The organism is Botrimarina mediterranea, from assembly GCF_007753265.1.
GTDB lineage: Bacteria > Planctomycetota > Planctomycetia > Pirellulales > Lacipirellulaceae > Botrimarina > Botrimarina mediterranea.
The window spans coordinates 5,401,074-5,458,744 of the sequence record NZ_CP036349.1 but is presented as its reverse complement, the minus strand read 5'-3'; the positions used below and the strand labels follow the sequence as shown (position 1 = coordinate 5,458,744).

Genomic DNA, 57,671 nt, shown 5'->3' with positions numbered 1-57,671 from the left:
CTCCTTAACCAAATCGCCGCCACCTGACGCGACATCGAGGACGCTGAACTCCGATAGCCCGCGACGGCCTGCGATCCGACGGATGGCGTTCCACACGCACCGAGAGACGCCGCTCACTTGGTTGATCCGGCGCAGCCCCCGCAGCGCCGCCTGATGCTCGATCGGGTCGAGATCGGGGGCGTCCATGAGTTCGGGTCGTAGTTGTCGTTCAAGCATCAAAACTCGTAGGTCGCCCGCTGCGATTTTCGGGGTAGACCGAATTACTAAAAGCTTAATAGTATGGGCCTGCGGGCCCCAAGCACTACCCCAAACCTCGCCCAGACCTCGTTACCGCCGGGATTCGGATGACACGGCTGTCGCTCCCCACCATCGTACCGATGCTGCTCTTGTCTTGCTTGCTAGCAGCGCCGGCCGCCGCCCAGGTTCCTGCCATTCAGCAGGACAGGACAGCAGCCACGCCTGGCGAAACCTACGAAGCCGGGGACCTCTACCTACCCACGAGCAAAGTATTCGTCCACGTAGGAAAGACGGGCTTCGGTCACGAGCACGGCGTGATCGGCGCGTTGAGTCAAGGTCGCCTGCTACTCGGAGCGACGCACGACGCCGGTGAGCTGGTCTTCGACATGACGAGCTTTGTGGCGGATACCGACGCCGCCCGGCGAGCGGTGGGGCTTGAGGGCACCAGCTCGGAGTCAACTCGCCAGCAAGTGAACGCCAATATGCGGGGCACGGAAGTGCTCAACGTGGCCGCATTCCCGACGGCGAGGTTCGTGATTGATTCAGCAACCGAGGACCCGCTGCCTGATCCGTCCGGCGTCAGGCGTTATCGCATCAGTGGCAATCTAACTCTCCAATCGCAGACGCGTCCCGTGACGTTCATGGCGGAGGTCGATGTCAAGAACGGGTGGAACCGAGTTCGCGGCGCTTTCAGGCTCAAGCACACCGACTTCGGGATGAAGCCCTACACCAAGGCCCTGGGCGCCGTGGGTGTGGCTGATGAATTGATCGTGAGGGGCGAGTTGTGGGTAGCTCCTTCCGTCGGCGCCGCTCAGTAGAACACGTTGCGTTTGCTGCTCACCCAGGTCCCTACCGCAACGGCGCCATGCAGCATGGCTGCATCGTTGCGAAATAACCCGCCAACTGCTTCGAGTGCCGACATGGAAGTCGCAACCACGATTCCGCACCGCGTTCTTACACTGTGGACCGTCCGGCGCCCCCTGGGCCTCGCCGTCGGAGTCGCTGTTCACTTGCTGTTCGCTTACACCGTCTGGCGACTCTTCTGGTTCCTTAAGGAAGGCGCCGGCCCGACAGCGGACGGCTCGCTTCTCATTGATGCCGCGCTCGCGTTGCAGTTTGCGGTTCCTCATAGCGCGTTGCTGCACCCCAGTGTTCGTCGGGGGATCACCCAATGGATCCCGCCGGCGTTTTACGGCTTGTTCTACACGACGGCGTCTTGCCTCTCGCTACTGGCGGTCGTCATGTGCTGGCAAACGGTGGAACCGATCCTTTGGAAGACGACGGGAGTTACCCAGACCGTTTGCCTAGTCGCGTTCTATCTATCGTGGCTTGCGCTCTGCTACAGCCTGCACCTGACGGGCATGGGCCATCAAACGGGACTCACGCCGTGGCTCGCTTGGGTGCGCGGCAAACCGGCGCCCCGCCGCGAGTTCAAGCCGCGTGGTGCGTATCGTTTCGTTCGCCATCCGGTCTACCTCAGCTTTATGGGACTGGTTTGGTTTACTCCTACCATGACCCTCGATCACGCGGTGCTGACTGTTATTTGGACCGTCTACTTGTTCGTAGGGAGCTGGCTTAAGGATCGTCGATTGGAGTTCTTTGTCGGAGACGCCTACCGCGACTACCAGCGCCGCGTGCCGGGCTATCCCTTGATTGTGTACGGCCCCCTCGGAAGACGCCTAAGACCAGACGACAATTCTCATTCGCTGGTCGAGGACACCCAAATGGCGGCTTAAGAGGCCTCTCGCAAGGATCGAGTAGCAACGGCAAATCGTCCCCAAACGCCGAAGCCTTGGCTGCGGAATCCCGCTGGGCGGCGGTCAAAATTGACTCCCCGCGGCCTCGCCACTACGGTATTCTGACAGTCCGGTATAGAGTACACATGGTAATTGGTTGGCAAAGTTGATTGGCGTCTCTGAAGAGCCCCTATCACCTCGAAGCGTTCGTCTGCGGCAGAGCATGGTGCGTTCCAAGACCTATCTGCACTATGCACTGGTCCTGCTCCTTAGCTGGCCGGCTCCGCTGCCGGTGGTCCATACGCATTTGGACTACTTGAGCCAGCCGAGTAGCATGCGTCTGCTTGCTGAGCATGTAGCGCTCCACCACGAGTCGCAGGAGCCGTCTTCCGTCGATCCCGACGAACCCCACTGTCATTGGTTCTTCGTGTGGGCGGGACTCGACGCTCCCATGCAGGCGGCGCCGCTTGATGCGGAGGAAGGAACCGTGGGACGCTTTGCTCCAGCGGACGACTTGCTTCCCCGTACGCTCGTCCCTTTGCTGGCGTGGTTTGAAAGCGATGTCGTCCTCGACCGGGGGCGAATGCGCCTCGACAGCGAATACGATGCCGATCGGCCCGAACCCTGCGGGCTGACCTTCCATCGACTTTTCTGCGTTTGGACCTGCTGATTCTCTCAGCGCAGGCCCCTCTCTAACGCCTCCGTGCGCCCCCGTGGCGGCTTGCCGCTTCGCTAGGCCTAATCGGCTGACGTGATGCGCGGCAGCGACCGCGGGCATTGGCTCGCGTCCTCCCCAGGTATTTGTATGAACCAAGCAGTCGGCGCCCCGCACGGCGCGAAGGCCGCTTCGCGCCCTTGGATGCCCTACGTTGTAGTTTCGCTGCTGGCTGCTGCCGGCGCCGCTACAACCCCCTATGTGATCTCGTTGTCTACAAGAGCAGAGACAAAATCTCCGCCGCAAAATCTCGACCCACCGCGAGCAGCGAACGACATCAGCCGGGGCGCCGACTCGTCCCCTCTGGGCGTTGTCGAAATGCCGACCAGCCAGTGGGAGTCCTGCGGCATCCGGCTTGAGCGAGCGTCGCTACAGACCCTTGCCACTTCGATCCGGCTTACCGGCAAGGTGTCACTCAACGAGGACAAGGTCGCCCACATTTATCCCCTCGTCGAAGGAACTGTTGATGAGGTCCTCGTTGGTCTGGGCCAAGTGGTTAAGGCAAACGATCTTCTCGTCGTCGTCCACAGCCGCGAAGTCGGCAAGGCGAAGCTCGAGCTCTACCAGGCGCGGCAGCAGCACGAGATGGCTGTCGTCAAACAGAACCTGCAAGAAGGAGTAGCCAACAATGCGCGCGAGCTGCTCAACGCGCTGCGTAACGGCGAATCAATCGACGCCATCGAGGGCCGCTTCCGTAATCGGAGCATGGGGGACTACCGCGAGCGCCTGCTGCTTGCGTACGCGGGCTTCTTAAAGTCCGAAGCCGACGTCGAGCGTCTGGAGGGCCCCGCACAGTCCGGAGCGATCTCCGCCAAGCAACTCTACGCAGCCCAGTCGAGCAAGAGCTCGGACCAAGCGACGTTCCAAGCCCGGATCGAACAGATCGACTACGAGTTGCAGACCTCACTGCTGAGCTCGTCGCAAGCCGTCAAAGAGGCGGCGACCCGCGTTGCCGTCGCGACGACGAACCTGCGGATCCTCGGTTGCGACGAGGAGGACATCGCATCGATTGACCCGGAGCAACAGGGCGAAACCGTCTCTCACTACTCCATCCGAGCGCCCTTCGACGGGACGGTGGTCGCCAAAGACGTAACTCTCAAGGAGCAGGTGCGGCCCGATACGCAGATCTTTAGCATCGCCGACCTCTCCACCGTCTGGGTTACTGCTGACATCTACGAGCAGCACGTCCCGCTGCTAGCCGCCATCGCGGGCAAACCGGTCCGTGTATGCAATGAGGCGTGGCCCGACCAAGATTTTGTCGCGACGGTTTTCTACACCGGCGAGATCATGGACGAGTCAACGCGGACCATCTCGATGCGCGCGATCGCCAAAAACGACGAGCACCTCCTCAAGCCGGGGATGTTTGTCACGATTGAGTTCGAAGCCGATTCCGGCGACAAAAAACTCGGAATCCCTCCCTCGGCGATTCAGCAGCATGGAGGCAAAGATTTTGTCTTCGTCCATGTCTCGGGTGACAAGTTTGAGCCGCGGGAGGTCGTACTCGGCGACCGCAGCCGTTCCGTTGTGCAGATTAAAGCAGGCCTTAACGAGGGGAACGCCGTCGTCGTCGAGGGCGGATTCATCCTCAAGTCAAAGATGCTCGAAAGCCAGATGGGGGAGGGCTAAGCCATGGTCAACCCCATCATCGAATGGTCGCTCAACAACCGCTTCATTGTCATGATCCTCGCGGTGGTCGTGATGGGTGGCGGCGTTATCGCGGCGTCCACCCTGCCGCTAGACGCCGTCCCCGACCTGACAAACGTGCAGGTGCAGATCCTCACCAACTCGCCTGCGCTCGGGCCGGTAGAGGTCGAACAGTTCATCACGTTTCCCGTCGAGAACGCCATGAGCGGCGTCCCGGATGTAGAGGAGATCCGCTCGATCAGCCGCTTCGGCCTGAGTGCTGTGACCGTCGCGTTCAAGGACAGTGTCGATATCTACTGGGCGCGGAACCTCGTCAACGAGCGGCTCCTCAAGGCTCGCGAGAATATCCCGCCGGGGATGGGCACACCCGAGCTCGGACCGATCGCCACGGGCATGAGTGAGATTTATCAGTTCGAGGTACGGAACGAAGAGGGCGCTACGCACTCGCTCAGCGATCTGAGAACGATTCTCGACTGGCAGATCGCCTTCCAACTCCGCAGCGTCCCCGGCGTGATCGAGGTCAACACCTTTGGCGGCGAGTTGAAGACCTACGAGGTGCAGGTCGATCCGGCACGCCTGCAGAACTATGGCATTTCGCTCAAAGATGTCTTCACCGCCCTCGAAGAAAACAACGGCAACGCCGGCGGCGGCTACATCACGCACGGCGCCGAGCAACGGCTTATCCGCGGTGAGGGGCTCGTCAGCTCGCTCGACGACATTGGCGCCATCATCCTCGACAGCCGCGAGGGCGCGCCGATCCTCATCCGCGATGTCGCCGAGGTCCGCTACGCCCCGATGCTCCGCCAGGGCGCCGTCACCCGCGACGGCGATCGCGAGGCTGTAATCGGCATGGTAATGATGATCATGGGGGGTAATTCGCGACAGGTCGTCGCGGACGTAAAGCGACGGATAGCCGAAATCCGCAAGTCGCTCCCGAAAGGCGTCGTCGTCGAGACCTTCTACGATCGCACCGAGCTGATCGAGAAGACGATCCATACCGTTACGGAGAACATCGGCGTCGGCGTTCTGCTAGTGGTCGTGATGCTTTTCCTACTACTCGGTGACATCCGCGCCGGGCTGATCGTCGCTGCAGCGATACCCCTCTCGGCGATGTGCGCTCTGATCGCGATGCGGTACGCCGGTGTCTCGGCCAACTTGATGAGCCTCGGCGCTGTGGACTTCGGCGTGATTGTTGACGGCGCCGTCGTGATGATCGAGAACTGCGTGCGACGCGCGTCTCGCTACCAACGCGACCACGGCGGCGACCACGTCCCTCTGGGCGTCTATCGCGAGTCGGCCAAAGAAGTCGGCAAGCCGATCCTTTTCGCCGGGCTGATCGTGATCATCGTCTTCATCCCGATCCTCAGCCTCCAAGGGATGGAGGGGAAGATGTTTCGCCCGATGGCGTTCGTCTTCATGTCGACTCTGTCATCGGCGCTGGTGATCTCCGTCACCGTGATGCCCGTCATGGCGTCGCTGTTCCTCGCCCGGCAGATCAAGGAACACGAGACCTTCCTGGTGCGTTGGATCAAATCGGCGTACCAACCCATGCTCAGTTTCGCAATGGCCCGTCCCGGCGCAATGCTTAGCGGCGCGGTAGCCATGTTCCTCGTCAGCGTCGGACTAGCGACGCAGTTCGGCGTCGAGTTTGTTCCCAAGCTCGACGAGGGAGACATCGCAATCCAGGCGACTCGGCTACCGAGCGTCTCGCTCGAAACTTCTATCGAGATGACCAAAGCGATGGAACGCTGCCTGCTAGAGTTTCCCGAGGTCGAGACGGTTGTCTCGAAAACCGGCCGCCCGGAAATCGCCAACGATCCCATGGGCGTGTACCAGACCGACCTGCTAGTCCGGATGCACTCCCCCGACTCCTGGACCGAGGGCGTCACTAAGCCTCGGCTCATCGAAACGATGCAACAGGCGCTTGAAGAGAAGGTCCCCGGCAACTCGTTCAGTTTCACCCAGCCGATTGAGTTACGTGTGCAGGAACTCGTCGCCGGCGTGCGTTCTGATATCGGCCTCAGCCTCTATGGCGACGACCTCGACGAACTCAAACGCAAAGGGGACGAGATCGTTGTCGCCCTCAACAAAGTTCCCGGCGCCGCGGATGTCCAAGCCCAGCAGATCGCCGGATTGCCGTACCTTCGAATCGTGGTGCGAAGGGAAAGCCTCGCACGGAACGGCGTCAACGCGCGGGCCGTGCTTGACGCGGTCGCCACGGTCGGTGGCTTTCCTATCGGTCAGGTGTTTGAAGGCCAGAGGCGCTTCCCGCTCCAAGTACGGCTGGCGCCCGACTGGCGGACGGATGCGCAAAGGCTTTCCGACCTACGTATCGAAGACCCCCAGGGGAGGCTGATCCCCTTGTCACAGCTCGCCGACATCACGGTCGAGGACGGGCCGGTCGAGATCAGCCGCGACGCAATCCGTCGTCGACTTCTCGTGCAGTGCAACGTGCGGGGTCGTGACTTGGCGGGTTTCGTCGCCGAGGCGCAGCGAGTCGTCGAAAGCGACGTGCAATTGCCGGCCGGCTACACGCTGCGATGGGGCGGACAGTTTGAGAACTTACAAGAGGCTAGCAAACGGCTCGCGATCGCCGTGCCCGTCGCGATGTTCCTGATCTTCGCGCTGCTATACATGACCTTCAACTCGGTGAAGCTCGCGCTGCTGATCTATCTGAACGTCCCAATCGCGGCGACGGGTGGCATCCTGTTCCTCTGGCTCCGCGAGATGCCCTTCTCGATCTCGGCGGGCGTCGGATTCATCGCCCTGTTCGGCATCGCGGTGATGAATGGTGTCGTGCTGATCGAGCACGTCCGTCATTTGCGTCACGCCGGCGACAATCAACGCGACGCCGTCGTCAATGGCGCCATGGACCGATTGCGGCCGGTGCTCATGACGGCGTCCTGCGGCGCCCTTGGGTTTATCCCCATGGCGATCTCAGGAAGCTCAGGGGCGGAAGTGCAGCGACCGCTCGCTACGGTCGTGATCGGTGGGCTAGTGACGTCCACCGCCTTGACGTTGCTGGTGCTGCCAACGATCTACCGCTGGTTCGAGCCCGCCGAGACGTCTCCTGAACCCGTTGACATGACGGAGTTCGAGCACTGAGCTAGGGAGCCGACTTACTGCTGACTCAAGGCTTGCCCACGCAAGCTGTCGTCGCCGCTGTCGTCACGCACCGCGTCGAGGCCGCCGGTGAGGAGCACTCCTTCGATCTTCGCCTGGGCGATGGCGAGTTGGGCCTGCGCGTTGATGTACTGCACGTTTGAGTCGTAGAAAGTCTTGCGCGCGATCAAGATCTGCACGAAATCGGCCTCCCCCGACTGGTACGCCTTCTCGGCGAGGTCCATCGACGAGCTAGCGCTGGGGAGAATCTCCGATGCGTATTGCTCCATTGCAGCGACAGCCATCTCGTATTCTTGCGACACGACGGCGAGGCGCTCTCTCACGCTGTTCTCGATACGCTCCGCCCCGTAGATCGCGCGACAGACCTCGGCCCGGGCGCGGCGATGTTGCCGCGGTTCTTATTGTAGAGCGGGATCGGCACGCCCACTTGGACGTTGAGCATCCCCGAGTCCGTGCCGTTATCGACACCCGCCCCCATCTGCACGGCGAGGTTTGGCGTCTGCTGAGCGAGTTGTCTCTCGACGGCCGCACGGGCGCGAGAGACGCGGGCCCGCGCCGCGGCGTACTCGGGGCTCGATGCGATGACCGTGTCGGCAAGAGAACTCCACTCCATCGCCGGCGTCTCCGTCGGCAAAGTCCCCGCGAGCGGCGGCTGCGCCATATTGGGCTGACCGGCGAGGGCCGCGATCTTACGCCACGTCGCCGCCAGCCGTGCGGTCGCTTTACGCCTCGAGAGCCGGACCTCGCTCTTCTGGATGCTCGCCTGAAGCGTATCGATCTGCGAGCCTTCCCCCGCCTTCTTCCGCTGCTTGGCGAGCTCAAAGCCCTTTTCCGCGACGATCGTGAAGTCGTCGATTAACTCCAAATGTCGCTGAATCGCAAGCGCCTCGTAGAAGCGGATGCGAGTATCGGTCGTGACGCGTAGCCGCTGCGCCTCGAGCTCTTGCAGCTGAGCGCAAACGGTGGCGTTGAGCACGCGGTGATTAAGCTCGAGCTTGTCGCCGGTGACGAACTCTTGCTCGACGAAGGCGAGGTGTTGGTCGGTCCCTTCGTCCGCGAGTTGCTGACCCTGGTAGCCGACGCGGGGGTTGGGCCTCGCGATCACCTGAGCCCGGTAGCCCGCGGCCTTCTGTGTCGTCGCCACCAGCTCTTTGATCGCCGGGTTGTGCGCGAGCGCTATCGACTCAAGGTCCTCTAGCGTCATCGCCGCAGCGGTTGACTCTTCGCCTTGGGTCGTAGCCGGTGCGTAGGCCGCGACCTGCACGATTGCTGGCTGCTCCTTTGCACTGCCTGTCGCCGAGGTGCTGGATGCAAGGTCAACGGTTGCGGACGGAGTCGCGTCCACTGGCGACGAGGGCGCAACCGCAGCGCAACCCACGCACGTCGCGATGAGCAAGGCGCCAGCAGTGGACTTGTAGCGTCGCATACCGAGTCTCTCGCAAGGACGGCAGACATCAGGCCCACATCCGCCGACAATGCAGCGACGGAGGGACTTTGAAGCCACCGTGTCACTAGAGTCGGCAGATTCGCGGAGCGATGCCGTCGCGATTGGCGCGATTCTGCGGGGCGTACCGCCGCGACGCTTTGCCTGACCGGCAGCGCACAACGAGTCGAGTCGTCTGCTAGCGAAGGTAGCGACGAACCTGCGATAAACCCACGCGTCAAGAGCTTGGTCGGGAAGCTGCTACTAGTTGTCAACGCTTCGACGACTTCGTTGCTACGTTGGGTACATAAACAACTTCGCCGTTCTCGAGCCGGTAGGCGACGCCCAGACGCTCGCCACTTCCCTGCAGCTCGTTCTCGCTGACGCGGTAGTGTTCTAACCGCTCGCCGTCGCGGACGATAATCTCCATGTCCGGCTCATTCGGATTCTTGAGCACCGTAGCGCTATCGCTAGCCGAGAGCGCCCCGACCATTGGCGCCCGAGAGAGCAGAACGAGCAGGATCGCCACGGCGAACACCATGGCGACGTCAAAGAGGTTGGCGACGCCGCCCAACGGATCGTCGTCATGTCCGGAGAGCAGGCGGCGGTGAGAACCTGAATTTCGGCTACGCACAGCTTTCTTCCTCGCACGCATACGCCGAATCGTCCTGATTGCGCACCATTGGACGCCCGAGAGCAAACTCGATGTCGACAAGGTCGCGGGCGTACCACTGCCGTCTTATCAGCAACATGGTGTAGCTGAGGCCGCCGATAAAGACGCCGACGACCGTTGTGCTGAAGACGATAACGAGGTTACCGGCCATCGCTTCGATATCACCGGCGGAAAGTCCGACTAGCGCAGGCCCCATGGGGATGAGTGTCCCCATGAGCCCGAGGAGCGGGCCTGTTCGCACGCCAAAGCTCATCCATGCAAGACGGCCCGAGGCGTTTACCTCCAAGCCAGCGAGCGTCTTCTCGGGATCCGATCCCCTCTGGATCGCTGCGGCGAAGTCTCTTTGCAGGCCGTTGAAAGCGGGAGTGCCTCCCCTCGGCGCCGTTTGGCGGCCCTCGGTAATAACACGCTGCCAAGCATCGGCCAACTGTAGGCGGCCCCGCCACTCACCCAGCAACGAGCCGAGGGTAAAGAGCGACCAACCGAACAGCAGGACGAGCGCCACAAGCACTGGCGCGAGCATCGCGGTCGCGAGTTGATAAACTAGTTCGGCGAGCTCCTCCATTTACGGCTGCTCCTCGCGCTTCGTGGGAAGCTGCCGTGAAGCATAGCCGACGACGACCAGGGTGGCTGCGATCACTAGTCCTAGCAGCCATAGGTAACTTCTCGATTCCTCTTTAGGGGGCGTCGCTTCCGCTGCCGTATCGACTAGTTGCCGTCCCGTGACTTCTTCTTTCTCGGGCCCCTCAGCAACGTCCGACCGCGCTGCTTCTGACGACTCGCCCGCGGTTGATTGCGCCGTGTTGGTCGGGAGAGATGAAGCGGCGCCAGCGCTGGCCGACTCATTGAGTCGTGCGTCGTAGGCCGCAACCAACTCGCTCACGGCGGCGTCGCCTGGAGCAGACAATGCGTCGCGGACGAACTTCTCGAGTTTGACATTGCCGCCGCCACGCAAGCCGCCGCCCTCGCCGTGGCGAGCGACGGATTCGGCGTAAGCGACCGCGATTTCTCGGACAACCTCGTCGCCGGGCCTCCAGTAGCCTTTCCGGATGCTCTCGAGAAGCACCTCGGTCATATCTTGAAACGCATAGGGGTTCTCGGCCTCGAACCACTCGCGAATCGCCAAGCTCTTGCTATCTCGCACGTAGATCTCGACGATCTCTTCCCAAATGTCATCGGAGACGCTGTCGGGCCGCATGATCTTCCAGCCCATCGTGTTGGAGACATGCACAGCCACCTGATCGGCGCCCGCGTAGCCCTCGCGCATCATCCCTTCGATCCATTTGCGGTTGAAGAGCCGCACCCGGTATTCACGCCGCAGCGCCTCCTCGGCCGCGATCATGCCGGCCGAATCGGGGTCCCGGACATCGGAGAGGTAGTATTCGGGCTCGACGCCGGTGAGATGCTTAACGGCCATACAGAGGCTTCCGCCATGATACCAATCGTATTTATTGGAGAGCGGACTGCGCGTCCGGTCGGACCAACTACGGAGAACGATCTCCGTCCCCTGGATCGAGCGGTCGTATGCCTCGGGAGCGTTGTCACCCCATAGCCCCTCGGTGTACACGTAGCGCGACTGGCCGAGGTAGACCTCCATGAGATCCTCGCGGGTGTCCCACTCGCCGCTCTTCTCGACCAGGTAGTAGTACCCGGCGCTGCCGTACTGCCCGAGCGGATGACCAAAGATCCTCGCCCGTGAGAGTCGGCCTGCCCGTTCGGCCTCGACGCCCGCCGCTTCGAGGTCTTGCCGCGTCTGCTCGCTGTTGCGCCAGACCCAGTTGTCCGGCTCTTCGGTCTGGGCGACCAGCCGGATCGCCTTATCTAGCAGCCGCATCCTCGTCGGCAACATGTCCCGGTAATAACTCTGGCCCGCAATGAAGACATCGATCCGTGGCCTGCCGAGTTCATCCGCGGGAACCAGTTCGACATCGACCACGAGGTTTTGATCGTCCCAGACAGGACGCACGCCGATGAGCCGCAGGATCTGCGACTCCATTACTCCGTAATCTTGGAAGGTAGCGAAGGAGTTAAGCGTGAAGCCGATCTTCTCGGGGTAGCGCCCGGTCTGCTCGAGCTTCTGCGCAAGGAGTTGATCCACCAACTCGCAGCCGAGCTCCCAAGAGGGCTTCGTGGGCACCTCTTCCGGGTTCATGACGTAAAGGTTCCGCCCCGTCGGCAGGGCCGCGGCGTTGCGGTCGGGTCCGCCCCCGGGGCCAGGAGGAATGAACTTGCCGTCAAGCGCGGCGAGCAGGTTATCGATCTCCTCCCCGGTGCGGGCGAAACCTTTTGCCAAGCGTCCCGCGAGGGCAAGTGACTTCGCAAGCGGCTCTGGGGTGTCGGCCGAGGCGTCGCGCTGGATAGTTGCCGCCAAGGCCTCGGCTGGCGATAGGCCCTTGCTGACAACCAGCGAGACGATCTCTTCGCCGACGCGTCGCAGATATTTCAGACTGTCGCCCGGCGTTAGGGCCTCACCCGGCGGGACATCGACCACCTCGTCCAGCGCGTTGAGGTACGCCTTACCCAGGCAAGTCGTCAGGTAGGGGACGAGGAGGTCGTCACGCGGCGTCTCGCCAAAGACGTGCAGGCTGACGGGGGTCGTCTCGTTGTGAACGTCGTGCAGATACGTGAGGACCTGCTCAATCTCGGCAGGCGTCAGCAGTCGGCCGCCGGCTAAGTCGAGGCCGACATCTTTGTCGAGATTCTCTTGCTTGACCTGCTCGCTGATCGAGCGGCGGAACTTCTCCTTGAGCGCGCCCTCGCCGAGTACGATCCAGTGGTCGATGTCGTTGTGCAGGTTTGCTAGTTCATCGGAGAGTTCCGCGTTGACGCTGGGCGGAACCAGATGGTCGATCAGCACGGCGTAAGCGCGGCGACGCGTAGGTGAGGACTCACCGAGGTTGTTGAGAATCCACGGATTGATGTTCGGCGTCGTCCCCAGCACGATGTCGGGCCAATCGTGGTCGGAGAGACCCACCGGCTTGCCCGGGAGCATGAACTCGGTCCCGTGAGTGCCGAAATGCACCAGCGCGTCGGCGCCGAACGATTCTTCGAGCCAAAAGTAAGTCGCTAGGTAGTTGTGCGGCGGCGGGACGAGTTTGTCGTGCACCAGCGAAGTGTCCTGGGCCTCGCCTCGCAAGGGTTGAGGGAGCAGGATGACGCCGCCGAGGTCGATCCGCGGGATGACGATGCAGGGCTTCCCATCGTCTCCGTGCCAAACCAAGAATTCGCCTGGCGGCTCGCCCCACCGGTCGATCACCTCTTGACGAAGCGGTTCGGGAACGCGTTTGGCGAACCAGTCTTCATATTGCGTCAGCGGGACAAGAACGGCGTCGCCCGATCTCGCTAGCTGATCGAGCACTCCGGGCGCCCAGATGCCGATCTGCCGGCCCCGTTCCATCATCCATCCAACCAGCTCGTCTTCGTCCTTCGGCACGTCGGTCAACCGATAGCCTTCCGATTGCATCCGCTTCAAGACACCGACGAGACTGCGCGGCCCGTTCATGAACATCCCCGTCGCGCTGCCCCGCATCAGCTCGGCCTTGCCCATCTCACGGTCGTAGTACACGAACGCAATCTTCTTGTCGGCCTCTGGCGTCGTCGATAGCCGCATCCAGGCGAACGCACGATCCGTCAGGTGATCTATACGCTCCGCGATCGGCAGAAAGGCTTCGCTGCTGCCGCCCCCTTGCTCGGTGCCGGCGCCGATCTGTGGCTCGATGGCGCCGAGGAGTTCTTGCCCGATCACATGAAAGGCCATCTCGCTCGAAGCGAGGCCTTCGAGGCCGGTTCGCCAGTCATCGATCGACTGCTTGCGGAAGAAGATCGAGTGCAGGTGGGGCACGCCCAACTCGGCCCGCAATGCGACGCTCTCGCGGCTGTGGCAGGTATGAATGACGCAGTGCGGCCCGAATTCGCGCAGCGCCGCCTCATACTCGGGGCCGCCGTCGATGACCCCTACGGCAAGCACGCCCTTCTCCTCGAGCGATCGCACCAGGGCGTCAACGACCTTCGGCTGTTGGAATACGAGATGCGTTGTGTGGACCGCGATCATCGCTCGCTGGGTTGCATCGACGGGTTTGCCGTTCTCCTTGGCCCAGCGCAGGAAGGAGGCGGCGTCGGGGAACATCCCTTCGTGGCCGGGGTAGTAGAGCCCCTCGACGGCGCCCACCTCCTCGGGCAGCGGAACCTCGCCGCCATTCCCCAACAGCTCCGACCAGATGTATCTCAACATCCTCCGTAGGTTTTCGGTGGACGAGCCGTAGTACGCGCTCAGCCTGTCGTCGTGCTCGATCACGCCGCCGCGCGCCAACTCGGGGACGGCGTCCTCGGCGAGCCCGGAGATTGAGAAGATGCGGAGCGCAGGGTTCGCCTTGCGTCCCGCCTCGATCATCGTGCGGTACTGCTCGCGGTCCTCTTCGCGGGTGTGCTGGAAGAACACGATCCGGTAAGGCGAAAGATCGACCCTACCGGCGGCGATATCATCGTCACGCAGGTAGTCCAGCTCCATGCCGGTCTCCGTCTCGAGCGTCTTGAGCTGGTCGAAGACCCCGCCGTGCAAGCCGACAAACGCCAAACGGGGCGCATCATCACCAGCCGGGGCGACCTCTTGCGCAGCCACACAAGCGACAAGCGACAACACGGCCGCTGCCACAAGATAGCCGCGGCGTGCTTGCGACACCAATACCGTAAGAAAGCTCATCAATAGTCGCCCGGGATGTCGCCTGCCGCCCGTGTGCCGAGCGCCTGCATCGTTGTCTCGTCAATGGAGTCTGAAACAAACCGCACCGAGCCGTCAGCGAACGCGAGCATGGCCCCGCCGGGATGCGCGCTGCGAGCGGCGAAGTTCGTGCAGCCGTTGCTCGGCGCCTTGCAGTCGGTGCGGGGATCGTTCGGCGGACGCGAGGTGCTGAACATGTTCAGGTGGGGTTGGCCGCCGATCCAAACCGTTGCGCGATCGGCCGTGTTGGGGTCACCGCCTACGCAGGTACTGATGTCGTTCGCGTTCCCCGACCCGGCGAGATAGATGTAATTGTCTGTCAGGGTGCTGGGATCGAGGTCACCCTTGAGCGACTCCCCGACCGCGATCGTGTGGGAAGTCCCGTCGGTGATCTGCGACATCTTGAACTTCGTGTCGTGCCCGAATATGCCGCTGCAAACCTTCGTGCGACACTCGCAGACAATCCCCTGGTTGCCGAGGTAGTTCGTCGGAGCGAAGTAGAGCGTTTGAGCGCTGTCACGCGGCACGCCGGCGACCTCGTAAGGCGAGATCGGATCGCTCGGGCAGGTGAAGGTCGGGATCACGTTCCGCCCAGCCTCGACCAGTTTCACGTTGGTGTGGGCGTTTGTCGCCGGGTCGATCAGGTCGGGAGTGATCATGTCGGCGATCGCCCGCTCCTCCAAGAAGGGGAGGCAAAGCGTCAGCCAACTCAGTTGATGGCGGTAAGAAGGGCCATCGACGCCCGTCTCGTCGTGACCCGGCGGAAAGTGTTTGTGGGTGTCGTGGTACATCTGCAGCGCCAGGCCCATCTGCCGGACGTTGTTGGTGCACTGCGATCTCCGGGCCGACTCACGGGCCGCCTGCACGGCGGGCAGCAAGAGCGCGACGAGGATCCCGATGATGGCGATCACCACAAGCAGTTCAACGAGCGTGAATCCCTTCTTCGTTGCCATTCTTGATTTCCAAAACGCCTTGTCGTAAGTGAAGTTGGCTCGCACGGAAGCTGTGCGTGCGAATACGCAATGTCACTGCCTCCCCAGCGAGTGTGAGCCACGTTCGATGGCTCAGCTCTTCCACCGGTCGATTGAAGGGGACAGGGTGCGCTAGATGTCGAGGCAGCGCCTCATCGCAAGTCGCATGCCGTAACGGCTCGGACTAGGTAAGGCGAGAGATACGTCAGGAAGCGGGAAAAAATGACCGTCGATTAAACGGCGAGGTGACGCGCCGAGCGACGCTGGTGTCGGATGAACAGACACGGAGTTGAGCATCCTGACGCCAGATGTCGAATCGGTCTTACCACTCGATGCCACGCAGTCGACGATCAGCATGCGGATAATTCCTTTTCGAGACAGTCTCGATCGACCTCCTGGCAATTGGGTCGCGCCGCCTATGCCATCCTCATATTTTCAGGTGATGGACCTGAGATGCCTGAGCTGGCCAAATACCTCACATTTCCAAAACGGACCGATACCTTGACATGACAATCGAGCAATTATTCTCGCGTCGTCGCATGGAACAACCTAATCAGGCTGGCGTTTTCGGCCCGAATCCGAACTGCTGAGGACGTATACGCTAATGGCACACAGTTAGCCGTAAATCGTTGCTATGAGTTGACCCGCGAAGAAGGGCCTCACTCGCCTAGATGAGCGTTGTCACATAGCGACCTCGTAAGTCCGCCCCGCAGGCGTTGCCTTAGGCTTGGCCTAGCGGTCGCGTAACGGAGATCGGGGCAGAGCAAATGCGAGAGGGCCCACCGGCAGAAACGCTCCACCGGTGGGCCCGAACGGCGCCCTCGATTACCCTCAGTGGCCGAAGTGCGCTGCTTTCTGCGCCGCGCCCCGTCCACCGATCGCGAAAACCCTATGCCCGAAGTCATCCCCGGCAATCTGTACGACTACCCGAAGTACTACGACCTCGTGTTCGGCTCCGACTGGAAAGCGGAGTTTGATTTCTTGACGGGGGTGTTCGCCAAGCACTCGGCGTTGCCGCGGGGGGCGAAGCCGAAGCGGTTGTTGGAGCCGGCTTGCGGGACGGGGCGGCTGATGTACCGCTTCGGGAAGGCGGGCTACACCGTCGCGGGGAACGACCTCAACGCCAAGGCGGTGGCGTTCTGCAACGCTCGACTGCGGCGGCAGGGACTCGCGGAGTCGGCGGTCGTTGGCGACATGAGCGACTTCACGCTGGCTGACTTCAAGGGCATTCAAGCCCAGGGGTTTAACAGCCGGGGCGCGAAGCCCTTCGACGCGGCGTTCAACACGATCAACAGCTTCCGGCATTTGCCGAGCGAAGCGGCGGCCGAGGGTCACCTGCGTTGCGTCGCCGACGCGCTGCGGCCCGGGGGGCTGTATGTGCTCGGTCTGCACCTGACGCCGGCCCGTGGCGAGCCGGAGAGCGACGAAGAGTCCTGGGCGGCCCGGCGCGGGGACCTCAGCGTTATCTCGCACATGTGGAGTGAGGGGGTGGACCGGCGGCGTCGGGTTGAAACGGTTGGGATGAGTTTTGACGTTTACACCCCGACCAAGCAGTTCCGATTGGTGGACCAGACTCCCTTTCGGACGTACACGGCGCGGCAAATGGCCGATCTGATCGACAAGACGGGGGCGTGGGACGTGGCCGCCGTATACGATTTCGCGTACGACCTCGACGGGACGGTCGAGATCGACGGGACCACCGAGGATGTCGTGTACATCCTCCGCAAACGGGCCGCGTCCTAGCGTGGCCCGCTGAGACCTTGGCCGCCGACGCTATCAAAGCCGACGTCCCCGCTGCGCCGACCCATCGAGTCGGCGGCGAGTCGTGGACCGCGCTGGCGGCTTGGGCAGCGGATGAACTAGGCGTCAGGGTCGCCTTCGACGGCAAGCTTTACCGCATCGAAGAGGACGTCCACGCCGCTGCCCCCGACGCATCGACGACCGAATCCGCAGCACGGCGGAGTTGGTTCCGGCGCCGGTCCCCGAAGGAGGAGGCGGCCGAGGGGCCCGAGCCGTTCGCCACGGAGACGCCGGCCGAGCTGCTGGGTGAACTGGTCAACCGCCTACGCGAGCGGCCCGAAGTGACGCACGCCCGGCCCGTAAGCCAGCCGACGGCGGTCCATGACCTGTCGGCTCAGCTCTTCGCGGCTTACAAACTCGACGGTGGACAAGCCCACTTGGCGGGTTGCCACTTCGACGACGTGCCGCTGGTGCGACTGACCTGGGTGCAGGAGGGGGACGACGGCGCGCAGTCCATCGAGCACCGGTACTACGACGAGTTGGGCGAGCCGCTGGAGTGGTCGTTGGCGGAAGCGTTGGGCGTCGATCGCGTCGCACCGCTGGCCGGACCGACGCCGCGGATCGAACCGGAACGTCTGGCGCGGATGCTCGAATCGGTTAGGCGTCACGCGGACGTTGCGCCCTCGCTCGAGACGGTCGTCTGGGCGAAACGGGCGTGGGGGCGTCTACGGTTCGAGTTCAGCGACCAATCGATCGACGCGCCGTTCGAGGGCTGGGCGCGGCTTCTCAAAGCGCCGCCCGTCGTCTGTCCGCTTACCGGCGTGGATACCTACCACTTAACGACGATTGAAGGTGGCGAGATCGCCGCGGCCGAGCAGGTCGGCGTTTGCGACGTCACGAAGCATCGCCGGCTGTTGGCCGATCTGGTGAAGTGTTCGGCTACGGGCAGGCTGGCCGAGCCGGAGTACGTCGGCCGTTGCGCCGCGAGCGGCGAGCCGGTGTTGAAGAGCCAGCTAGTGAGGTGCGATCGCTGCGGGTTGCTCGTGGCGCCGGCTGCGAAGCGCAGCGGCGACTGCGACGCTTGTCGCCGCGCCAAACGTGTCGGCGCCGACGACCCGCGGCTGTTGGCGATCGTGGCGAAGCACCCGAAGCTTGCAAAGAGAAACTGGGCGCTCACCGAGACGCCCGTTGCTTATGTGATCGAAGCGAGCGGGTGGTTCCGCCGGCGCGTGGCGTCGTTCGACAAGGAGTCGCTCACAGTGATTCACGCCGCCGAGGCGTCGCGGATGTCGTCGGTGTGGCGACCGGTGGCGGTGGATTCACTGTAGGCGAGCCGGCGACGTTAGTCGTGGGTGCGAAGCGGGTACACGCCCTTTCGCGATATCTGACACGGACGACTAACGTCGCCGGCTCGCCATTAACATCGCGTTCTGCTAATCGCTCGTTCGTACGCTTCGAGGTACCGCGTCGCAAGACGCTTGGGTTCTAACCACTCGAACACCGCGGGGCGGTTCATTGAGGCGGCTTGTTGGCGTGCGGGCAGGTCGTCGAGCAAATGACGAAGGCCCTTTGCGAAGCCTTCGGCCGTATTGTCCGCGACGATGCCGCCGAGTTTCTCGACCTCGGGCCAGATGTTGACCGAGCGGCTGGTCAGCACCGGGGCGCCGCACAGCATCGCCTCAGCCAGCGCGATGCCGAAGTTCTCATGGTGGGACGGCAACACAAAGGCGTCGGCGGCTTCGTAGAGCGACCGCTTGAGCTCGCCGCCGACCATGCCCAGCAGGTGGATGCGATCGTCGACGCCGAGCGACGCGGCTTGACGCTCCAGTTGGGCGTCGTGCCCGTCGGCCGCCGGCCCGGCCAGCAACAGGTGCGGACGCTGGGCGGTAGGGAGCAGGGCGATCGCTTCCAGCAGAGTCGGCAAGCCCTTGATCGGGTGCAGGCGTCCGACGAACAACAGGCGGGGCAAGCCGTCGTCAACGAAGGCCTGAGGGTACGCCGTTTTAGCAGGCGCTGGGCCGACAGCGGTGTGATACGGCTCGACGTCGAGCACCAGCGGTTCGACGATCGGCGTCAGACCGGGCACGCGGCGGAGCGACTGTTCGGCTTCGATCGACGCGGTGAAGTGCACCCACTGTGCCCGTCGCAGCAGTCCGACCGCGAAGAGTCGCAAGTAAGTTGACTTCTTGAGCGACTTGCCAGCCATGCACCAGTCATCGAGCATGCCGTGCGCACTGATGACGTAAGGCTTGCTAGCACGTCGGGCGGCGCGGGCGACGACCAAGTTGAAGGGGTCCCACAACTCGTGGAAGTGAACCACATCGGCCCCACCGACGGCGTCGCGGATGGCTGGGGTTAGGGAGCCGGGGCGGAATGCCGCTCCGGGGCTTACGGGGATCGTCACAACCCGCGGGGCGGCGGGGTCGCTGCTCCACGAGGTCGGCACGTCCTTGGGATCGCCAGTGAGGATGGTGACCTGGGCGCCGGCCCTGGCGACCTCGGCAGCGAGGTCGAGAACCGCCCGGACGATCCCGCCCTCCTCGAGACAGAGCGAGTCGATGTAGTGCAAGACACGCACGACGGAGGCCCTAAGAAGCCGAGACGGGGGGGAAGTGTCGGGTTACTTGGCGCCAATCACCAATCACTTGGGGGCGACACCGACAAGGACGAGCGTCGCGACCACCACCGCGCCGGCGGCGCCGACCAGTACATTCCGGTAGAGCCGGCACTGGTCGATCCGACGAAGTGTCGCCACGTCTTCGGGGGATTTGAACTCCTGGAAGCCGCGGTCGATGAGCGGTTTGTAGATCTCGGTGTAGAGCTGAAAGAGCTGGGCAGGGGGCATGGCGTCGAGCTGTCGCTGGACCGATTCGGTGCGGGCCGCCGCGTCGGGGGGCGCGGGGGGGGCGGGCTCGACGGCGGCGAACCAACCTGCGCCGGCCGCTAAGGCGCCGGCGATCAGCAGTCCCGCGCTGAGGACGCCGTTGCGAAAGCTCCATGCCGCGGCCTGCGGCGGGACGGACTCGTCGGCCGGCAAGTTCCGCATTTCGCCGAGCCGCGGCACGTCTAAGCGGGCGCCGCACTCGCAGGTGACGGCTCCGCCGGCCTGGCTGGGGCTGACGGGGACCGACTTGCCGCAAGCGGTGCAGGGGAGGAGGTGGCGGGTGCTCACAATCGCAGCTCGGCAGTCGTCGGGTTGGCGGGCGTCAGCGGTCGGCGTCCAAACGGAGCATTGTCGACGCCGCCGCGACGGGCAACAACCCACAGCGCCAGCGTCTGAATTAGCACGGATTTCCGCCCCAAAGGGTAGACCCGGCAAAACCCGTGAATAAGATTATTCGATCGACGGAGCCGATCGCAGCGAACCTCCCCGAGGGAGCGGCCGCGAAGTGAGACACCGAAGCCAGCCACCAAAGGGTGCGACGCCAGAAGGCGCCATGCCCATCCGGTTGCTGTCGTCTCGGTAGTCTGACCCGCGAGCGAGACAACCCGCCTAGCCGACGCTCCCCGCGCTGCAACCACGCACCAACCGACAAGGCCAGCAGGACCAACGCCAGCAGGACAACCAAGTCCTGTAAGCGGGCTCCGCTCCCCCGAGCGACGCCCGGCCACGACTTTGCCGATCGGTGTGAGATTGAGTGATGACCCCTTGCTTCCCCCCGTGGGACGCAGAGTGGTTAGCGTCATGAAGTGGTTGGTGGTATCCGTCGGACGAGCCGCCCCGGCTCAGCCCTCGCTACTTTCCCTCCCATTTCACCGACGCGTCGGCTTGCCGATCCGTTGGCCCGCCACTTCGCCGGTCGTCATCGCTCTTCGGTTGGTTACAGCACGGCTTGCCAGCAGTGTTGGACATCGAAAGGGGGTAGCCGGTTCCTGAAGACAGAATACGAATGACAGCAGAGGCCGACGCCACCGCTCGACGCGGAGGCGGAGACTCAGCCTGATGCTAACAGCGAGCGTCATCGGCAAAGTTGCCCCAGTGGCAATCCTTTGCCAACTGACCGCCGGCATAAGCCTTGACACGCATTGGTGTTAGACTTCGTTACCAGTCATCACAGTCAGATAGAGATAGCAAGAAAGAACAAACCCCGCGGCGCGGCGTGCCGTTGGCTACGCCGGTTCCTCTCACTGGAGCCAGCAAGCAGCGCCATTCACCGCAACGCGGTTCACCGTCAACCCAATCGACCCGACACGAGCGGCCGGCCTGAAACTGCTGGCGCCGTGGGGCAGGTGTCTTGGAAAAGGTTGCGGTAATTCGAGAGCTTTATCCGCCGTGGGTGCGTACCCATGTCGGCCCGACCTGCCAGCGATCCGGTCTCATCGATCGAATCGCCTGCCAGAGCGGGCGCCGACCGCGACGGAGCGGCTCTCATCCCTAGAATTCTCACCGGCCCAACCAACGACACCGTCTGGCGGGCCGGACATTTTCGACAAGCGTTTTTAGGAGCGCAAAGCTTTGTACGACGCACTATTGGACAACGACCTGGACGACGCCGTGGACCCCGAGCTGGGAGGCCATCGGTCCGCCCGCGACGAGGACTCGGGCGACGACGAGGCGTCCCTGCGTTCTGCCGTCACCGCCGGCGCCCGCCGCGACGACGAGCCCGATGACGACGACGAGGACGGCACCGGCCTCTTCGACGGCGAGGCGGCCGACTCTTGGTCGGACGACCCCGTCCGCATGTACCTGACGCAGATGGGCGAGATCCCCTTGCTCACCCGCAAGGAAGAGATCTGCCTGGCCCGTCGCATCGAGGTCACGCGCACCGCGTTCCGCCGCAAGTTGCTGGCCTGCGACTACGTGGCCCGCGCCGCCTACCGGACGCTCGACCGCGTCCAGAAGGGCGAGCTCCCCTTCGACCGCACGGTGCAGGTGAGCGTCACCGACCGGCTTGAGAAGGACCAGATCCTCGGCCGCCTGCCGCACAACCTGAAGACCCTTCAGGTGCTGCTGGACCAGAACGCCGACGACTACCGCCTGGCGACCAGCAAGTCGGCCAACATGAAGGCCCGCCAGGAAGCCTGGAAGCGCCTCGGCCGCCGGCGTTGCCGCGTCGTAAAGCTGATCGAAGAGCTCGGCCTCCGCACGCAGCGGATCGAGCCGATGATCAACGAGCTGCGAAAGTTCCACCGCCGCGTCGAGCAGCTCCGTTCGCAGATGGAGCAGATGAAGAAGGACCGTCGGCCGATGTCCGAGCGCAAGCCGGTCATTCAGGAGTACCGTTCGATCCTCCGTTCGCTGCAAGAGACGCCCACGAGCCTGCGGAACCGTGTCCGCCAGCTGCGCCGCGTCCACACCGAGTACCAACGCGCCAAGCGCGGTCTCTCCGAAGGCAACCTACGTCTGGTGGTGTCGATCGCCAAGAAGTACCGCAACCGCGGCCTGTCGTTCTTGGACCTGATCCAAGAGGGCAACGCCGGCCTGATGCGGGCCGTTGATAAGTTCGAGTACCGTCGCGGCTTCAAGTTCTGTACGTACGCAACTTGGTGGATCCGTCAGGCGATCACCCGCGCCGTCGCGGATCAGAGCCGCACGATTCGCATCCCGGTTCACATGGTCGAGACCATGAGCCGCGTGCGGAACGTGTCGCGCATGCTGCTACAGAAGCTGGGCCGCGAGCCGACGCTCGAGGAGACCGCCAAGGCGGCCGACTGCACGATCGACGAGGCGCGTCGCGTCCTGGCGATGAGCCGTTACCCGATCAGCCTCGACCGCCCGGTCGGCAACAGCGAGGACAGCCAGTTCGGCGACCTCCTGCCCGACAACGGCGCCGAGAGCCCCGCCAACGGCGCGGCCCAAGAGATGCTCCGCGGCCGGATCACCGATGTCCTCAAGACGCTCAGCTACCGCGAGCGCGAGATCATCAAGCTCCGTTACGGCCTAGGCGACGGCTACAGCTACACGCTGGAAGAAGTGGGCCACATCTTCAAAGTGACCCGCGAACGCATCCGCCAAATCGAAGCCAAGGCAGTCCGCAAGCTGCAACAGCCAAGCCGCTCGGCGGAGTTGGTGGGCTTCTTGGATTAAGAAGACGACTAGAAGAATCGACCTAGCAAAAGGCCCCCGTCGCGCGAGCGGCGGGGGTCTTTTTCGTTGAAATGGCGGCGGTGGGGTCGGGCGGTTTGGATTATTCTGAGGGCCATCGCTGGTGGCGTCGCCCCTCAAGAAAGCTGCTCCCATGCCTCGTCGTTCTTCTCGTCGAATCGCGTCGCCCCGTCTGCGGAATCGCCTACGCTGCGAGGCGCTGGAGGACCGCCGCGTGCTGGCGACTTATGTCGTCAGCTCGACGGCCGACGCCGGCGCGGGATCGCTCCGCGAAGCGATTGATCTGGCGAACGCGACGGCGACCATCGCGGACGAGATCGTTTTCGATGAGACCGTCTTCGCGACGCCCCAGGCGATCCTGCTGGACAGTCAACTGCCGACGATCACCGACGCGCTGGCGATCGTCGGGCCGGGGGCGGAACTGCTGGCGCTGGACGGGCAGAACGGAAATAGCCGCGTTCCTTTTACCGGCGACGGCTGGCAGGCCCTTCAAGTGACGGACTCGTCGTCCAGCACACGGATCGAGGTCGCGATCAGCGGCCTGACCTTCACCAACTTCGACAAGTCGGTGGCGTTGAGCAACGCCGAATCGCTCGTCCTAGATTCGGTCGTTTTCTTGAACACTCATGGGCGGGCGGTCACTAACACCGGCGTCCTCGTCGTTCGGGACGCTTTCTTTGAGAACAACCGGGGCGGCGCCATCGCGAACGACGACGACCTAAAAGTTTTCAACAGCCGCTTTGTTGGCAACCAGGCTTACGAGGGTGGCGCGATTTTTAACTCGGGTGACGCGACGATCACGGACTCGCAGTTTGAGGCCAACGTCTCGACGCGGTACGGCGGCGCTATTTGCAGCCCCGATGCTGGCGACCAGATCACAATCATGGGCAGCACCTTCGTCGCAAACGAGGCAAGCATCCTCGGTGGGGCCGCGTACCTCGGTAACGAAGTCGACGCATCGATCATCATCAACAGCACGTTCTCCGGACATAAAGCCGGCGCCGGCGCCCCTATCGCTGTTCGGCTCGGTCTGACGTTGCGTCATTCGACAGTGTTCGATAACCGGGTGACCACATCGGACCGAGCGGCGATCGAAGCCTTGTATACCGACACGGTCCTGAAGATCGACCATTCGATCGTCGCGGGAACACTCTACCAATCGTCGCCGGCCGCCGACCTGCGGGCCTCCACCCAGATAGTCATAACTGACAGCGTCATTGGGTACGACAACCAGGGCTTGGTGGACGGCGAAAACGGCAACTACGTCGGCAGCCAGCTGACCCCCCTCGACCCGCACTTAGCGCCGCTGGCGATGAATGGCGGGCCGACGCCTACACACGCGCCCCTCCCCGGAAGCGTCGCGATCAACGCCGGCGACCCCGACTACACAGAGTTGCCGGGCGCGACGGACCAGCGCGGCGGGCCTTACCAGCGTGTCGTCGGCGGGCGGATAGACATCGGCGCGGTCGAGGCCCAAGGGCCGGTCACCGCGGCGCCCGGCGACTTCAATGGCGATGGCCGCTTCGACGCCGCCGATTACACGGTCTGGCGTGACAGCCTGGGCTTGAGCGTCGCCCCGCTCAGCACGGGCGACGCGACCGGCGACGGCCTCGTTGACGAGACGGACCGCCTGCTCTGGGTCTCGCGCTACGGGGATCGCTATGTCGCGAAGGTCGAGGTCAACGACCTAGCGGACGACGACGACGGCGACATCTACAACGGCCGCACGACGCTCCGCGAGGCGATCAACTACACGAACGAGAACGCCTGGGCCGACCGCATCACGTTCGACCCCGCCCTCTCCGGCGGCGTGATCGAGGTTGGGACAACGAACTCTGGCAGGTACTACCAGATCGAATCGGAGCTGACGATCGACGCTTCGATATTGCCCGAGGGGATCACGCTCGATGCGGGCGAGCGGACGACCGGACTGCACATCAACGCCTTCCACGTCAACACGAACAACGATTTCGACGTCACGCTGATCGGGTTGACGATCGAGAATGGCGTTGGGCAGTTCGGTGGCGGCGGGGCAGTCAATTCCTTGATGACCGGCACGTTGATGCTGATCGATTGCCAGTTATTCGACAATCTCAGCGGCCGCCGCTACGACGGTCAGATCATCGGCCAGGGTGGCGCCATTTTCGCGCGTGGGCCCGTCCATCTGACGGATACGACTATCGACGGCGCCACCTCCGGCACACTGAGTACGGCAACCGGCGGCAGCGGCAGCGCCATCTACGCCGTAGGCGACGTCACGCTCGTACGCAGCCACCTGCGTAACGTGGAGGCGCTCCCCGTGGGCGGTGGAGGCGCCATCGTCGCGGCGGGCTTTGACCCGCAATGGCCGTATGTACGCCTCGACGTCGCCCCGTCGGTGCAATTGATAGACAGCTCAATTATAGGCGCCGTTGGCGGCGGAATCGTCGCTCCGGGAACCGTAACGCTGATTGGCAGCACGCTCGAAGGCTTGTCGGGCGTCGGGATCGTCGCTAGCGGGAATGGCAGCCTGCCTTTAGTAGGCAATGTCGAACTCGTAGATAGCACGGTCCGCGGCTTCTCAGTCACGGAAACAGGGGGAACCTACGGTTATCTCGGGACGCCCGGCGGCGTGGGAATTGCCGCGATGGGCAGCGTCTCGCTAGTGCGCAGCCACGTTGAAGACAACACGGTTGTCAATCCAACTTCTACGAAAGGCGGCGGCATCTACGCCCGTGGAACCGCATCGCTGCTGGACAGCGTCGTCGATGGCAACTCGGCCGCCTACGGCGCCGGGATTTACGCCGAAGGCCGCACCGTCGGCGGCGCCAATCACCCAACGGGAACGCCGGTTGTTTCAATCGTCGGCAGTTCCGTCAGCGGCAACACGGCCTTGCGGAATGGCGGAGCAATCACCTCTCGGGGAGCGGTATTCGTCGAAGCAATTTCGATCTCCGACAACGCTATTGCCAGCTCTTGGACCGATTCGTTGAGGCAGGCGATCGTCTCGATCGACAGCCCCGTCAGCCCGTCCTCGCAACCGGTCGTCTCGTTCACGGATGTCGTCCTCGCCGACAACTCTGGCCCTCTCGATCCGGTCACGGGTCGGATTACACCTTCCTATGTTCTCGCGGGTTACTCCTACCCCGTCAACGCTACGTTCCTCCGTACTCATGTCATCGATAATCAGTTGAATGGAGTATCAGCGCGCTCCATCTACGACAGCGTCATCAGCCGCAATGCGGGATTCGGCGCTATCGTGCAGGAGGAGATTCGTGGGACCACGGTATCCGGAAATCAAGGCGGCGGCTTGGCGACGGCTGATGACCACCTCCTTATCAGCGACAGTGTTATTCGAGGAAACTCGACAGTATTCGATCCAACGCTGCAAAGCACGGTACTGGGTTTGCATTTTGCCGCTGGTATTCAGGGGACGCCGTCTCGTATTGTTCTCGAGCGATCCACCGTCACCGGGAACCATCTGATTTTCTCGCCGACATGGGGCGCCTCTTCGTACCCCTTGGCCGGTGGGATCAGTGCGAGCGAACTCGTTGCTATCGACTCGACTATCAGTGACAACCTAGTCGAAGGGCCGGGCGTCAAGGGCGGCGGCGTGAACCTTGGCAGAACTAACTACGCCAGGTTCTACCGCAGCACGGTAAGTGGGAATCGTGCTGTTGGCGACAACGCCCGTGGGGGAGGCGTTTATAGCGTTGGCTTTGTCGAGCTCGTCCAGAGCACCGTCAGCGGCAATTCTGTCGAGGGCGCCAACACGCTCGGTGGTGGTGTCTATGCAAGAGACCTGTCGGCGACACACAGCACGATTACAGCCAATGCGGCCGACTCGGTCGGCGGCGGCGCCTACCTCACCTCGGCTTCGGGACGCCTTCACGGGACGATACTGGCGGGGAACGTCGCGCCTGCCGGCAGCCCCGATCTGCAACGAGTGCTGGACACCGGCATCAGCGTCGTATATTCACTGATTGGCGACACGACCGGCTCGGGGATCGATGCCGCGACGGGTGTCGGCAACCTACTAAACGTCGATCCGCTGCTCGGGCCGTTGCAAGACAATGGCGGGCCGACATGGACCCATGCATTGCTGGCGGGGAGTCCCGCCATCGACGCGGGCGACCCAACTCGCACCGCCGTTCCGTGGAGCATTCTTGGTTTCAGCTCAACGGGTGAAGACGATCAGCGCGGCGACGGCTTCCCGCGCGTGCTCGACGGCGGGTCGGGCGGGCTGCGCATCGACATTGGCGCCTTTGAAGCGGCATCGCCGATCTCGCCGGCGTTCCTAATCGATTCGACGCCGAAAGATGGCAGTGCATACTCTTCAAGTTACGCAGAGACGATTGACCGAGCCTTAGCCGAAGTCGGGGATTGGCGGACCCGGCTTGCGATCAATATCGACATTGAAGGATATCGCCTTTGTAAAGTTCAAGTCGTGCTCGATAAGCGTGCCGTGCCCGAAATGCGTTACGTCGATGACTCAGAAGAAGCGGTTGAAGCCGCCGTCGCCTGCGTATTCGAAGAGGGCGTCGTCGTTGACGTGTAGTATCTTGCGATTACCCCTCAAGTGGCTCGTCGTCCGCCGCGGTAGCAAGCAGCTTTGCCGCCCTCTCCATCTTCGCGGGGTCTTCGCCTTCAGTCGGCTTGACCACGACGACGACGGCGCCTTGGGCGATGCGGTCGTGGTAGTGCTCGACTAGGCGGCGAGTCTCATCGCTGCTGAACGTTCCCGTGCCGAGCATCGCCCCGATGGCTCCGCCGGCCAAGCCGCCGACGCCCGCTGCGACCACCGCAATCGGCCACGCCACGATCGTCGCTAAGAACGCGCCGCCGACGATGCCGAAGCCCGCTCCATGAGTCGCCATGAATACCCGGCCCGAATCTTGGGAGGGCGGCTCGACGGGGACCCAGGTGCCGAGGGTGTCGAAGGTTTCGTCCTTATCGCGGTACAACACGTAGACGTGCTTGGAGTCGAAGCCGCTGTTGACGAGCATCTTAACGGCGTCCCGCGCTTGATCTGGCGACTGATAGAAGCCGACGCGGCCTTGAGGCAGCGCGGGGTTCGCCGGAGCCCTCGATGACGCGCCTGCGAGGGGCGGCTCTGGCGAGAGGTAACTGAACGGCGCGTGGGGGTCGAGTGGAGTTGCGGACATCGGGGCACTCCTATTCAAATGCGAAAGAGGTTGTCTTCTTAGACGGTAGGCGTGATAGTCAGAAGCGGCAACTTGCGTGCCGAAGCCTCCTTAGCGGCGAAAGAAGCTGTTTTCGCCGGGCGAACGGCCTCATGCTGTGAAGTGAGGCCCCAGTTTGGTTGGTGGGGGACCAGACGCCGTTGCGGCTTGGTGAGTCGCCTCGTTGTATGATTCGTCGTATCCTGCAAGGACCATCGCGAGAGTCGCGACGGTCGGATCCGTCCTTGTTGATTGGAATGAATCGTGTCGAAGCTGCTCGGATTTCTTTTCGCCTTCGTTGTTCTAGGCTTGCTTGCCCCGGTCGGAGCATTTGCCGCGGAGCCGTTCACGGTCATGTCGTTCAACCTGCGTGGCGACTTCGACGGCGGCGTCGCCACCGACAAGCCGACGGGCTGGCTCAGCAAGAGCGGCGACCACCGACGCGAACTTGCGCTGCGGCTGGCGAGCGACGTAGACCCTGATCTGCTTGGCGTGCAAGAGGCGTATCGCAACCAAGTGCAGGAGCTCGACGCGGCGTTGCCGGGTCATGCCTTTGTCGGCGTCGGTCGCGACGACGGCGCTGAGGCGGGCGAGCACTCGTGCCTCTACTACCGCGCCGATCGCTTCGAGCTAGTGGACTCCGGCACGTTCTGGCTCAGCGAAACGCCCGACAAGCCGAGCACATACCCCGGCGCCGCATGCCCGCGCGTGGCGACATGGGCCGTGCTGCGTGACCACAACGACGGGGAACCCGCCGGGCGCGAGCTGCTGGTGGTCAACACGCATTGGGACCACGTCTCCGCCGAAGCGCGGAGTTACTCGGCCACCCTCATCCGTCAGCGGCTCGAAGAGTTAGCCGGCGACCGCCCCGCAATCGTGATGGGCGACCTCAACGTTACCGAGAGGAAGGAGCCAATCACAACGTTGCTCGGCGACGGCCCGCGACGGCTCGTCGATAGCTTCCGTGAAGTCCAGCCGCAACGCGGCAAGAACGAACGCACCTACCACGACTTCAAAGGGGGCGAAGAGGGTTGGCGGATCGATTACATCGTCCACACCGAGGGGCTGCGAGCGACCGACGCGGAGATCGTGCGCACGTCGTACGACGGCCGCTACCCGTCGGATCATTACCCGGTGACCGCATCGATCGAGTGGAAGTAGGGTCCGCTGGGCGGACCGAACGAACGATCATCCGCACCGAGCGATCCAACGTCATTGATGACGGGGAGCCGGAACGCGTCAAAATCGATTCTTGTAGGAGGCGTCTCCGACGCCGATTACGTTCTCCATACCAATACCGATTGTTGCGCGTAATCGGCGTCGGAGACGCCTCCTACAAGATAGAAGAATTTTTTTACTTGCTTTTCGTCGTGAAGCTCCACACCGTCGCTGGCGCCGGCACGCCGTCGTCACTTTGGAAGTTGATGGCGTGTGAGCCGTTGATCCCTAGTTCATACTTAGTGCCGGGTTTTAGGGTGACGGTCATCGTGCAAGTGCGGCCGTCCTTGCTCCAGCGCACGGCGTCTTCCTTTGCGAAATCAGGCATCTTGCCGCCTGTCTTTACGATGGATGTCCCTTGCCCCATCTTCGTGTTGAACGTGACGCTAATCTCTTTTTGATCGATGGAAGGAACGATTGTCGCCCCGTTCGGAGGGGACAGCTCAACGATCTCCGGCGCTTTCACTTTGTTTGCGACCGAGCGTTTCGCCCTCTCGGTCGCAAACGCGATCACGGCATGAGCCGCTGGCGTGCCATCGGCGCTATTGAAGTTCTGCGCGCTCTTGGCGTTGATGCCGACGCGATAGAACTTACCCTTCTCTAGCAGCACAGGTAACACACAGGTGCGGGCGTTGATCCATCTCGCCTTGCGGCTTTCATCGTAGGTAGGAAAGTTCTCGCCGCCGCCGGTCCAACTCATGCCGCCGGGGTTCATGTCGCGATCGAAGGTGACGCGAATCTCGTCAAGCGAAGGACTCACATCGGTGGCGCCGATCTCAGGGACCGTTTTGATGACCGAAGGATAAGGCAGGTCGGCGGTAGCTTCCTTCTCGGCCTTGTCTGCAATGACTCCCTTCTTCACCGGCGACAGCTTCTCACCCGCCGCCGCGGAGCCGACGCCGTTGAGGGGTCGCTTCGTGAGGCGGATGTCGTCCACCCAGACCGTGCCCGGACCACCGATGATCAGGTTGAGCGTCACCTTGTCGGGGCGCTGCCCCGCCTTGAAGAAGAACGGGATCTCCAGCCGTTTCCAGTCGCTCTTGCCGAAGACGGCGACGTTCGGGTTGCGTGAGAAGTAGACGCCGCCATCGACGTGGGCCCACATTTCGAGTGACGCCGACTGATCGAGGTCGGATCGAACCATCGCGCTGTAGATGAGCTGCGCGTCCTCGACGTCGGGCTTCTCGATCTCGGCGAGGCAGACGGTCGTCGCCCACTTGGTGGTGACCCGCGTCGAGGCCTTGCCTTCGACCTTTATCTCCGCATCGGGTTCGACCTTGAGGCCCGACTCGGACGTGTCGTCGAGGCTCAACTGCACGAGCTCGACCTCGCCCTGCGACTTCGCCGCGATCGACGCGCCGGCTAGCGGCACGAAGACCGCTGCGAACGCCGCGAGCAGCGCCAGCGATGGCCAGCCGAAGCGGCCGCGGGTGGGTTGGAACGCCATGATGTCCTCCATTCGTTGTTGGAGCGCCGAGCCGCGTTCGAAAACGCCGACCATGCCCGCCGCGGCGAGTGGCATGGGGGCGGACAGGCCGCTGGGCCGCCCGTGGCCGAGCGTGAGCGAACGGACAATCGCCTCGCCGTAACGGTCGGGCGCGACGGCCGACCGACGGAGCACCTCGTCGTCGCAGCAGCGTTCGCGTTCGTCGCGGAGCCGCGTCGAAGCCCACCACACCAGCGGGTGGAACCAGTAGAGCGTGACGACGACCGCCTGCAGCCAACCGACGAGCGTGTCGCGCCGGCGCCAGTGAACGAGCTCGTGGGCGAAGACGCCGACGAGTTCGTCCGGGGCGAGTTCGTCGATCGTCGCGCGCGAGATCACGATGGTCGGCCGCCGCACGCCGATGAGGAACGTCGCGGCCGGTGTTTCGCTGAGGCGGAGGTCAACGCCGTCGGCGTCGGGCAGGCCGATCGCGATGGCGGCCCGTTCTAAAGCCACCCGCGCGGGGCCCTCGTCGATCGATTCCAGTTTGCTGATTGCGCGACGGACGCGGGCGTAACCCGCAACTAGCGCCGTGGCGACCACGACGACGCCGATTAACCAACCGGCGGCAAGCATCGTGAAGAGCGAGGGACGCTCCCAGGTGTTTCTAACGTCGGCTGTCGACGTCGCCTCTGTCTTGGCGAGGAGTGACGCGGTCGGACCGGCGGGACTTTCGACCGGTGGGGTCTCTTCCGCGGAGAGCGTCACCAGTTCGCGGGCGGTATCCGGCAGGCGACTCGTCACTGGCGCGACGGCCCAATTGCCGGCCGCCCACGGCGCCGGCAGCGACGGGCCGCCGAGCGTCGGCGGCAGCAACGCCTTCACGAGCACCAGCAGCCACAAACCGTGACGCAGCCGCGGCGCCGCGTTCTTCAAGAGCATCGCTGCGATGGCGACCACCGCGATGAACAGCGCCAGCTGCCAACTCGACGCGACGAGCCAGCGGACGAGACTTTCAGAAAACGTGGCGACATTCATGCCCGCCCCCGGCCGCGCGGCGGCTTCTTCGCATCCCGTGCGGTTCGCTTGCGATCGAGCGCCGCCTTGAGTTCACGAACCTCTTCGTCGCTCAGCTCGGCGTCGCCGAGGAACTGCGCCAGCACCGTCGAGACGATGCGGCGGCCGGCGGCGCCGGTGTGACGCGTCAGCCGGTCGAGCACGCCGCCCACTTCTTGACGGGTCATCGCCTCTTGCGAGACGGCCGCGCGGTACAGGTACGAGTTGCCGACCTGCTCGTAATCGATCGCGCCCTTCGCCACGAGCCGTGAGAGCAATGTCTTCACGGTGCGGTACGACCAGTCATGCACCGGCCGCCCCCGACCGTCGCGCGGCAGCGCGGCGAACACGTCGCGTGCGGCGAGCGGCCCGCGCTCCCAGAGGACCTTGATCACTTCCCACTCGGCGGGCGACAGCGCCGGGGCGGGTTCGCTTGCACTCGACATGACGGCCTCGACAGGCGAAGGATAACGCAGTGTTGGCATAAGACTACACGTGTAGTCGTTTGTCAAGCGGGGTTGGCCGAAACCGTAAATTGGCGAGCCGGGAGCGTCAGCAACCGGAGGGAAGCGGGCACCAGATACACTCCGGTCGCTGACCAGGATTATGCAACTGCTAGCAAATGGACGTTTAACAAAGGACTTACGTCGATGATGCACTGCTGCGATAGCAGTCCGACGACGCTTAAGTCCTTATCTGAACGTGGTAACTGCTAGCCCTTGCATAATCCTGTGACGCTCCCGGCTCGCCACGATCAGGCCCCGAGTAGCAGAAACTGGCATGGCTAAAAGCAAGCGGAAAGCCGGCAGAAGCAGCGAAAAGCCGACCCCCACGCCAGAGCCGCTAGGACGCACGCTGGCGCGTTCGTAGCCCGAGGGGCGATCATTTCACGCAGGCGACGAGATAACGCCCGTAAGGGGCTCCTAGAGCCTCTCAGGAGCATGCTGTGGGGTGGAGGCGGCCGCCCCTGCTTTCGGCGAGCCGGGAGCGTCAGCGACCGGAGGCAAGCGAGTATCAACCGCCCTCCGGTCGCAACTCCGCTTCCTGACGGGCGCGGCTCGAGCCGCGCCCGTCAGGAAGCGGAGTCGATCGTAGAATCGATCCGCCAACGACGGTCCGCCCAGCGGACCCTACACACCCGCCAGGGTGAACACCTCGGGGCCGACGTGCTCGGTCACCACGGCGCCGAACAACGTGTGCAGGTTCACGTCGTAGATCGCGATCGACAGCGTCTGGCCGATCTGGCGCGGGTTGCCGTCGAAGACGACGATGCGGTCGCACATCGTGCGGCCGGTTAGTTGCAGCGGGCCGGTGAGCGGCGCGTTGGCGTCTGCTCTCTCCAGGTTACGGACGGCGGTCTTGCTGGGGCCTTCGACCAGGACCTCGACTCGCTTGCCGAGGAACTTATGGTTGTCTTCTTCGCTGATCTCGTTCTGTAGCGCGAGCAGCTCGTTGTTGCGGCGGCGCTTCACTTCCTCAGGCACGTCGTCCGGCAGGCGGTTGGCGGCCTTCGTCCCGGGGCGTTCGCTGTACTTGAAGATGAAGCTGTTCTTAAACCGGCACTCGCGCACGAGGTCCATCGTCTGCTGGAAATCCTCCTCGGTCTCGCCGCTGAAGCCGACGATAAAGTCGCTGGTGATCGCCACGTCGGGCATCCAGCGCTTGGCGCGGTCGTGCATCTCGCGGTACTCGGCGACCGTGTAGCCGCGCTTCATGCGGCGGAGCTGCTCGTCGCTGCCGTGCTGGGCGGGGACGTGCAGGTACTTCACGCACTTGGGCAGGTCGCGGACCGCTTCGAGCACGTCGTCGGTCATGTCGCGCGGGTACGAGGTGACGAAGCGCAGCCGCTCGATCCCTTCGATTTCGTGTAGCGCGTAGAGCAAGTCGCTGAAGCGCCACGCGCGGCCGTCTTCGGTGTGACGCCAGCTGTTGACGGTCTGGCCCAGCAGGCAGATCTCTTTGCAGCCCTCGCTGGCGAGCTGGCGGGCCTCGGCGAGGATGTGGCTTGGCGGGCGGCTTTGTTCGGGGCCGCGGACGCTCGGCACGATGCAGTAGGTGCAGAACTTGTCGCAGCCGATCTGGATGCGGACGAACGCCTGGAAGGGCGTCGGCCGCATCGTTGGGTCGCGGAGCGGGTCGAACGACTCGTGGCTGCGCTTGATGTCATCGACCTTGCCGTCGGTGCGGCCGAGCGAGACTTCCAATCGTTGTTGGCCCGGCTTCTCACGCGCCTCGCGCACGAGTTGCGGCACTTGGTGCAACTGCCCCGGGCCGACGACGATGTCGACGAACGGCGCGCGGCTGAAGATCAGCTTCTGGTCCTTCTGCGCCATGCAGCCCATCACACCGATCACCTTGTCGGGCATCGACCGCTTGGCTTCTTTCAAACGACCGAGCGCCGAATAGATCTTGTCCTCGGCGTGTTGGCGGACACTGCACGTGTTGAAGAGGACCGTGTCGGCGTCGGCGGCCTGTCCGGTGAGCTCGTAGCCCTCTTTGCGCAGCGCCGCGACGACCAGCTCGCTATCGAGCAGGTTCATCTGGCAGCCGACCGTCTCGATGTAGAGTTTTTTCATAGGTAGCGGTTGGCAGTTAGCGGTTGGTCGTTTGCCAACGGATGCTAATCGCTAATGACTAACAGCTAATAGCTAACGACTAACCGCTCGTTTCTTCTTCTTCGCTTCTTTCTCGCGCTCGATGTGGGCGTCTACCTGGGCCTGGACCTCTTGGACGATCGACTCTTCGCGGCGCCGCATCATGCCGACGAGCACCCGCACCGCGACGAGCGCGGCGATGGCGAACAGCAGACCTTCCCAGAGGTTCATGGGGCTACGTCCCAACGGGCGGCTTGCGAACTAGGGGCGATGTGGCGCAGCGGGATAGTCTAACCCGGGGGGCGGTCGCGCGGCGAGAGCGCCAACAACACCATCGATGGGGCCTCAGCCGTCGGCGGGAGCCCACGGCGGAACCCTGGCGCCCGCTGCGCCGGGGGCTGCCGCCCTCGGCTGAGGCCGAAAGTAAGCGGTGTCTTCAGTGGCTCGCTGCGGTAGGCGCTGCTAGCGCTGCGACCGTGGGCCGGGTCAGTTCGGCGACGCCGCGGTTGAGTTCGGCGTCGAGATTGGCCCGGTCGGGCAGCCGCCAGGGGATGCGGATGACGAAGGTGCTCCCCTTGCCGCTGACGCTGCGGACGGTGACGTCGCCCCCGAGGAGGCGGCACAGCTCGCGGACGATCGACAGGCCGAGGCCCGTGCCGCCCTGTTCGCGGGTCATCGCGTCGCCGCCGGGGGCCGCCGAGGCGCCTTGGCGGAATTTCTCGAAGATGATCGCTTGGTCGGCCTCGCTGATGCCGATGCCCGTGTCCTCGACCTCTAGCACGAGCCACCCGGCGTCATTCTGGCGCGGACCCGCGGCGCTGTGCTGGTCCGCCTCGCGATGAGCGCGGACCATAATGCGGCCCCCTTCGGGCGTAAACTTGATGGCGTTGCTGAGGAGGTTGTTGAGGATCTGCTGGAGCTTTGTCTGGTCTTGCCGTAGCGGCGGGACGCCCGATTCGAGGCTGGTGTCGAGGTCGATGTTCTTGCGCTCGGCTAGCGGCCGGGCCATGTCGCACTGCGCGGTGACGATCGCCCCGAGCGGGAACTCGACCGGCGACGCGTCCATGCGGCCCGACTCGAGCTTCGCCAAATCGAGGATGTCGTTGATCATCTCCAGCAGCATCTTCCCCGAACGCTGGATGTTGCCGACGTAGCGTTGCTGCTTTTGGTCGAGCGCGTTGACGGTGGCCAGCACCTCGCTGAAGCCAAGGATGCTGTTGAGCGGCGTGCGCAACTCGTGGCTCATCGTGGCGAGGAAGTCGCTCTTGAGGCGGTTCATCTCGAACAGCCGCAGGTTCATCTGCGCGAGCTCGTCGACCTTGGCGTCGAGTTCGTGGTTGACCCCTTCGAGCGCGTTTTGCTGGCTGAGCAGCTGGCGGAGCATGCGGTTGAACGCCGAGGCGAGTTCTTCGAATTCGTCACCCGTTTGGATATCGGCGCGCTGGCTGGTGTCGCCCCCGCGGACGGCGTTGACCACTTCCTTGAGGTGCTTCACCGGTTTGGCGATCAACAGCCGGACGATGAACCAGAGGAGGAACATCGAGAGGAAAAAGATCGTGACGGCGACCGCCCACATTTTGCCGTCATACGAGGCGACATCGTTGCGCCCCCCACTTCGCTGGTCCTCGATCACTTCAATCCGCATGACCGCGATCAGGTCGTCTTCGACCAAATCGGGCCGAGCCGGCTTCCCCCAGACTTTGTGGCAGTTAATGCAGGAATCGCCCTTCGCATAGAGAGGTTGGTAGAAGCGCCACACTTCGCGGTTGTTATCGTAGCGAGAGGTCACCTCCGCCTCGGGCGAGCCTGGTTTAGCCTTCTCGTAGCGCTGCAAGAGTTCCCACTCGTGCGGGTGCTCCGGCCGACCGTATTGGTTCTGGTTCTTTGCCGGGTCTTGCGGTTTGATGGCGTAGGCTTGGTACGGTATTTCCTCGTCCGGCGCCGGATTGAACTCGACGAGGTCGGCAATGATCTTCCGCCAAGTCTCCGCCTCCTCGGGAATCATCGCCGCTTCGTCGGTTGCGGAGGGCTGATTCAACTCCTCGAAGTGGCGTTCGAGATATGCCGTATGCACCAGTTGGGGGCCGAGGATCTTGTCGCTCTGACGCAAGAAGTCGCGGAGCTCTTGTCCCGAGTAATAGAAACTCAGAACCAACAGCACCCCCAGCGAGATGCCGAACCACCAGCGGCACTTCCGCTCGAGGCTCGTCTCACCGACGAAGACACGTTTGAGGCCACGGGGGGACATGTGGGGATTGTAGCAGGCAGACGGCAGTGGGCAGACGGCAGAAAGAGGGAGGGACGAGAGGTTAGGGACGGGGGACGAGGGAGTTCATTTCCGAGCCGCGACCGTGAGGGAGTCGTCCCGACGATAGCAAGGTCGCTTGGACGACTCCCTCACGGTCGCGGCTCGGAGACAAACCCCTCGTCCCTAGCCCCCGGTCCCTCGTCCCTCCCTAAAGCATATCCACCGGGTCGATATCGACGATCGAACGCACCCCTTCAGGCGGTTTGATCGGCTGCCAGCCGGCCTTCAGGGCGGCGCGGAGGGGGTCGCCATTGGGGGCGTGCAGCTGCAGGTGGCGGCGGAACTCGCCCCGCAGGCGGGTGATCGGCGCCGGCGCCGGACCGGCGATACGCATCTTCACACCGGTTTCGACGGCGGCCTGTTTGACGGCGTCGGCCACTTGGTCGAGGTACGCCGTCACCAGCGGCTCGCTGGCGCCGCGGGCGATGATGCGGGCCATCGAACCATAGGGCGGGTAACCGAGCGCCTGGCGGTTCGGCAGTTCTTCGCGGGCGAACCTTTCGAAGTCGTGCCGCACGGCGGCCTGGATCGCGGGGTGGTCGGGGTCGAAGGTCTGCACGATGACGCGCCCGCCACGCTCGCCGCGGCCCGTGCGGCCGGCGACTTGGGTGACGAGTTGGAATGTCCGCTCCGCCGCGCGGAAGTCGGGCAGGTTCAACGCCGAGTCCGCCGACACGACGCCCACGAGCGTGACGTTCGGGAAGTCGAGCCCCTTGGCGATCATCTGCGTGCCGAGCAGGATCCGTGTCTCGCCGCGACGGAAGGCGTCGAGCGCCACCTCGTGACTCCCTGGGCGGCGCATCGTGTCGGCGTCCATCCGCGCAATCGAAACGCCGCGGAAGCGCGCACTGACCTCGGCTTCGAGTTTCTGCGTCCCCAGACCGCCGTAACGGATGCGCGGGCTGCGGCAATCGGGGCAGACCACTGGCGGCGCCGCGCGGTGGTCGCACCAATGGCAGAGCACGACGTTGTCCTGCCGGTGGAACGTCATCGCCACATCGCAATGGTCGCAGACAAGTTTGTAGCCGCAGGCCGGGCATTGCACGTGCGTCGAGTAGCCGCGGCGGTTGAGCAACAGGATGATCTGCCCGTCATCGTCGAGCGCTTGCTTCATCGCTTGGCAGAGCGGCCGGCTCAAGGCGCCGCGCATTTCGCCATCGACGCGCAGGTCCACGACCCGCACCGCGGGCATCGGCAGGTCGCCGATCCGTCGCGGCATGCTCGCCAAGCGGAATCGCTCCGGCGCCCCCGGCTGCGCGTAACGCCACGCTTCGAGCGACGGCGTCGCGCTCGCCAGCACCAGCGGCACGTTCTCGGCGCGCGTCCGTTGCAAAGCAACGTCGCGGGCGTGGTAGCGCGGCGCCGTGTCTTGCTTGAACGAGGTCTCGTGCTCTTCGTCGATGACCACCAAGCCCAAGTGCGGCGTCGGTGCGAAGACGGCGCTCCTTGCGCCGACGACGACCTCGACCTCGCCCGCCGCGATCCGCCGCCACTGGCGGTGGCGCTCGACATCGGACTGGTGGCTGTGCAAGACGGCGATGCGGTCGAATCGTTCGCGGAACCGCCCGACGGTCTGCGGCGTGAGGCTGATCTCCGGCACCAGCACGATTGCCTGCCGACCGAAAGCGACGACGCGCTCGATCGCTTGCAGGTAGACCTCGGTCTTGCCGCTGCCGGTGACGCCGTGGACGAGGATCGTCTCGTGCTCGCCGGAGTCGATCGCGCCAAGGATCGTGTCGAGCGTGCGCACTTGATCGGCGTTGAGCTTCTTTGGTTGCAAACGCTCAACGACCATGTCCTCGGCAAGCAGCCCGTCGGTGGCGAGGCGTTCGACGCGTGACTCGATGAGCCCCGCCTTGCGTAGTGCGTTGATCGGCGCCGAGGTGCAATCGGCGCGCATCGCCAGTTGCTTGAGCGAGAGGGGCTTCGAGCTGGCGGCGAGGGCCTTGAGGACTTCGGCTTGCTTCGGCGGTAGCTGGAGCTTCGTCAACCGCGCGGCGACGTGCGTCGGCACGCTCAGCAGCATCACGTCGCGCGTCCCTGCCTTGCCGCGGACTCCGGACGGCACCACGCCTTCGAGCACCTGTCCCCAGGGCGTCAGGTAATGGTCCGCCATCCAGCGCGTGAGCCGCATCATCGGCGGCGACACAAGGCTTTCGGTGTCGATCACCCCTTTCAGGGCCTTGAGCGGTCGCGACGGCGACGCGGGCTTCAGTACCACCGCGACGCAGTAGCCGATCACCGGCCGGTTGCCCCGCCCTAGCGGCGCCCGCACCCGCCGGCCGGGCTCGACGAAGGTCTCGGGCTTCCGCTCGTCCGCCATCGCATCGGGGATGGCGTAGTCGAACTCTCCGACGGGCCCCCCCGGCAAAACCACCGTCGCCGCGAGGACCATGGCCCCAGCATCCAGCTCCCACGCAGGCGGCTCGGCGTCGAAGAGGGAGCGTTGGGACACAGGGGAGAGGCTAGAGGCTAGAGGCTAGAGGCTAGAAGATAGGAAGCCCGCATTCTCTAGCCTCTAGCCTCTAGCCTCTAGCCTCTAGCCTCTCCTATGCGAATCGGCCTCTTCGGCGGCAGCTTCGACCCCGTGCACAACGGGCACCTGACGCTGGCGGCCTCGTGCGCGGAGCAGGGGGGGCTCGACGCGGTATGGTTCGTGCCGGCCGCTTTGCAGCCCTTCAAGCTCCACGGGCCCGTCGCCAGCGACGCCGACCGCGTCGCGATGCTGCGGCTAGCGATTCTCGACATGCCGGACCGCGAAGTCTCGACGCTCGAAATCGATCGCGGCGGCGTCAGCTACACGGTCGACACCCTGCGGCAGCTTTCTGCCGAGCTTCCCGAAGCCGAGATCTTCTTCCTGATGGGCGCCGACACGCTCCGCGACCTGCCCGGCTGGCGCGAACCGGACGAGGTCCTGCGGATGGCGACGCCGATGGTCGTCCAGCGCCCCGGCGAAGCCGAGGTGGCGACCGACGTTCCTCACCTGCGCATCGAGATGCCGCCAAGGGACATCAGCAGCAGCGATATCCGCCGTCGACTAACCTTAGGAGAATCGATCGCGGGCCTCGTGCCCCCCGCGGTCGCCGCATACATCGACGAGCACAAACTCTACCGCTAAAAGCTTCATTGGTTGTGGGAGGGGTCTCCAGACCCCGATGACGCGCACCAAGCCGTTTCGGAATGGATACCGTAATCGGCGTCTGGAGACGCCTCCCACAAGCAGAGCAAGCAGCCGCTACCATTTCCTACGTGACCGACACCACCACCACCTCCGGCGGCTCACGACGCTTGGCGATCAACGCCGAGTGGTTCGGCCGTTTGCGTTCGGTGGCGGCGATCGGGCAGCTGGTGACGATCGCCTTCGTCGCCGGCCCGCTGGGCGTTGATGCGCCCGTGCTGCCGCTGGTGCTACTGGTGGGCGTGACGCTGGTTAGCTCGGCCCTCTTCTGGTGGTGGCAGGCGTCGCACGTGACGCCGCCCTCTCGCACCGAGTGGCACACCGTGCTCGGCGGGTTGATGCTGCTCGACCTAGCGGTGCTGACGGCGATGCTCGCGCTCACCGGCGGGCCGACCAACCCGTTCATGTTCTTCTACTTCGTCAACCTCGCGCTGTCGGGCGTCGTGCTGACGGCGGGGTGGGCGTGGGCGCTGTCGGTGCTGGCGATCCTGGCGTTCGCGGTGTTGTCGATCACGCACCACCCGATCGATGTGCTCCGCGACCCGTGGCGGCTAGAGAGCCTCGAGACGCTCCGCGCGCAGGGCGTCGCCGACACGCCGATCGCGATCATCGGCGCTTGGCTGGCGTTCGCCACGTCGTCGGTGGTGATCGTCTATTTCACGACGCGATTGACCTCGGAGCTGCGGGCCAGCGACCGCGCCCGCCGGCGTGTCGAGAAAGAGATGGCCCGCGCCGAGAAGCTCGAGGCGCTGGGCACGCTCGCCGCCGGCGCCGCGCACGAGTTGGCGTCGCCGCTCTCGACGATCGCCGTCGCCGTCAGCGAGGCGCACCGCGAGCTCGTGCAGCAGGGCGTCGAGGGCCCGGTGGTCGAAGACCTCGAGTTGGTGCGTCGCGAAGTGACGCGGTGCCGTTCGATCCTCGACCGGATGGCGACCCGCTCCGGCCAGCCCGCTGCGGGGTTGCCCGAGCGGCTGACGGCCGAAGAGCTGATCGGCGACGTGCTCGACGAACTCGCCGCAGCGGGCCGGGTCGATGTCGAGTGGAAGAACGCCGCCGCCGACGCCGAGTTGTACGTCCCCGCCGTGGCGCTGGCGCAGGCGATCCGAGCGGTGGTCAAGAACGGGCTCGACGCCACCGATACCGTGGACCCTACGGGCCGGGTCACCGTCCGCGGCGATCACTTGGCGAACAAGCTGCGTCTGGAAATCGCCGACCGCGGCCCCGGCATGCCCGCGGCGGTAATCGCCCGCGCCGGCGAACCGTTCTTTACAACCAAAGCCGCCGGCAGCGGCATGGGCCTGGGCCTGTTTCTCGCTCGCAGCGTTATCGAAAGACTCGGCGGCTCGTTGCGATTAGAATCACCAAAGGCGGGCGGCGCGTTGGTGACGATCGTTTTGCCCTTGGCCGATGCCTAGGAAGTCAGAGTTTAGGAAAGGAGATGGGGGGATATTGGTGATAGGGGGGATGCTGTCGCAAATGCGAGTACCCTCTTATAGCTTCTAGTCAACTACTTCTAGTCAACTAGGCCGATTACATTGTGCGATAGATCGATTGCACGAGGCGTCTCCAACGCCGATCACACACCATTACTTCTCTTTCTTTCATCCCCCCTATCACCAACATCCCCCTTATCTCCTTAAGCAGCTAAGGCTGGAATTAAAAGATGAACGATCCCCTCCCGCTGAACGGCAAATCGCTACTGCTCGTCGATGACGACGAGCTGCTGCGGGAGCGGATGGGCCGCGCGTTGGCTTCGCGGGGGCTGGTGGTGCGTGTCGCGGCGAGCGGTGAGGAGGCGTTACGACTCGCGCGCGAGCAGCCGCCAGAGCTGGCGGTGCTCGACCTCAAAATGGCCGGCATCAGCGGATTGGAGACTCTGCGTGAGTTGAAGACGATCGCGCCCGACGTGCGGGCCGTAATCCTCACCGGCTACGGATCGATCGCCAACGCCGTCGAAGCGCTGCACCAGGGCGCGGAGAACTACGTCACGAAACCAGCCGACGCCGACCAGGTGCTCGAAGCATTCCACCGCAGCGGTGTGATCAGCGACGACGAGGCGCCCCCGGCCAAGGAGGCCGCCATCCACACGCCGAGCCTCGCCGAAGCGGAGTGGAACCACATCCAGCAAGTTCTCGCCGACTGCGGCGGCAACATCACCCGCACCGCCGAACGCCTCGGCATCCCGCGCCGCACTCTGCAGCGCAAGCTCAAGAAGCTCGCGCCGTAAACAAATCCGCGGCTAGCGCCGACGGCTCAAACCTCTTCGCTACATCACGCTTCAATCAAAGAGCCACAACCCAAACGCGTCCGGCGAATCCGCCGCGGCGCCGCCCGCGGGCCATGTGGTCGCTGGTTCGCCGGGGCGTTCTCGTCGTAGCGAGACGGCCCACGCCGCTCGCTCGACGTGCTTGGGGTCGGTCAGCTCCGCCAGCGGGATTGCCGCTTCGGCCCGCCAAGATTTGTCGTCGGCTTCGGCGGCGACCCACCACGTGGGCTTCCAGTGCGTGTCGCCCCAGATCGCATCGCTCGTCCACCCGCGCGCGTCGATAGCGAGCTCAAACGCCGTGGCATAGTCGCGATCGACATCGATGCGGAGGGTGACGCGGTCGCTGCGCGACAGGTCGGCGTCGCGCGGGCGGGCTTCATGAGGGTCGATCGACGCCGCCTGCGATGAGGAGGCCTCGATCGCGACGAACAAGAACTCCTCGTCGTGAACGATGCGAACCGTCGCCGATGGCTTCGCGGCGCTCGTCGCGGCGAGCGAGATCGGCTGCGTCCGCGTCCACATCGGGTCGTCGAGGCGGCCGTCGAGCAACGGGCGCCGTGGCGTGTAGCGGCAGTTGGCGAGCGGCTTGTCGGGCGGCAGCCCCTCGGGCTTCGCGAGCCATCGCTCGGTCATGGCCGCGCGGCGCCAGTCGTCGGCGATCGATTGCTTGGAGAGCACCAGCGCGATGCGGTCGGCGTCGGCGCCGAAGCCCCGGGCACGTTGCGTCGCCGCCTCGGCGAAGCGGATCGAGGGCTTGGCGTGCAGCGCCGGCCGCGCTTGGCCCAGGAACTCCGCAAGCGCTGCGGCGCGCTGTTGGCGTTCTTCGGTCGATAGCGCGCCGGGTTTCGTCGGCGCCGCCAGTGCGACGGCGCCACGGGGTTCGCTTGGCACGTTGGCGAGTGTCTCCGGTCGGGCGTCCTTCGCTTCGACGACGCGGGCGTCGGCGTGCGCGCGTTCGCTGCTGGCGTAGTACTGCAAGAGCCAGAGGAGCGACGCGTCGGCGAGCGGCGCCTCGGGGTAACGCCGGGCGAGCAGGTAGAGCGTGTCGGCGGCGAGTTCGAGCCGGCCCGCTTGACGATACCCCTCGGCCAGTTGCCGCAACAGTTCGGCGCCCGCTTCGGCGTCGAGCCCGCCGGTGAGGTTCACGACCTGTCCCGCCCAAGCGGCGTCGCCGCTCGACTGGTCGAGCAGATGCTTGAGGTTGCGTTCCTTTGAAGCCAGGCGGCGCAGCTGATCGAGCTGGCTGGCGGGCGCCATCGCGACGTGTCGTCGGGCGTCGCTGCCGCGCGCGTGAGCGATGCCCGCCATGAGATCGGGCCGTTGGGTCGATAGCGCCGGATCGCCGGCGAGGGTCCGCCAGCGGTACGCCGCGGGCGCGGTCGTGTACTCGCTCTCCAGCAACCCCCGGGCCCCACGGCGCCACTGCGCGGGCGTCGCGCCCAAGAGCGAGGAGAAGTCGCCCGTGCCTTGGCGCGTCTCGCCCGGCGCGAGCGGCGAACCGTCGTCGACGGCGACGCCAACGACACGCTCGACGCGCCACGACGCGATGCCGGTCTCGATCGGCGGCGTCTCGGCGGCGAGCGTCATCGCTTCAGCGGCGGCGTCGGCCAGCAACGCGGCGGCGCCCGTCGTCGTGCGATTCGGATCGGCGGTGACGACGACCTCGGGTCGATAGGTCACCAGCAGCTTACGCAGCTCGGAGACGAGCAACTCGCGCGCGCGGTTGTCGGTCAGACGGTTGAGCCGATCGAGCAAGGCCGCTTGCGGCAGCGAGGCGTCGGCCGGATCGAGCGGCGTGGACCAGCCGAGCCGCGTCGCGTCGGCGCCGAGCAACGTGGCGGCGTCGCCCAGTCGGTTGGCGATCGGCGTCGCCACGGTGGCGGACTCGGCCAGCAGCGGCGCCGCAACGACGGTGCGGAAGCCTTCGCCCGCGGCGTAGGTGGCGAGGATCTCGGCGGGGAGCTCTTGAGGGGTCGCGACGACAACGGCCGCGGCGGCGCGCCGCGACGCGCCTCGCTGTGCACGCCAAGACATGCCACCGTCGCGCGTCGTCAGGATCACGCCCAACTCGCCAACGGCCCAGCCGTTCTGGTCATCAATGAACGTGATCGCGGTGAGCGGCGTCGTGACGCCGGTGCGCGTCAGCCGCCACGTGGCGCCGGCGTCGGTCGAGTGCAAGACGATCGATCCCGGTGAGCCAGCGATCCAAACTCGCTCGCCACGCGCGGCGACCGTGCGCCAGTCGAACCAGTCGGCGAGTGACGGCGGCAGTTCGCTCGGCGGCGGGCCCCACGCCTGACCGCCGTCGTCGGTGATACGCACCAGGGCGCCGTCGCCGACGAGCCAGCCCCGCGACTCGTTCACCAGCGCGACGCCATAACCGCCGCGGCGATCACCGGCGGCGAGCGACAGCGTCACGTCGCGACCCGAGAGCCGTGCCGACGAGCCGCGCAACCCGGCGACGACCCCGGCCGGTTCGCCGACGCGGTCTTGGACAAACGCCGCGGCGAGCCACTGGCGTTCGGCGGCGCCGGGGACGGGCCGCCAGTGCCGACCGCCGTCGTCGGTCGTGTAAAGCCCTGAGGGGCTATTCGCCGTGCCGTCGCCCGCGGCGACGCCGTGCTCGTGATCGAAGAACCGCACCGCGCGGAGCCGCGGCACGATGTCAGCGGCGATCGACTCCCAGCTACGCCCGCCGTCGGTGGTCGCCAGCACGACGCCACGCGACTCGTGCGTGTAAGGCCGCGCCGAGCCACCAACGGCCCAGCCACGCTCGCTATCGACGAACGTCACCGCGTCGAGGCGCTGGTCGGTCGGCGTCGGCACGCGGCGCCAACGCTGCCCGCCATCGCTGGTGACAAGCGCGACGCCATGATCGCCGACGGCGCACCCGTGTTGCGAATCGACGAACGCGACGCCGCGCAGCGACGCCTCGTCCGCCATAACGTCGTCCAACGTCGGCTGCCCCTCCTGCGCGTCGGCAGGAGCGGCAATGAGCGCAAATATTAGCAACAGGCGACGCATCCGTGCGGCCCCAAGGTTGGAGAGGAGGGGATAAGTCTATCCGCCACAGGGGTTTGGCCCCACAGGAGTTCTGAAGCCCAAGAGGGTAATGACCAATGGCGTGCTCCCGCACGGGGATCTCCTGATAATTGATTTCGGACCACGGATCCCTCACTTCATTGGTCATTGGTCATTGGTCATTCGCTTCCTTCTGTGCTGATTTTGCTGCCAATGCTGGCGCCGCCTGTTATCTCGGCGTGAGCTAGGTTTGCGGTACTCCACTCCGCCTACCGCCCACGCTGCGCCCACCGATGCCCCCAGTCGAAGTCACGACGCTCGACGCGCTCGCCGACCGCGCGGGGAGGCTCTATTCGCCGCCGGCGGTGGCGCTGGAGGTGCTTCGGCTGACGGACGACCCGAAGATCGACGGGCGGGCCCTCTGCAAATGCCTTGAAGGGGACCCGGCGTTGGCCGGTAAGCTGCTACGGGTGGTCAACAGCTCGCTGTACGGCCTCCCCCGCCAGGTGGCGAGCCTGACCGAAGCGATCGCGCTGTTGGGCGTTCAGCCGCTCAAGCTGCTGGTGCTCGGCTTCTCGATCCCCGACGACCTCGTCGCCGCCGCGACCGGCGAGGCGATGCAGCTCTACTGGACCGAGACGCTGACCGCGGCGGCCGCCGCTCGGCAATTCGCGGTCGAGGGCTGGGGCCGACTGGGTGACGAGGCGTTCGCCGTCGGGCTGATGCAGGGCGTCGGCCAGTTGGTGCTCTTCGAGCAGTTCGGCGAGGCCTACGCCACGCTCGTCAGCGGCGCCGCGCGTCGCGAGTCGAAGCACACCCTCGAAGGGCTCGAACGTGACGCGTTGGGCTTCGAACACCGCGAACTGTCGGCCGAGTTGGTGCGCCGCTGGCGATTGCCAGAGTCCTTCGCGACGGCGATCGGGCGTCAGGTCGATGGATTGCCGCTCGAGGATTTGCAGGGCGAAGACGCTTGCCTCGCGCAAGCGCTGCGGCTCGGCAACCTGCTGACTCGACTCCTGCTGTACCGCGACCTCGAGTCGCTGCCGAAGCTGATCAACGCGGCCGAGCGCTACGCCAACCTCAATCGCCGCCAGATCAACAAGATTGTCGGCTCGCTGTGCGAAGAGACGCGACAGCTCGCCGAGGCGCTCTCCGCGCCACTCATCGAGGGGCTCGACTACCAGCAGACGCTCGTCGAAGCCCACGCAAGACTTTCGCTGCTCTCCGAGCAGAGCGCCGTGCGGATGATGGGCATGTCGCGTTCCACCGAAGAGATGGATGAGGACGAACGCCTCTGCCGTGATCTGCTACTCGAAACGCGGCGGCTCTCGGCGGCGGTGCGGGTGATGGTCGCCGGCGGGCTGGAGCCACGCAATGACCCGTCGCACGAAGAAGCGAAGCCGGCACGCGCTCGACGCGGCGTCCCCGCGCCGGTCGAAATCTGCTCGCGCGACTGGCTGCTGGAGAAAACCGACGTGGCGATCGGCGACAGCCGAGAGACACGGTCGGGCCTGGTGCTGTCAGTCGTCGAGGCGTCGTGCGGAGACGCGAAGGCCGACGCCGACGTGATCGCGCTGCGGCAGTGGATCGACGAGTCGCCGTGGGCGAGCGACTTCGTGCGGGCCGTCTGGGCCCCGACGGCGCGCAACCGCGCGGTGGTGTGGATGACCGGGATCGACCGCATCGAGGTCAATCGCGTCTGGACGGCCGTGGGCATCGCGCTGCAGAAGGCGACGCCGATGACGCTCGACGTCGGCGTCGCGGGCGTCGCGCACCCGACGAAGGGCTTTCAGAGCGAAGGCCTACTCACCGCGGCCGAGCGCTGCCTAGCGGGCGCCATCGCGCAAGCGGGGCCATCGGTGAAGAGCATCGAGGTGTTTTGAAAGGGGAATGCGGAAAGGGGAATGCCGCGCAAGCGGGTGGAGGCTTTCCACTTTCCCCTTTCCGCATTCCCCTTTTGTGCTCCCTACCGCTTCCAGCCGCCGTAGTAGTGGCCGGTGTCGCCGTAGCGGGCGCCGCCGGCCGTGCTCGAGCTGGGCGCGGCGTAGCTGGTTTGCTGGACCTGGCGTTGCAGCTGTTGCATCTGCATCTGCTGCTGGCGGACGGCGTCGGCTTGGTCCTGCATCGGGCGCACGAACGTGTAGTAGTTCGGCGCGGAACGTTGGTCGTCGCCGCGGAACAGATTCAGGTAGGGGCTGATCGTCGGCCCGCTATTGGTCATGTTGAACGGCTTCGCCGAGTTCCCGATGGGGCGCGTCCGTTGGGCGCCGCCGCCGTTCGTGGCGGCGACTCGATAGCCGGCCGGCGCCGAGGGGTAAAGCACGCCCGTCTGACCAAGCGCGCCCATCGCCGTTTGCGGCCGGTAGGCGCTGGTCTGCTGAGCCTCGGCGAACGAGGCGGCGGTGAGCGTAACGGCGACGGCGACGATCGAGCGGAGCATCGGGGCGACCTCGTGGTCCAGAGGAGTTGGCGCGCAGCGGCGCGACGACACGCCCTCTACCATCGACCGCCGTGGCGCGGAATCTTTCGCGCAACCGTCAAGGTTTCGCAGGGGCTAGCAGCGCGGGCGCCGCTTGCTGCGCCGCTGCAACATCGAGATTCGCCAGCGCCGCGCGGACCTGCCGCAAGACGTCGTAACGCCACGGGCCGATGACGACGGCGACGCCGTGGTCGGGTTCGGCGACGCCCATGGCTCGCTCGATGGCGGCGAGGAGTTCAGGAACCCCAACGCCGTGCGGGGCGTCGGTCGCAACGACGGTGGGCGGGATCGTCTCGCCCGCGGGCGCGAGGTCGGCCTTGGTGGCGACTTCGACGATCGCGGCGTCGGGCGAAACTTCTCTCAGCAGTGAATCGTGCAGCGTGATCGACTCCGCTGAATCGAACGTCGCGGCCTCGCGCGCGACGACGACGATATCGGCCGAACGGAGCGTCGCGAGCGCGAGCTCGACGCCGGCGGCCTCGAGCGCGTCGTTGGTCGCGCGGACGCCGGCCGTGTCGGCGAGCGTCGCCGGCCAGCCGCCGATGGCGGTCGCGGCGGTGACCACGTCGCGCGTCGTGCCGGGCTGGTCGAAGACGATCGCGCGGTCGTAACCCACCAGCGCGTTGATCAGGCTGCTCTTGCCGACGTTCGGCGCGCCGGCAATCACGACACGCCACGGCCGCGTCAGATGGACGCCCAGCCGCTCGCGGCTTAGCAGGTCGTCGATGAGTTCAATCGCGCGTTCCGTCTCGCCTTCACGGACGAGTTGAACCACCGAATGCAACGCGGCTTCGAGCGCCCCGCCGAGTTGGTCGAGCAGAACCCCCGCGACGCGCTCGGTCGGTGCGTTCGAGAGCGCTAGACGTAGTTCGCTACCAAGGTGAGCCGTCGGCGCTAGCCGCGGGTGAGGCGCCGTTCGACAGGCGTCACCCGCGGCTAGCGCCGACGACTCAATTGACGCCATAATCGCTGCGGACGCGGCGACGCCGCCGTGGCAGTGGACTTCGACGCGGTCTTCGGCGGTGCGGACGACGACGAGCTCCTCGCCCGGCGCGTCGTCCTCGGCGCGACGCCAACGGCCGAAGCGGATGGCGTCGATCGGCGCTTCGGCAAGGGGTTGCGATCCTTCGAACCAGTGATCGACGAGCGTCGCGGCGTTGTCGCCGACGACTTCGACGACGGCGATCGCGCCGCGGCCGGCGGGCGTAAGGACGCGGACTTGCGCTGCTGCGCCGCTTTGAACGCCGCTTCCTGGCGGCCGCGGCTCAAACTGCCGGGGTGGGTCGTTGTTCACGACGCGGCTTCTGCCTTCAACGTGTCGGCGGCGATGGCGATGCCGGCGAGCGTCAGGTGGGGGATGTATCGCACCGACAGGTCGGGGCCGCCGATCAGCCGCGCGATCGACGGCGCCGCGCCGCCGGTGAAGAACACCTGCGGCGGGGCGGTGAGTCGGTCGCGTTGGCGGGCGATGAGTTCGCGGATCGCGCCGACCGCGCCCCAGAAGACGCCGGCACGGATCGCGGGTTCGGTGGAGCGGCCTACCGCGTCGGGTGATTCGTCGAGGTCGCCGAACTGGATGTCAGGAAGTCGATCGGTCTTCTCGGCGAGCGCGCGGGCGGCGAGCGTTGGGCCCGGCAGGATGGCGCCGCCTTCGAGCGCTCCGTCAGTAGCGATGAGATCGACAGTGATCGCGGTGCCAACGTCGATGACGATTGCGGGCCGGCCCTCGTGACGCAACCGATTGGCGGCGATGGCGGCCATGACGCGGTCGACGCCGATGCGCGACGGCTCGTCCACTCGCAAGACGATTGGCGCCGTCTCGCTCGCCAGTCGCTGCACGACGAAGCCATCGAGGAGCGACGCGATCGCCGCCTCGGCGGGGCGCGACACGCTCGCCAAAGCGACGCGCGGCCGGCTATCGCCGATGGCATGAAGCCAATCCCGCAAAGCGCCCGCGCAGAGGTCGCTGAGCGAACCGGTCAGCGTCTCGGCGGGCTCGGGGAGGAGCGGCGCAGCGATCGGCAGCGTCGCGCCTTGCGCCTCGGCGATGCAGGACGACGCCGCTTCGGCGAACAAGCCGAGCTTGACGCGGCTGTTGCCGATGTCGATGGCTAGGAGGCCAGTGGTGTTTTCGGTAGTGCTCACGATGCCCCTACGATACCACGGCAGGCTGGTCGCTTTCTTGCCCCCACTGGGACGACTAGGCTAGTAAGCCATTGTTCTGTAGGAGGCGTCGCCGACGCCGATTTCGCGCACCACGCCGCTTTGGGGTGGATGCCGTAATCGGCGTCGGAGACGCCTCCTACAGGGATTCTGTTTGCGTCAACGTCCCGAGCCCCGAATGTCCGCACCGACTGACCAAGACGCCATCGCCATCATCGGCGCCGGTATCGCCGGCCTTGCCGCGGCGCGTGTGCTCGCTCGGGCGGGGGCGTCAGTGCAGGTCTTTGATAAAGGTCGCGGCGTTGGCGGGCGGGTCTCGACGCGGCGGGACGATGCTCTCGCTGGTGGTGGCCGGCAGTTCGATCACGGCGCGCAGTACTTCACTTGTGAGTCTGACAAGTTCGCTGCGCAGGTCGCCGATTGGGTCGCCGCCGGCCTGGCGGCCGAGTGGACGGGGCGGCTGGCGGTAATCGACTGCGACCTGGACGCCTGCCGCTTGGCCGACCCGCCGCAGGCGAAGCAACGCTACGTCGGCGTCCCCGGGATGAACGCGATCGCGGGGCGGCTGGCCGACGACGTCGCCGCCGCGGGCGGCCGAGTAACGACCGGTGTACGGGTCGCGCCACTCAAGCGGGGCGATGGCCGTTGGCGCCTAGCGGCGGAATCGGGCGAGCCGCTGGGCGACTTCGCCAAGGTCCTGGTGACCGCCCCGGCGCCCCAGGCGGCCGAGCTGCTGACCCCGTCACCCGCCCTGTCGAACGCCGCCAAAAGCGTGCGGATGTCGGGCTGTTGGGCGGCGATGGTCGCCTTCGACGGCCCGATTGCGACGGAGATCGATGGCGCGTTTGTGAACGGTCCGCCCGAGGCCACGGCGCTGAGCTGGTTCGCCCGGGAGGGGTCCAAACCGGCCCGTTCGGAGGGCGCCTCGGAAGGGCCCGTAGGAGGCTCTCAGTGGGTCCTGCATGGCTCGCCGGCGTGGACTGAGTCAAACCACGCCATCACCCCTGAACGGGCCTTAGAAGGCCTCCTAGAGGCCTTCTGGAAGGCCCTGGGGCTCCCTCCCCAGCCGGTCGCCTACGCCGAGGCCCACCGTTGGCGTTTCGCCCTCCCGGAGAACCCGTTGGCCGCCCGAGCCATCTCCGATCAGGCCCTTGGCCTGTACGCCGCCGGCGACTGGTGCGGGGGCCCGCGGGTCGAAGGGGCCTACCTCAGCGGCCTAGCCGCCGCCGAGGCGATGCTATCGCGGGCGGCGACTGTCTAGCGGCGCCGATTCGTGAGCGTCTGAGCCGTGGGCGCGGGAGATCGATTGGGAACTCTCCCTGGTGAAGCGGCGTCCCAGTAGCGTCGCCAAGCAGCATTACCAACCGGAGGGGACACGCTGGCGAAACGAAAACCCCGGACAAGCCTGCTGGCCTGCCCGGGGCGAGTCGTATCAGAGATGCCGTACTTGAGTGTGCGCCGTACTCCACTCTGCAGAACCGACGAGGGCTCATTGAGGAACAGTCAAAGCTGATTCCGCAGAGTGTTTCGCTTCTCCGGGGCATTGCACCCCGGAGCTGGGTCAGACGTGGACCGTTATCACAGTGGTCAACAAAGCGGGTTCCGGTCCGCGTCTGAACGCGAAGATAGTTGGCGGATGGCTGTCTGTCAGGCCTTTTGCACAAAAGTTAACAAAAAACCCTGTAGCCCTGGTGACACCGCTGGCGCGGATTCTAGAGGGACGAGGGGTTGAGGGACGGGGGACGAGGGGACGCGCGAGCGGCCTCCGGTCTTTCCCTCAGCCCCTCAATTCCTAATCCCTAGCCCCTCCCTCTTCAGTCCAACGGCTTCACCCAAATCTGGCGGAAGCGGACCACGCTCCCTGGGTCGTGGCCCTGAAGGGCGAACGTCCCCTTGTCGATCTTGCGGCCCGCCATGCGGCCTTCGCGCTCGACGCCTTCGGGCTCGGTGTAATCGACGGTCACCTTGCCGTTGACGCGCACCGTGATGTGCTTGCCTTTGACGGTGATGTGCTCGACGTACCAGTCGCCGTCCTCGACGGGTGACACGTCCATCACGTCAACGATGCCGTAGAGGCCGCCCGTCTTGCGCGGGTCGCCGTGCGACTGGTTGACCTGCACCTCGTAGCCCTTCATCGGCCAGTCGGTCTCTTGGTACTCGGTGTGGAAGTAGACGCCCGAGTTGGCTTGCGGCTCGGTCTGCACCTCGACCCACAGCTCGAAGTCCTTGAACTCTCCGTCGTTGACGTCGCCGGTGTAGAAGAGGTGCGAGCGATCGCCGTGCACGACGATCAGGCCATCCTCGACCTTGAAGGTGTCCTTGTTCTCGCTGGCGGTCCAGCCGGTGAGGTCCTTGCCGTTGAACAGCTTCGTCCAGCCGTTCGCTTCGGAGGGCGTGGTCGCGATCGGCAATTCATTGTCACCCGACGCTTCGACCGCCGTCGTGCTGTTGGGTGTCAGAGCGTTGTCGGGGACGAAGACGGCGGAGTCACCTGCCCCGTCCTGGGCTGTCGCCAACGAAGCACAGGCGAGCAGGGCGCAGCCAGCGAGAGTTCGGTACATCAGGGGTGCGTTCCTATCGGGGGAGTAAAGTAATCCGCGAACGAAGAGCCTCGGACTCCCGAGGTTAATCGCCCGACAGTGTGAGAACCAGCCTGCGGCCGCCGGCATGGTTGCGGTGTTCACACAACGTGATCCCTTGCCACGTGCCGAGCGCCAGCCGCCCATCACACACGGGGATCGACAGGCTGGCGCCCAGCAGCGACGCCTTCACGTGGGCCGGCATGTCGTCGGGCCCCTCGCAGGTGTGCGTGTGCGGGAACGTCTCCGGCGCGAGGTGGTTGAACGCTTGTTCAAGGTCGTGTCGCACGTCCGGGTCGGCGTTCTCGTTGAGTGTCAGGCTCGCCGAGGTGTGCTGGATGAACACGTGCAGCAGGCCGACCTTCGTCTCACTGATCTGCGGCAACGCCTCGACGACACGCCGGGTGAAGAGATGAAACCCCCGCGGCAGCGGCGGCAGGTCGAGCGTCGTCTGGGACCAGGGCATGATGCGGGCGGTGCTAGCGTGAGGTGTCGAGGCAATCTTACCACATCGAACGCGGCCGCTGCGTGGCTGTTGTGGGAGGGGTCTGGAGACGCCTCCCACAGGGAACTCGGGTTGTTCCGTTTCGGTCCAAAGTGCTACGCAACGTATTCGAATCCATCGATTGCGAGACTCCCCAGCATGCCACGCCCCGCGATCAGCGTTGTCCTGCCCGTCTACAACGGCGAGCGCTACCTGCGCGAGACGCTGGCCAGTTTGCGTTGGCAGTCGTTCGCCACTTGGGAGGCGGTCTGTGTCAACGATGGGTCGACCGATGGCTCGCTCGACATCCTCCGTGACTACGCCGCGGCGGACCAGCGCTTTCGGATCATCGATCAGCCCAACGGCGGCATCGTTGCGGCGCTCAACCGCGGGCTCGCCGAAGCGCGGGCCGATTGGGTTGCACGGCTCGATGGCGACGACATCGCGTTGCCGCACCGGTTCAAGACGCAGCTCGACTTCGTGCGACGCCGCCCCGAGACGACGGTCGTCGGCTCGGCGGTCACGACGATCGACCCCGAGGGGGACGTGCTGCGGACGCTGCCGTGTGTGACGGAGCACCAGGCCATTGAGAACGCGCTGTTAGCCGGCGACGCGCCGATCGCGCACCCAACCGTGCTCGTGCGGCGCGACGCCGTGCTCGCCGCGGGCGGCTATCGCAGCGCGTACGAGTGGGTTGAGGACGCCGACCTCTGGCTACGGCTCGCGCGCGAAGGTCGGCTGGCGAACCTCGCCGAACCGTTGGTGCGTTATCGATTGCACGCCAACTCGGTTTGCTGGACGAAGCGCGCCGAGCAACAGCAGCGGCTCGCGCGCTTGCTGCGCGAAGCCCGCGCCGAGCGCGGCCTGCCGCCGCTCCCCGAGCGTGAAGCGTCGCAGCGCCCGCTCTCCGACCCGCGCGGCAAGTGGGCCCGTCAAGCGGCCCGCGACGGACGCGTCGGCGTGGCGATGAAGTGGGTGCAGCGGCTCGTCGCCGACAAGCCGTTGGCGCCGAGCAGCTGGCGCATCGCCGCGGAGACAGCTTTGCGTGGAGCGATTGCCGTTGCGACGGGGCGGCGCGAGCGGTTGCCGGTGTTGCCGGATTGGCGGGAGTTCGATTGCGTGGCGAGCGGCGCCGCGCAGCCGCGAGCGGCGTGAGGTTTTGTTGAGCCGCCGTGCGGAGGTTCGATTACAGTGCGGGCATGTTCGATTCGCCCCTCGACCGTCACCGCCGCACGAAGCGATCGATGCTGCCGTTCTGGCTGCTGATCGTGACGATTCTGATCGTCTTCGGTTACTGCCTCTACGCGACGGTGGGCCCCAACCCGCCGATCATCGTCAGCAAAGCGACAACGCACCTGACAACGCCGCTCGGCAAAGACGGCCTGCCCGACTACGCCGCGGTGCTGCTGGCCGACGCGATGAAGGGCGTGACGCCGGAGACGAACGCGGCCGTGCCGTTGCTGGAGTCGATGGATATCGAGGAGTTCGACAAACTCGAGCCGTCCGAGAAGGACAATCTCAAGCTTGTCTTCGACAAGATTGGCGCTGCGTGGCCGCCGGATGAAACCCGAGCGATTCCTTCACTGTTCTCGAAGGAAGTGAGAATTGGGGCAGTGCGACTCTATCGAGAGCGAGTCCCGCGTCCTGCGGACATAGAGATCGTGAACATCGGAAGCGGCGGCAACGATTCAGAAGTTGATGAGTCTGTAGTAGAGCCATGGGATGACGACTGCTGCGGCATCTCGGATGAAGACTTCTGGCGTTTAAGCGAGGAGGAGGTCGCCAATGACGAGCGAGCCCGGTTTTACTATGACAGCATGCTTGACCGGCCTTGGTCACAGAACGATCTACCGTTCGTAGCCGACTGGTTTCATGAGAACGCCGAGACGATCAATGCCATTGTCGCGGGGCTTGATCGACCGGAGTGGGCATTGCCGAAATCTGGCTGGATCCGTGGGGAACGCGATCCGAGCAACTGGCTTGATATCTTCGCCATGACGGGTTCGCGTCAGATCGCCCGTACACTTCTGGTGCGAACGCTCTACGACATCGGCGAACAAGATTGGCAGGCGGCGCGTCGCGACGGGCTGGCGATCATGAAGCTTGCGACGCACCTTGCCAACGATGTTTTCGTAATCGATCAACTCGTCGCCAACGCCATCGACGGGATGGCTGCTTCCGCAATTCGGCGGATTGCTCTGGATCTGGAGACGCCCGCCGACGAATTGCGAGCGCTACTGAAGGAGTTTGATGCAATCGGACCAGCCAGCCGAATGAGCGACACGATGGATAGCGGGGAACGCTACTACTGTTTGAATGAAGTGATAACTTGCGCCAATTCCAGTGACCTCGGCGAACGCCTAGTCGGGACCATGAGCATGACGACGTTCCAGGCCGAGCCGCTACCGGCGCTCGTCCATCAAACACTGTGTCGATGCTCTGTCGATTGGAACGTCGTCCTCCGGCGGTTCAATACAATGTACGATCAGGTGGTTGTCGCCGCGAAGATTACAAATGGTCGCGATCGTCGCATCGCTCTGCAGCCCATCGACGCCGAGATTGGTGCGGCTCAAGAGAGGGTGCAGAGCACGGCGTCGGGCTTGGGCCGAATGTGGACCTCCGCCGCGCGCGGCGAGCTTGCGGCGGATGTCCTTCAGTCACAGTCTTTCTTTGGGTTTGAACAGTATTTTGCGATCGAGGATCGCAACCGAATCGATCGCGCTCTAACTCGCACGACTATCGCCCTCGCCATCTACCGCGCCGAGCACGGCGAGTACCCCGAATCGCTCGACGACCTCGCGCCAGATGTTCTACCGACAGCGCCGGTCGATCCCGTCTATGGCGATCCGTTGAGCTACCGCCGAACCGACGGCGGGTTCCTTGTCTACTCGCTCGGCTTCAACGGCGTCGATGACAACGGCAGCAACGACGGCGAGTCGTTGGGGTATGGGTTCGAAGTCTTTGAGGGGATTCGGACCGACGAGATGGACGACGAGACCGAAGCCGCCAACCTCACCGCAAAGATCCCCAAGGGCGCCGACGACCTCTCGCTCCGTGTTCCGCTACCGATCAAGCCTTGGCCGTGGGAGAGGGCGACGGGGGAGGGGAGCGACGACGCGGCTAGTGATCCGTTGATGGCGGACTAGAAGTCTTCGCAGCCGGTTCTCACTCTGAGCCGTCAAGCGAAGGGGTCGTGCTTTACGCTGCACCAAACGCACAACGGCGGGGCGCAGCTTTCGTTGCGCCCCGCCGCTGGTTGCCCCATCCCCAGTTGTGGATGGCCCTCTTGTGGACGGCCCGGTTGCGGCGTGCCGACTATTCGGACAGACGCACCAAGCCCTCGGCGGTCTTCGATAGCTCGCCCATCGTGATCGATTGCTCTTCGATCGCGGCGGCGACGGTGTTGGTGTTGCCCGATACCTCGGTGACGCTCTCGGTGATCAGGCGGATCGACTCGGCCACCTCGGAGATACGGGTCTGAATCTCCTGGACCGATTGCTCGATGCTCTGCGTCGCGTTGGAGGTCTCGGACGCCAGGTCCTTCACCTCGTTGGCGACCACCGCGAAGCTGCGGCCCGACTCGCCGGCGCGGGCGGCCTCGATCGTGGCGTTGAGCGCCAGCAGGTTCGTCTGGTCGGCGAGTTCTTGGATCACGCCAACGACCTTGCCGATCGCGCGGCTGCTCTCTTGCAGGGCGTCGGTCGCGGCGGTCGAGGTCTGGGCGTGCGACTCGGCCTGCTGGGCGAGCGTCGCCGTGCGGGCGATGTTCTTGCTGATCTCTTCGATCGTCGCCGCCATCTCGGTCGTGCTGGTCGCGACGCTATGGCCGACGGTCTGGGCTTCCTTCCTGGTGCGGAGCTGGTCAGTGATGACGCTCCAGGTCGCCATCGCGCCGATGTACTCGCCCTTGGGGTTGGTGATCGGGCTGACGAGCAAGTCGAGCGAGTCCTCGCCGACCTGGATGATGGTCTGCACCGGCAGGTTCGACGGGTCTTGCAGCACGCGGCGTTGGTGCGACGGGTCCTTGTGGAACTGGTCGATACAGGTTCCGACGATCCGATCGACCGACACCGGCAGCTGGTGTTGGATGCTGCGGAGCGTCTTGAACGACGCGGGGTTCATGTAGCGGATCACGAGGTCGCGGTCGGCGAACATCACGTTGATCGGCAGGTTCTCGACCATGTTCGCCAGCCGCTCGGCCTCGACGCCAGCGGACTTGGTGGCGGTGATATCCGAGGCGATCTTCACGATCTTCACCACGCGGCCCGTCTTGTCGAGCACCGGGTTGTACGAGGCCGAGATCCAAATCTCCTTGCCGCTCTTGGTGATGCGCTTGAACTCGCCGGCGGCGAGCTTGCCGGCGGCGAGGTCGCTCCAGAAGACGCGGTAGGAGTCGGTCTTGCTCTCGGCCGGATCGACGAAGAGGCGATGGTGCTGGCCGCGGATTTCGCCGAGCGTGTAACCCAGCACCGACAGAAAGTTCTCGTTGGCGTCGAGGATATCACCCTGCGGCGTGAACTCGATGATCGCCTGGGCGCGGCCGAAGGCGTCGAGGACGGCGCGGGCGTCGTCGGCCGAGTTGTCGCTAGCTGCCTCGGCGGGGATGCGCGAGGTTTTCGTCTTGGTCATGAACATGATCGGGGTCTCAACGGAACGGAGAGGGAGGGGTGCGTGTGCGGGGCGGGACGCCGCGTCGGGGCCGTGACGCCACG

At 64.8% G+C, this 57,671-nt stretch carries 40 protein-coding genes (1 of these 40 only partly in view); 17 read left to right on the top strand and 23 right to left on the bottom strand.

What is annotated here, in order from left to right; genetic code table 11:
* Positions 1-186 carry the 5' portion of a methyltransferase domain-containing protein gene (locus Spa11_RS20940; protein WP_197529566.1) on the bottom strand. Its footprint begins 492 nt before the window's first position, so the window shows 186 of its 678 coding nt (coding positions 1-186); its start codon is at positions 184-186; its stop codon lies off the left edge, out of view.
* Positions 187-377: 191 nt separating this feature from the next.
* Between Spa11_RS20940 and Spa11_RS20935 the strand changes: the two genes are divergently transcribed.
* The 5 genes from Spa11_RS20935 to Spa11_RS20915 all read left to right on the top strand — a co-directional run bounded on the left by Spa11_RS20935 (position 378) and on the right by Spa11_RS20915 (position 7,437).
* Positions 378-1,055 (top strand): YceI family protein, encoded by a 678-nt coding sequence (locus Spa11_RS20935; RefSeq protein WP_197529565.1) that lies wholly within the window; start codon positions 378-380, stop codon positions 1,053-1,055.
* A gap of 102 nt (positions 1,056-1,157) precedes the next feature.
* Positions 1,158-1,973 (top strand): methyltransferase family protein, encoded by an 816-nt coding sequence (locus Spa11_RS20930; protein ID WP_197529564.1) that lies wholly within the window; start codon positions 1,158-1,160, stop codon positions 1,971-1,973.
* A 223-nt stretch (positions 1,974-2,196) separates the two neighbouring features.
* Positions 2,197-2,643 (top strand): hypothetical protein, encoded by a 447-nt coding sequence (locus Spa11_RS20925; RefSeq protein WP_145116463.1) that lies wholly within the window; start codon positions 2,197-2,199, stop codon positions 2,641-2,643.
* A gap of 189 nt (positions 2,644-2,832) precedes the next feature.
* Entirely contained in the window at positions 2,833-4,314 is a 1,482-nt protein-coding gene (locus Spa11_RS20920; protein ID WP_231933060.1) for an efflux RND transporter periplasmic adaptor subunit, read from the top strand.
* A gap of 3 nt (positions 4,315-4,317) precedes the next feature.
* Positions 4,318-7,437, top strand: a complete 3,120-nt coding sequence (locus Spa11_RS20915; protein WP_145116458.1) for an efflux RND transporter permease subunit — start codon at positions 4,318-4,320, stop codon at positions 7,435-7,437.
* 14 nt (positions 7,438-7,451) lie between these two features.
* On the opposite strand, the gene Spa11_RS23680 is transcribed toward Spa11_RS20915, so the two are convergent.
* The 6 genes from Spa11_RS23680 to Spa11_RS20890 form a co-directional block, all read right to left on the bottom strand.
* Positions 7,452-7,778 carry a TolC family protein gene (locus Spa11_RS23680; protein ID WP_391503295.1) on the bottom strand — a complete coding sequence of 109 codons (327 nt, stop codon included), beginning with the start codon at positions 7,776-7,778 and terminating at the stop codon, positions 7,452-7,454.
* On the bottom strand, positions 7,775-8,881 hold the full coding sequence (locus tag Spa11_RS23675; protein WP_197529562.1) for a TolC family protein: 1,107 nt from the start codon (positions 8,879-8,881) through the stop codon (positions 7,775-7,777). Before Spa11_RS23675 ends, Spa11_RS23680 begins: the two co-directional genes overlap by 4 nt.
* A 268-nt stretch (positions 8,882-9,149) precedes the next feature.
* On the bottom strand, positions 9,150-9,512 hold the full coding sequence (locus Spa11_RS20905) for a DUF2149 domain-containing protein (RefSeq protein WP_197529561.1): 363 nt from the start codon (positions 9,510-9,512) through the stop codon (positions 9,150-9,152).
* The gene (locus Spa11_RS20900) at positions 9,505-10,116 is read right to left on the bottom strand and encodes a MotA/TolQ/ExbB proton channel family protein (protein ID WP_145116453.1); all 612 of its coding nucleotides are present in this window, start codon (positions 10,114-10,116) and stop codon (positions 9,505-9,507) included. Before Spa11_RS20900 ends, Spa11_RS20905 begins: the two co-directional genes overlap by 8 nt.
* Positions 10,117-14,250, bottom strand: a complete 4,134-nt coding sequence (locus Spa11_RS20895) for a cobaltochelatase subunit CobN (RefSeq protein WP_145116451.1) — start codon at positions 14,248-14,250, stop codon at positions 10,117-10,119.
* On the bottom strand, positions 14,250-15,221 hold the full coding sequence (locus Spa11_RS20890; protein ID WP_145117092.1) for a DUF1559 domain-containing protein: 972 nt from the start codon (positions 15,219-15,221) through the stop codon (positions 14,250-14,252). Before Spa11_RS20890 ends, Spa11_RS20895 begins: the two co-directional genes overlap by 1 nt.
* Positions 15,222-16,130: 909 nt before the next feature.
* Between Spa11_RS20890 and Spa11_RS20885 the strand changes: the two genes are divergently transcribed.
* Positions 16,131-16,982, top strand: a complete 852-nt coding sequence (locus Spa11_RS20885) for a class I SAM-dependent methyltransferase (protein ID WP_145116448.1) — start codon at positions 16,131-16,133, stop codon at positions 16,980-16,982.
* Between the two features lie 17 nt (positions 16,983-16,999).
* Entirely contained in the window at positions 17,000-18,307 is a 1,308-nt protein-coding gene (locus tag Spa11_RS20880; RefSeq protein WP_145116446.1) for a hypothetical protein, read from the top strand.
* Positions 18,308-18,396: 89 nt separating this feature from the next.
* Here Spa11_RS20880 and Spa11_RS20875 read toward each other — a convergent pair whose 3' ends face one another.
* The gene (locus Spa11_RS20875) at positions 18,397-19,557 is read right to left on the bottom strand and encodes a glycosyltransferase (protein WP_145116444.1); all 1,161 of its coding nucleotides are present in this window, start codon (positions 19,555-19,557) and stop codon (positions 18,397-18,399) included.
* A 63-nt stretch (positions 19,558-19,620) separates the two neighbouring features.
* A complete protein-coding gene (locus tag Spa11_RS20870) occupies positions 19,621-20,151 on the bottom strand; it encodes a hypothetical protein (RefSeq protein ID WP_145116440.1) in 531 nt (176 codons plus the stop codon).
* Between the two features lie 1,284 nt (positions 20,152-21,435).
* Here Spa11_RS20870 and Spa11_RS20865 point away from each other — a divergent pair.
* The gene (locus Spa11_RS20865) at positions 21,436-23,007 is read left to right on the top strand and encodes a sigma-70 family RNA polymerase sigma factor (RefSeq protein ID WP_231933058.1); all 1,572 of its coding nucleotides are present in this window, start codon (positions 21,436-21,438) and stop codon (positions 23,005-23,007) included.
* Positions 23,008-23,158: 151 nt separating this feature from the next.
* On the top strand, positions 23,159-27,562 hold the full coding sequence (locus Spa11_RS20860) for a choice-of-anchor Q domain-containing protein (protein WP_145116437.1): 4,404 nt from the start codon (positions 23,159-23,161) through the stop codon (positions 27,560-27,562).
* Between the two features lie 10 nt (positions 27,563-27,572).
* Here Spa11_RS20860 and Spa11_RS20855 read toward each other — a convergent pair whose 3' ends face one another.
* Positions 27,573-28,169 (bottom strand): general stress protein, encoded by a 597-nt coding sequence (locus Spa11_RS20855; protein ID WP_145116434.1) that lies wholly within the window; start codon positions 28,167-28,169, stop codon positions 27,573-27,575.
* A 282-nt stretch (positions 28,170-28,451) separates the two neighbouring features.
* Here Spa11_RS20855 and Spa11_RS20850 point away from each other — a divergent pair, with 282 nt between their 5' ends.
* A complete protein-coding gene (locus Spa11_RS20850) occupies positions 28,452-29,348 on the top strand; it encodes an endonuclease/exonuclease/phosphatase family protein (RefSeq protein WP_145116432.1) in 897 nt (298 codons plus the stop codon).
* Positions 29,349-29,541: 193 nt separating this feature from the next.
* Here Spa11_RS20850 and Spa11_RS20845 read toward each other — a convergent pair whose 3' ends face one another.
* The 6 genes from Spa11_RS20845 to priA form a co-directional block, all read right to left on the bottom strand.
* The gene (locus Spa11_RS20845) at positions 29,542-31,869 is read right to left on the bottom strand and encodes a M56 family metallopeptidase (RefSeq protein WP_145116430.1); all 2,328 of its coding nucleotides are present in this window, start codon (positions 31,867-31,869) and stop codon (positions 29,542-29,544) included.
* Entirely contained in the window at positions 31,866-32,372 is a 507-nt protein-coding gene (locus Spa11_RS20840) for a BlaI/MecI/CopY family transcriptional regulator (protein WP_145116428.1), read from the bottom strand. The genes Spa11_RS20845 and Spa11_RS20840 overlap by 4 nt, the downstream gene beginning before the upstream one ends.
* A gap of 645 nt (positions 32,373-33,017) precedes the next feature.
* Complete coding sequence (miaB, locus tag Spa11_RS20835) at positions 33,018-34,463, bottom strand: tRNA (N6-isopentenyl adenosine(37)-C2)-methylthiotransferase MiaB (protein ID WP_145116425.1); 1,446 nt, start codon at positions 34,461-34,463, stop codon at positions 33,018-33,020.
* Between the two features lie 72 nt (positions 34,464-34,535).
* A complete protein-coding gene (locus tag Spa11_RS23125) occupies positions 34,536-34,712 on the bottom strand; it encodes a hypothetical protein (protein WP_197529560.1) in 177 nt (58 codons plus the stop codon).
* 205 nt (positions 34,713-34,917) lie between these two features.
* Positions 34,918-36,729: a sensor histidine kinase gene (locus Spa11_RS20830; protein ID WP_145116423.1), complete on the bottom strand. Its 1,812-nt coding sequence runs from the start codon at positions 36,727-36,729 to the stop codon at positions 34,918-34,920.
* Positions 36,730-36,937: 208 nt separating this feature from the next.
* A complete protein-coding gene (gene priA / locus Spa11_RS20825) occupies positions 36,938-39,244 on the bottom strand; it encodes a replication restart helicase PriA (protein WP_145116420.1) in 2,307 nt (768 codons plus the stop codon).
* A 96-nt stretch (positions 39,245-39,340) separates the two neighbouring features.
* Here priA and nadD point away from each other — a divergent pair, with 96 nt between their 5' ends.
* The 3 genes from nadD to Spa11_RS20810 all read left to right on the top strand — a co-directional run bounded on the left by nadD (position 39,341) and on the right by Spa11_RS20810 (position 42,194).
* A complete protein-coding gene (nadD, locus tag Spa11_RS20820) occupies positions 39,341-39,907 on the top strand; it encodes a nicotinate-nucleotide adenylyltransferase (protein WP_145116418.1) in 567 nt (188 codons plus the stop codon).
* Positions 39,908-39,969: 62 nt separating this feature from the next.
* Complete coding sequence (locus tag Spa11_RS20815) at positions 39,970-41,382, top strand: ATP-binding protein (RefSeq protein ID WP_145116415.1); 1,413 nt, start codon at positions 39,970-39,972, stop codon at positions 41,380-41,382.
* 248 nt (positions 41,383-41,630) lie between these two features.
* On the top strand, positions 41,631-42,194 hold the full coding sequence (locus tag Spa11_RS20810) for a response regulator transcription factor (protein ID WP_145116413.1): 564 nt from the start codon (positions 41,631-41,633) through the stop codon (positions 42,192-42,194).
* 51 nt (positions 42,195-42,245) lie between these two features.
* Here Spa11_RS20810 and Spa11_RS20805 read toward each other — a convergent pair whose 3' ends face one another.
* On the bottom strand, positions 42,246-45,257 hold the full coding sequence (locus tag Spa11_RS20805; protein ID WP_145116410.1) for a YCF48-related protein: 3,012 nt from the start codon (positions 45,255-45,257) through the stop codon (positions 42,246-42,248).
* A 290-nt stretch (positions 45,258-45,547) separates the two neighbouring features.
* On the opposite strand from Spa11_RS20805, the gene Spa11_RS20800 reads away from it, so the two are divergent.
* Positions 45,548-47,137, top strand: a complete 1,590-nt coding sequence (locus Spa11_RS20800) for an HDOD domain-containing protein (protein ID WP_145116408.1) — start codon at positions 45,548-45,550, stop codon at positions 47,135-47,137.
* Between the two features lie 83 nt (positions 47,138-47,220).
* Here Spa11_RS20800 and Spa11_RS20795 read toward each other — a convergent pair whose 3' ends face one another.
* The 3 genes from Spa11_RS20795 to Spa11_RS20785 form a co-directional block, all read right to left on the bottom strand.
* Entirely contained in the window at positions 47,221-47,694 is a 474-nt protein-coding gene (locus tag Spa11_RS20795; protein WP_145116405.1) for a hypothetical protein, read from the bottom strand.
* 97 nt (positions 47,695-47,791) lie between these two features.
* Positions 47,792-49,027, bottom strand: coding sequence for a GTPase (locus Spa11_RS20790; RefSeq protein ID WP_145116402.1), 1,236 nt, complete (start codon positions 49,025-49,027; stop codon positions 47,792-47,794).
* On the bottom strand, positions 49,024-49,878 hold the full coding sequence (locus tag Spa11_RS20785; RefSeq protein WP_197529559.1) for a type III pantothenate kinase: 855 nt from the start codon (positions 49,876-49,878) through the stop codon (positions 49,024-49,026). The genes Spa11_RS20790 and Spa11_RS20785 overlap by 4 nt, the downstream gene beginning before the upstream one ends.
* Before the next feature lie 196 nt (positions 49,879-50,074).
* Here Spa11_RS20785 and Spa11_RS20780 point away from each other — a divergent pair, with 196 nt between their 5' ends.
* Entirely contained in the window at positions 50,075-51,157 is a 1,083-nt protein-coding gene (locus Spa11_RS20780) for an NAD(P)/FAD-dependent oxidoreductase (RefSeq protein WP_145116398.1), read from the top strand.
* Between the two features lie 553 nt (positions 51,158-51,710).
* Here the strand turns inward: Spa11_RS20780 and Spa11_RS20775 are convergent.
* Together Spa11_RS20775 and Spa11_RS20770 are read right to left on the bottom strand one after the other, a co-directional pair.
* Positions 51,711-52,457 carry a 3-keto-disaccharide hydrolase gene (locus tag Spa11_RS20775; RefSeq protein ID WP_197529558.1) on the bottom strand — a complete coding sequence of 249 codons (747 nt, stop codon included), beginning with the start codon at positions 52,455-52,457 and terminating at the stop codon, positions 51,711-51,713.
* Positions 52,458-52,521: 64 nt separating this feature from the next.
* Positions 52,522-52,944, bottom strand: a complete 423-nt coding sequence (locus tag Spa11_RS20770; protein WP_449240234.1) for a secondary thiamine-phosphate synthase enzyme YjbQ — start codon at positions 52,942-52,944, stop codon at positions 52,522-52,524.
* Positions 52,945-53,118: 174 nt separating this feature from the next.
* Here Spa11_RS20770 and Spa11_RS20765 point away from each other — a divergent pair, with 174 nt between their 5' ends.
* Together Spa11_RS20765 and Spa11_RS20760 are read left to right on the top strand one after the other, a co-directional pair.
* Positions 53,119-54,114, top strand: a complete 996-nt coding sequence (locus Spa11_RS20765; protein ID WP_197529557.1) for a glycosyltransferase — start codon at positions 53,119-53,121, stop codon at positions 54,112-54,114.
* A 44-nt stretch (positions 54,115-54,158) separates the two neighbouring features.
* Entirely contained in the window at positions 54,159-56,105 is a 1,947-nt protein-coding gene (locus Spa11_RS20760; protein ID WP_145116388.1) for a hypothetical protein, read from the top strand.
* A gap of 169 nt (positions 56,106-56,274) precedes the next feature.
* Here Spa11_RS20760 and Spa11_RS20755 read toward each other — a convergent pair whose 3' ends face one another.
* A complete protein-coding gene (locus Spa11_RS20755) occupies positions 56,275-57,588 on the bottom strand; it encodes a methyl-accepting chemotaxis protein (protein ID WP_197529556.1) in 1,314 nt (437 codons plus the stop codon).
* Positions 57,589-57,671: the final 83 nt, after the last annotated feature.

What these genes read in the sequence shown, in the direction of transcription:
- Spa11_RS20935 (WP_197529565.1), top strand. Translation starts at nt 378, where the DNA reads ATGCTGCTCTTGTCTTGCTTGCTAGCAGCGCCGGCCGCCGCCCAGGTT.
- Spa11_RS20930 (WP_197529564.1), top strand. Translation starts at nt 1,158, where the DNA reads ATGGAAGTCGCAACCACGATTCCGCACCGCGTTCTTACACTGTGGACC.
- Spa11_RS20925 (WP_145116463.1), top strand. Translation starts at nt 2,197, where the DNA reads ATGGTGCGTTCCAAGACCTATCTGCACTATGCACTGGTCCTGCTCCTT.
- Spa11_RS20920 (WP_231933060.1), top strand. Translation starts at nt 2,833, where the DNA reads ATGCCCTACGTTGTAGTTTCGCTGCTGGCTGCTGCCGGCGCCGCTACA.
- Spa11_RS20915 (WP_145116458.1), top strand. Translation starts at nt 4,318, where the DNA reads ATGGTCAACCCCATCATCGAATGGTCGCTCAACAACCGCTTCATTGTC.
- Spa11_RS23675 (WP_197529562.1), bottom strand. Translation starts at nt 8,881, where the DNA reads ATGCGACGCTACAAGTCCACTGCTGGCGCCTTGCTCATCGCGACGTGC.
- Spa11_RS20900 (WP_145116453.1), bottom strand. Translation starts at nt 10,116, where the DNA reads ATGGAGGAGCTCGCCGAACTAGTTTATCAACTCGCGACCGCGATGCTC.
- Spa11_RS20895 (WP_145116451.1), bottom strand. Translation starts at nt 14,250, where the DNA reads ATGAGCTTTCTTACGGTATTGGTGTCGCAAGCACGCCGCGGCTATCTT.
- Spa11_RS20890 (WP_145117092.1), bottom strand. Translation starts at nt 15,221, where the DNA reads ATGGCAACGAAGAAGGGATTCACGCTCGTTGAACTGCTTGTGGTGATC.
- Spa11_RS20885 (WP_145116448.1), top strand. Translation starts at nt 16,131, where the DNA reads ATGCCCGAAGTCATCCCCGGCAATCTGTACGACTACCCGAAGTACTAC.
- Spa11_RS20860 (WP_145116437.1), top strand. Translation starts at nt 23,159, where the DNA reads ATGCCTCGTCGTTCTTCTCGTCGAATCGCGTCGCCCCGTCTGCGGAAT.
- Spa11_RS20855 (WP_145116434.1), bottom strand. Translation starts at nt 28,169, where the DNA reads ATGTCCGCAACTCCACTCGACCCCCACGCGCCGTTCAGTTACCTCTCG.
- Spa11_RS20845 (WP_145116430.1), bottom strand. Translation starts at nt 31,869, where the DNA reads ATGAATGTCGCCACGTTTTCTGAAAGTCTCGTCCGCTGGCTCGTCGCG.
- Spa11_RS20840 (WP_145116428.1), bottom strand. Translation starts at nt 32,372, where the DNA reads ATGCCAACACTGCGTTATCCTTCGCCTGTCGAGGCCGTCATGTCGAGT.
- miaB (WP_145116425.1), bottom strand. Translation starts at nt 34,463, where the DNA reads ATGAAAAAACTCTACATCGAGACGGTCGGCTGCCAGATGAACCTGCTC.
- Spa11_RS23125 (WP_197529560.1), bottom strand. Translation starts at nt 34,712, where the DNA reads ATGAACCTCTGGGAAGGTCTGCTGTTCGCCATCGCCGCGCTCGTCGCG.
- Spa11_RS20830 (WP_145116423.1), bottom strand. Translation starts at nt 36,729, where the DNA reads ATGTCCCCCCGTGGCCTCAAACGTGTCTTCGTCGGTGAGACGAGCCTC.
- nadD (WP_145116418.1), top strand. Translation starts at nt 39,341, where the DNA reads ATGCGAATCGGCCTCTTCGGCGGCAGCTTCGACCCCGTGCACAACGGG.
- Spa11_RS20815 (WP_145116415.1), top strand. Translation starts at nt 39,970, where the DNA reads ATGGATACCGTAATCGGCGTCTGGAGACGCCTCCCACAAGCAGAGCAA.
- Spa11_RS20810 (WP_145116413.1), top strand. Translation starts at nt 41,631, where the DNA reads ATGAACGATCCCCTCCCGCTGAACGGCAAATCGCTACTGCTCGTCGAT.
- Spa11_RS20805 (WP_145116410.1), bottom strand. Translation starts at nt 45,257, where the DNA reads ATGCGTCGCCTGTTGCTAATATTTGCGCTCATTGCCGCTCCTGCCGAC.
- Spa11_RS20800 (WP_145116408.1), top strand. Translation starts at nt 45,548, where the DNA reads ATGCCCCCAGTCGAAGTCACGACGCTCGACGCGCTCGCCGACCGCGCG.
- Spa11_RS20795 (WP_145116405.1), bottom strand. Translation starts at nt 47,694, where the DNA reads ATGCTCCGCTCGATCGTCGCCGTCGCCGTTACGCTCACCGCCGCCTCG.
- Spa11_RS20780 (WP_145116398.1), top strand. Translation starts at nt 50,075, where the DNA reads ATGTCCGCACCGACTGACCAAGACGCCATCGCCATCATCGGCGCCGGT.
- Spa11_RS20775 (WP_197529558.1), bottom strand. Translation starts at nt 52,457, where the DNA reads ATGTACCGAACTCTCGCTGGCTGCGCCCTGCTCGCCTGTGCTTCGTTG.
- Spa11_RS20765 (WP_197529557.1), top strand. Translation starts at nt 53,119, where the DNA reads ATGCCACGCCCCGCGATCAGCGTTGTCCTGCCCGTCTACAACGGCGAG.
- Spa11_RS20760 (WP_145116388.1), top strand. Translation starts at nt 54,159, where the DNA reads ATGTTCGATTCGCCCCTCGACCGTCACCGCCGCACGAAGCGATCGATG.
- Spa11_RS20755 (WP_197529556.1), bottom strand. Translation starts at nt 57,588, where the DNA reads ATGACCAAGACGAAAACCTCGCGCATCCCCGCCGAGGCAGCTAGCGAC.